At 67.1% G+C, this 57,671-nt stretch carries 48 protein-coding genes (1 of these 48 running past the window's edge); 25 read left to right on the top strand and 23 right to left on the bottom strand.

Going from position 1 to position 57,671, the window contains the following annotated elements:
- Nucleotides 1-383 precede the first annotated feature (383 nt).
- Nucleotides 384-782, bottom strand: coding sequence for a GNAT family N-acetyltransferase (locus tag AC1D2K_RS00735; RefSeq protein WP_478085593.1), 399 nt, complete (start codon nucleotides 780-782; stop codon nucleotides 384-386).
- 445 nt (nucleotides 783-1,227) lie between these two features.
- On the opposite strand from AC1D2K_RS00735, the gene AC1D2K_RS00740 reads away from it, so the two are divergent.
- From AC1D2K_RS00740 to AC1D2K_RS00755, 4 genes are all read left to right on the top strand, one after another.
- Nucleotides 1,228-1,689: a hypothetical protein gene (locus AC1D2K_RS00740; protein ID WP_478085511.1), complete on the top strand. Its 462-nt coding sequence runs from the start codon at nucleotides 1,228-1,230 to the stop codon at nucleotides 1,687-1,689.
- Nucleotides 1,690-2,191: 502 nt separating this feature from the next.
- Nucleotides 2,192-3,262, top strand: a complete 1,071-nt coding sequence (locus AC1D2K_RS00745; RefSeq protein WP_478085512.1) for a DMT family transporter — start codon at nucleotides 2,192-2,194, stop codon at nucleotides 3,260-3,262.
- A gap of 22 nt (nucleotides 3,263-3,284) precedes the next feature.
- The gene (locus AC1D2K_RS00750) at nucleotides 3,285-3,998 is read left to right on the top strand and encodes a TetR/AcrR family transcriptional regulator (RefSeq protein ID WP_478085514.1); all 714 of its coding nucleotides are present in this window, start codon (nucleotides 3,285-3,287) and stop codon (nucleotides 3,996-3,998) included.
- Complete coding sequence (locus AC1D2K_RS00755; RefSeq protein ID WP_478085515.1) at nucleotides 3,995-5,233, top strand: glycosyltransferase; 1,239 nt, start codon at nucleotides 3,995-3,997, stop codon at nucleotides 5,231-5,233. The genes AC1D2K_RS00750 and AC1D2K_RS00755 overlap by 4 nt, the downstream gene beginning before the upstream one ends.
- Before the next feature lie 48 nt (nucleotides 5,234-5,281).
- Here the strand turns inward: AC1D2K_RS00755 and AC1D2K_RS00760 are convergent, their stop codons facing one another.
- The 5 genes from AC1D2K_RS00760 to AC1D2K_RS00780 are packed head-to-tail and all read right to left on the bottom strand — an operon-like array spanning nucleotide 5,282 to nucleotide 11,877.
- Nucleotides 5,282-7,168 carry an acyl-CoA synthetase gene (locus tag AC1D2K_RS00760; protein ID WP_478085517.1) on the bottom strand — a complete coding sequence of 629 codons (1,887 nt, stop codon included), beginning with the start codon at nucleotides 7,166-7,168 and terminating at the stop codon, nucleotides 5,282-5,284.
- 25 nt (nucleotides 7,169-7,193) lie between these two features.
- Nucleotides 7,194-8,219, bottom strand: coding sequence for an alcohol dehydrogenase catalytic domain-containing protein (locus AC1D2K_RS00765; RefSeq protein ID WP_478085518.1), 1,026 nt, complete (start codon nucleotides 8,217-8,219; stop codon nucleotides 7,194-7,196).
- Nucleotides 8,209-9,873 (bottom strand): bifunctional 3-(3-hydroxy-phenyl)propionate/3-hydroxycinnamic acid hydroxylase, encoded by a 1,665-nt coding sequence (locus AC1D2K_RS00770; protein ID WP_478085594.1) that lies wholly within the window; start codon nucleotides 9,871-9,873, stop codon nucleotides 8,209-8,211. Before AC1D2K_RS00770 ends, AC1D2K_RS00765 begins: the two co-directional genes overlap by 11 nt.
- The gene (locus tag AC1D2K_RS00775; RefSeq protein ID WP_478085520.1) at nucleotides 9,870-10,826 is read right to left on the bottom strand and encodes a fumarylacetoacetate hydrolase family protein; all 957 of its coding nucleotides are present in this window, start codon (nucleotides 10,824-10,826) and stop codon (nucleotides 9,870-9,872) included. Before AC1D2K_RS00775 ends, AC1D2K_RS00770 begins: the two co-directional genes overlap by 4 nt.
- Before the next feature lie 19 nt (nucleotides 10,827-10,845).
- Nucleotides 10,846-11,877, bottom strand: coding sequence for a VOC family protein (locus AC1D2K_RS00780; RefSeq protein ID WP_478085521.1), 1,032 nt, complete (start codon nucleotides 11,875-11,877; stop codon nucleotides 10,846-10,848).
- 287 nt (nucleotides 11,878-12,164) lie between these two features.
- Here AC1D2K_RS00780 and AC1D2K_RS00785 point away from each other — a divergent pair, with 287 nt between their 5' ends.
- Nucleotides 12,165-12,890 (top strand): TetR/AcrR family transcriptional regulator, encoded by a 726-nt coding sequence (locus tag AC1D2K_RS00785; RefSeq protein WP_478085522.1) that lies wholly within the window; start codon nucleotides 12,165-12,167, stop codon nucleotides 12,888-12,890.
- Nucleotides 12,891-12,973: 83 nt separating this feature from the next.
- Nucleotides 12,974-15,856, top strand: coding sequence for an AAA family ATPase (locus AC1D2K_RS00790; protein ID WP_478085524.1), 2,883 nt, complete (start codon nucleotides 12,974-12,976; stop codon nucleotides 15,854-15,856).
- A gap of 33 nt (nucleotides 15,857-15,889) precedes the next feature.
- On the opposite strand, the gene AC1D2K_RS00795 is transcribed toward AC1D2K_RS00790, so the two are convergent.
- On the bottom strand, nucleotides 15,890-16,930 hold the full coding sequence (locus tag AC1D2K_RS00795; protein ID WP_478085525.1) for an AI-2E family transporter: 1,041 nt from the start codon (nucleotides 16,928-16,930) through the stop codon (nucleotides 15,890-15,892).
- A gap of 201 nt (nucleotides 16,931-17,131) precedes the next feature.
- Here AC1D2K_RS00795 and AC1D2K_RS00800 point away from each other — a divergent pair, with 201 nt between their 5' ends.
- From AC1D2K_RS00800 to AC1D2K_RS00845, 10 genes are all read left to right on the top strand, one after another.
- Entirely contained in the window at nucleotides 17,132-17,347 is a 216-nt protein-coding gene (locus AC1D2K_RS00800) for a hypothetical protein (RefSeq protein WP_478085526.1), read from the top strand.
- 120 nt (nucleotides 17,348-17,467) lie between these two features.
- Nucleotides 17,468-18,988, top strand: a complete 1,521-nt coding sequence (locus AC1D2K_RS00805; RefSeq protein WP_478085527.1) for an efflux transporter outer membrane subunit — start codon at nucleotides 17,468-17,470, stop codon at nucleotides 18,986-18,988.
- Nucleotides 18,989-19,016: 28 nt separating this feature from the next.
- Nucleotides 19,017-20,135: an efflux RND transporter periplasmic adaptor subunit gene (locus tag AC1D2K_RS00810; protein WP_478085529.1), complete on the top strand. Its 1,119-nt coding sequence runs from the start codon at nucleotides 19,017-19,019 to the stop codon at nucleotides 20,133-20,135.
- Nucleotides 20,132-23,224: an efflux RND transporter permease subunit gene (locus AC1D2K_RS00815; RefSeq protein WP_478085531.1), complete on the top strand. Its 3,093-nt coding sequence runs from the start codon at nucleotides 20,132-20,134 to the stop codon at nucleotides 23,222-23,224. The genes AC1D2K_RS00810 and AC1D2K_RS00815 overlap by 4 nt, the downstream gene beginning before the upstream one ends.
- 102 nt (nucleotides 23,225-23,326) lie before the next feature.
- The gene (locus AC1D2K_RS00820; protein WP_478085532.1) at nucleotides 23,327-25,693 is read left to right on the top strand and encodes a DUF3141 domain-containing protein; all 2,367 of its coding nucleotides are present in this window, start codon (nucleotides 23,327-23,329) and stop codon (nucleotides 25,691-25,693) included.
- A gap of 1 nt (nucleotide 25,694) precedes the next feature.
- A complete protein-coding gene (gene fabI / locus AC1D2K_RS00825) occupies nucleotides 25,695-26,474 on the top strand; it encodes an enoyl-ACP reductase FabI (RefSeq protein WP_478085533.1) in 780 nt (259 codons plus the stop codon).
- A gap of 25 nt (nucleotides 26,475-26,499) precedes the next feature.
- Nucleotides 26,500-27,999 carry a bifunctional enoyl-CoA hydratase/phosphate acetyltransferase gene (locus AC1D2K_RS00830; RefSeq protein WP_478085535.1) on the top strand — a complete coding sequence of 500 codons (1,500 nt, stop codon included), beginning with the start codon at nucleotides 26,500-26,502 and terminating at the stop codon, nucleotides 27,997-27,999.
- Nucleotides 27,996-29,321: an acetate/propionate family kinase gene (locus AC1D2K_RS00835; protein ID WP_478085537.1), complete on the top strand. Its 1,326-nt coding sequence runs from the start codon at nucleotides 27,996-27,998 to the stop codon at nucleotides 29,319-29,321. The genes AC1D2K_RS00830 and AC1D2K_RS00835 overlap by 4 nt, the downstream gene beginning before the upstream one ends.
- Nucleotides 29,318-29,644 (top strand): hypothetical protein, encoded by a 327-nt coding sequence (locus tag AC1D2K_RS00840; RefSeq protein WP_478085539.1) that lies wholly within the window; start codon nucleotides 29,318-29,320, stop codon nucleotides 29,642-29,644. Before AC1D2K_RS00835 ends, AC1D2K_RS00840 begins: the two co-directional genes overlap by 4 nt.
- A 21-nt stretch (nucleotides 29,645-29,665) precedes the next feature.
- Nucleotides 29,666-30,112 (top strand): hypothetical protein, encoded by a 447-nt coding sequence (locus AC1D2K_RS00845; RefSeq protein WP_478085541.1) that lies wholly within the window; start codon nucleotides 29,666-29,668, stop codon nucleotides 30,110-30,112.
- Between the two features lie 15 nt (nucleotides 30,113-30,127).
- On the opposite strand, the gene AC1D2K_RS00850 is transcribed toward AC1D2K_RS00845, so the two are convergent.
- Nucleotides 30,128-30,394 (bottom strand): hypothetical protein, encoded by a 267-nt coding sequence (locus AC1D2K_RS00850; protein WP_478085542.1) that lies wholly within the window; start codon nucleotides 30,392-30,394, stop codon nucleotides 30,128-30,130.
- Nucleotides 30,395-30,429: 35 nt separating this feature from the next.
- On the bottom strand, nucleotides 30,430-30,822 hold the full coding sequence (locus tag AC1D2K_RS00855; RefSeq protein ID WP_478085544.1) for a PRC-barrel domain-containing protein: 393 nt from the start codon (nucleotides 30,820-30,822) through the stop codon (nucleotides 30,430-30,432).
- Nucleotides 30,823-31,068: 246 nt separating this feature from the next.
- Here AC1D2K_RS00855 and AC1D2K_RS00860 point away from each other — a divergent pair, with 246 nt between their 5' ends.
- From AC1D2K_RS00860 to AC1D2K_RS00870, 3 genes are all read left to right on the top strand, one after another.
- On the top strand, nucleotides 31,069-32,511 hold the full coding sequence (locus tag AC1D2K_RS00860) for a patatin-like phospholipase family protein (protein ID WP_478085546.1): 1,443 nt from the start codon (nucleotides 31,069-31,071) through the stop codon (nucleotides 32,509-32,511).
- A gap of 13 nt (nucleotides 32,512-32,524) precedes the next feature.
- A complete protein-coding gene (locus AC1D2K_RS00865; RefSeq protein WP_478085548.1) occupies nucleotides 32,525-33,265 on the top strand; it encodes an MgtC/SapB family protein in 741 nt (246 codons plus the stop codon).
- Nucleotides 33,266-33,333: 68 nt separating this feature from the next.
- Entirely contained in the window at nucleotides 33,334-34,413 is a 1,080-nt protein-coding gene (locus AC1D2K_RS00870) for a lipid A deacylase LpxR family protein (RefSeq protein ID WP_478085550.1), read from the top strand.
- Nucleotides 34,414-34,680: 267 nt separating this feature from the next.
- Here the strand turns inward: AC1D2K_RS00870 and AC1D2K_RS00875 are convergent, their stop codons facing one another.
- From AC1D2K_RS00875 to AC1D2K_RS00885, 3 genes are all read right to left on the bottom strand, one after another.
- Entirely contained in the window at nucleotides 34,681-35,574 is an 894-nt protein-coding gene (locus AC1D2K_RS00875) for an SDR family NAD(P)-dependent oxidoreductase (protein WP_478085552.1), read from the bottom strand.
- Nucleotides 35,575-35,636: 62 nt separating this feature from the next.
- Complete coding sequence (locus AC1D2K_RS00880; protein ID WP_478085554.1) at nucleotides 35,637-36,137, bottom strand: DUF1097 domain-containing protein; 501 nt, start codon at nucleotides 36,135-36,137, stop codon at nucleotides 35,637-35,639.
- Between the two features lie 33 nt (nucleotides 36,138-36,170).
- Nucleotides 36,171-36,914 carry an SDR family oxidoreductase gene (locus AC1D2K_RS00885; protein WP_478085556.1) on the bottom strand — a complete coding sequence of 248 codons (744 nt, stop codon included), beginning with the start codon at nucleotides 36,912-36,914 and terminating at the stop codon, nucleotides 36,171-36,173.
- Nucleotides 36,915-37,039: 125 nt separating this feature from the next.
- Here AC1D2K_RS00885 and AC1D2K_RS00890 point away from each other — a divergent pair, with 125 nt between their 5' ends.
- Nucleotides 37,040-37,942, top strand: a complete 903-nt coding sequence (locus tag AC1D2K_RS00890) for a LysR family transcriptional regulator (RefSeq protein ID WP_478085557.1) — start codon at nucleotides 37,040-37,042, stop codon at nucleotides 37,940-37,942.
- 64 nt (nucleotides 37,943-38,006) lie between these two features.
- On the opposite strand, the gene AC1D2K_RS00895 is transcribed toward AC1D2K_RS00890, so the two are convergent.
- From AC1D2K_RS00895 to AC1D2K_RS00910, 4 genes are all read right to left on the bottom strand, one after another.
- The gene (locus AC1D2K_RS00895) at nucleotides 38,007-38,552 is read right to left on the bottom strand and encodes a DUF4256 domain-containing protein (RefSeq protein WP_478085558.1); all 546 of its coding nucleotides are present in this window, start codon (nucleotides 38,550-38,552) and stop codon (nucleotides 38,007-38,009) included.
- A gap of 119 nt (nucleotides 38,553-38,671) precedes the next feature.
- Nucleotides 38,672-39,673 carry a serine hydrolase domain-containing protein gene (locus AC1D2K_RS00900; RefSeq protein ID WP_478085560.1) on the bottom strand — a complete coding sequence of 334 codons (1,002 nt, stop codon included), beginning with the start codon at nucleotides 39,671-39,673 and terminating at the stop codon, nucleotides 38,672-38,674.
- A gap of 120 nt (nucleotides 39,674-39,793) precedes the next feature.
- Nucleotides 39,794-40,324, bottom strand: coding sequence for a hypothetical protein (locus AC1D2K_RS00905; protein WP_478085561.1), 531 nt, complete (start codon nucleotides 40,322-40,324; stop codon nucleotides 39,794-39,796).
- Nucleotides 40,325-40,462: 138 nt separating this feature from the next.
- A complete protein-coding gene (locus tag AC1D2K_RS00910; protein ID WP_478085563.1) occupies nucleotides 40,463-40,822 on the bottom strand; it encodes a YbaN family protein in 360 nt (119 codons plus the stop codon).
- A gap of 506 nt (nucleotides 40,823-41,328) precedes the next feature.
- On the opposite strand from AC1D2K_RS00910, the gene AC1D2K_RS00915 reads away from it, so the two are divergent.
- From AC1D2K_RS00915 to AC1D2K_RS00935, 5 genes are all read left to right on the top strand, one after another.
- Nucleotides 41,329-43,167, top strand: coding sequence for an adenylate/guanylate cyclase domain-containing protein (locus AC1D2K_RS00915; protein ID WP_478085564.1), 1,839 nt, complete (start codon nucleotides 41,329-41,331; stop codon nucleotides 43,165-43,167).
- Between the two features lie 12 nt (nucleotides 43,168-43,179).
- Nucleotides 43,180-44,379, top strand: coding sequence for a phosphatase PAP2 family protein (locus AC1D2K_RS00920; RefSeq protein WP_478085565.1), 1,200 nt, complete (start codon nucleotides 43,180-43,182; stop codon nucleotides 44,377-44,379).
- 18 nt (nucleotides 44,380-44,397) lie between these two features.
- Nucleotides 44,398-46,446 carry a S8/S53 family peptidase gene (locus AC1D2K_RS00925; RefSeq protein ID WP_478085566.1) on the top strand — a complete coding sequence of 683 codons (2,049 nt, stop codon included), beginning with the start codon at nucleotides 44,398-44,400 and terminating at the stop codon, nucleotides 46,444-46,446.
- Nucleotides 46,447-46,609: 163 nt separating this feature from the next.
- Nucleotides 46,610-48,145 carry an ABC transporter substrate-binding protein gene (locus AC1D2K_RS00930; RefSeq protein ID WP_478085595.1) on the top strand — a complete coding sequence of 512 codons (1,536 nt, stop codon included), beginning with the start codon at nucleotides 46,610-46,612 and terminating at the stop codon, nucleotides 48,143-48,145.
- Nucleotides 48,146-48,220: 75 nt separating this feature from the next.
- Nucleotides 48,221-48,622, top strand: a complete 402-nt coding sequence (locus AC1D2K_RS00935; protein ID WP_478085568.1) for a hypothetical protein — start codon at nucleotides 48,221-48,223, stop codon at nucleotides 48,620-48,622.
- Between the two features lie 60 nt (nucleotides 48,623-48,682).
- Here AC1D2K_RS00935 and AC1D2K_RS00940 read toward each other — a convergent pair whose 3' ends face one another.
- The 7 genes in view from AC1D2K_RS00940 to AC1D2K_RS00970 are tightly spaced (at most 33 nt apart) and all read right to left on the bottom strand, a layout consistent with a single transcriptional unit that may run on beyond the window.
- Entirely contained in the window at nucleotides 48,683-49,678 is a 996-nt protein-coding gene (locus AC1D2K_RS00940) for a Bug family tripartite tricarboxylate transporter substrate binding protein (protein ID WP_478085569.1), read from the bottom strand.
- Nucleotides 49,679-49,711: 33 nt separating this feature from the next.
- Nucleotides 49,712-51,508: an acyclic terpene utilization AtuA family protein gene (locus AC1D2K_RS00945; protein WP_478085570.1), complete on the bottom strand. Its 1,797-nt coding sequence runs from the start codon at nucleotides 51,506-51,508 to the stop codon at nucleotides 49,712-49,714.
- Nucleotides 51,505-53,502, bottom strand: a complete 1,998-nt coding sequence (locus AC1D2K_RS00950) for an acetyl/propionyl/methylcrotonyl-CoA carboxylase subunit alpha (protein ID WP_478085572.1) — start codon at nucleotides 53,500-53,502, stop codon at nucleotides 51,505-51,507. Before AC1D2K_RS00950 ends, AC1D2K_RS00945 begins: the two co-directional genes overlap by 4 nt.
- Nucleotides 53,499-54,398, bottom strand: a complete 900-nt coding sequence (locus AC1D2K_RS00955; protein WP_478085573.1) for an enoyl-CoA hydratase/isomerase family protein — start codon at nucleotides 54,396-54,398, stop codon at nucleotides 53,499-53,501. The genes AC1D2K_RS00950 and AC1D2K_RS00955 overlap by 4 nt, the downstream gene beginning before the upstream one ends.
- A gap of 20 nt (nucleotides 54,399-54,418) precedes the next feature.
- A complete protein-coding gene (locus AC1D2K_RS00960) occupies nucleotides 54,419-55,576 on the bottom strand; it encodes an acyl-CoA dehydrogenase family protein (protein ID WP_478085575.1) in 1,158 nt (385 codons plus the stop codon).
- A 25-nt stretch (nucleotides 55,577-55,601) separates the two neighbouring features.
- Nucleotides 55,602-57,215 (bottom strand): acyl-CoA carboxylase subunit beta, encoded by a 1,614-nt coding sequence (locus AC1D2K_RS00965; RefSeq protein ID WP_478085576.1) that lies wholly within the window; start codon nucleotides 57,213-57,215, stop codon nucleotides 55,602-55,604.
- Nucleotides 57,216-57,226: 11 nt separating this feature from the next.
- On the bottom strand, nucleotides 57,227-57,671 hold the 3' portion of the coding sequence (locus AC1D2K_RS00970; protein WP_478085577.1) for an acetate--CoA ligase family protein. The gene runs 1,706 nt beyond the window's last position; the window shows 445 of its 2,151 coding nt (coding positions 1,707-2,151); the start codon falls outside the window, past its right edge; it ends in the stop codon at nucleotides 57,227-57,229.

Here is a 57,671-nt window from a genome sequence, read left to right on the forward strand (position 1 = left end):
CTAGTGGTCGCGCCGTCTGCCGCTCGCGAGCGGCAGGTAGTGGCCGAACTCGGAAGTTTGTCTACCGTCCAAGATTGGAACCGCAGTGTGGACAGAACTTGATTTTGATGCCTCCGCCGCCAGCGCTCGGAGCAAGTGGAATGAACCAGGCCTTCTGCTTCGGCCACCATTCGTATCGCAGGTCAAAGTAGCACGTCTTCGTGTGCTGGTCGAAGCTGTCGCAGCAAGACACGAAAGGGCGCGGCACGTTCCTTGTGCCTTCCGGGCAGGTCGAGYCGTCTTCGTGCGTCGTTCTTTTAGTCATAGTGGGTTCAAAAGGTCAACGACCGCTTCTGGCCGTTCTCAGGCTTTGGCCGCATTCTGCCTTGAGCCGGGCGTGCTCGTCAGTCGTTTGAGGCGCCGTCCCTCGCCACAATGGCCGGCGCCCGAACRTAGTAGTTGTCCCACTCRGTCTCTTCGACCAGCTCAAAACCATGTCGCGCATAGAAGCGATTSGAGTCGCTCTCCCGCAACGCGCCGACCCGAACGGACATCCCTTGCGCATCTGCATCGGCGAACACGACTGCRAGGGCTGCGGCACCGATGCCCTGGCCTTGATGCGCGGGGGCCACGTAGAGATGGTCAAGAAGMAAATGCCCAGCTTCGGGGCGAACAACAACGAAGCCCACCCTCCGCGCTCCGACTACCAGGTGCCGGGTAYACGCTGGCGTGAAGCTGGCCAAAAATCGGTCCCTCGCGCGTYGCRGGTCAAAGCGGCCGAGCCGCTCAAGGCTTGGGCGCATGGCGACGATTCGGAGGGCGACAAGGTCCTCKGCGTCTTCCGACGAGGCAGGTTCAAAGTTGACGGATTTGCCGTTCACAGGGTCGATGGGTCGAATGTCGGGTTCTGGCCCGCATTCTGCCGCGTATGACGGTATTCGCCCGCGTTGGGACGTTCTGGACAACCGTCATCATCTTTGGTGGGGATGACCGGTGAAGCTATCGAACCTAGGCTGGCCAACGAACCTAGCGGGGTTGGAAATGGCCAATCAACCAAGGAAACCTCTTCGTGTGGCTATCGCTGTCATCTCTGGAGCTTTACTTGCTCATGCGGAAGACCTCGATCCCCTCGCGCCGCCCGTCCCTTGGGCGCCCAAGAGTACTAGCCTCTAGCCAGGACGGGTCGGTGCGTGCTCCCGGGATGGTCTGGGTGTCACGTCTAGTGCTGGCACGCACAAGGAGAAGAAGATGAAGAAGTCCTTAGCAATCATCCTCCCCGTGATCCTTTGCCTACCGCTTGCGGCGGCTGCAGACCCTCCAAAAAGATGCAGTGTTGCCACGCTGAAGGGCCTGTACGTCTTCAGTGCCACGGGCTTTCAGCGGCCGCAAGACAGTCCGCCTGGCACTCCCTGGGTTCCGAAGGCGATTGTGTCAACCAATCAGTTCAACGGAGATGGCTCGGTGTCCACGCCCATGATCGCCATTGCGAATCCTCCCTTCCCCCCCTTCGATTCCGGCGGCATATTTTCTCCGCCAGCAGGCTCCGACGGAACGTACACGGTCAACGATGACTGCAGCGGAACGCTCCAGACCGGCAATGGCGTGGCATTCAAATTCTTTGTCGATCCCGGCGGTGACACGACCTGGTCGATTCAAATCAGCCCGCCCGGCAACGTGTTCCAGGGTAAATCCGAGCGCGTGAGTCGATAAGGCCGGACACATGGGAGCCGTTGCACGCTGGTAGCCACGGTAAACGTCTCAACCGATGGCATCGTCGCGCCCTTTTGGGTGGAGCGCCCCGAAGCAGACGCTGACCAATGTCGGGTGATAGCCCGCATTGTGACTTGGCCAGGCCAGCACGCGCAGCACCCTGAGAGCTTCCTCGCACCCCAACGAGACAAAAGCGGGCAAGCCTCTGCGGGAGCTTCCGGCGGCGCCGCGGCTGCTCGGGGCTTCGCGCCGGTGCGCAGCCGAAGCCCTTGTATGGCGAAATGAGCCGCTGGTATCCGTCAATGGCAGCTAGCGCAAAGGTCTTCATGTGCCTCGTTGGACGTCCGTGCTGAATGCATGGTCCTGGCCCGCATGCTGCCCTAGCTCGCCCGRCAAGATGTGGGGCAGGACTGCGTATGCGATGCGCCACCGAAGGTCAGACGCGCCGCCTTGGGAAAACTTGGTCGCCAACAGGGGCGTTCGCCGGTCTATGCTTCCATCCATGTCCATCCGCTCTGCCACCCCCGCTCTCGCTGCCGCTCTACTCTTTGGCGCCAGCACGCCACTGGCCAAGCTTCTCGTGGGCGACATTCAGCCGCTCCTGCTCGCGGGGCTCCTGTACCTTGGTAGCGGGCTCGGACTCAGTGCCCTCTTGATGCTACGGCGGTTGAAGCAGCGGACGGGCGACCAGCCGGCCACTTCCTTGCGCATTCCGCGCAAGGAACTACCATGGCTTTTCGGCGCCATCTTCTTCGGCGGGATGCTTGGACCGGCGCTGCTCATGCTGGGGCTGACGCAGGCCAGCGGAGCGTCGGCTTCGCTCCTCCTGAACGTCGAGGGTGTCCTGACCGCCGTCATCGCCTGGCTGGTGTTCAAGGAGAATGCCGACCGTCAAATCGTTCTGGGAATGGTCGCCATCGTCGCCGGCCGCGTGCTGCTGTCGTGGGAGCCGGGCGGTGCGGCGTTTTCGCCAGGCGCATTGCTCATCGTCGGCGCCTGCCTGTGTTGGTCCATCGACAACAACCTTACCCGGAAGGTCTCGACCAATGACGCCATGCTCGTCGCGTGCCTCAAGGGATTGCTGGCGGGTGCCGGCAACACCGCTTTGGCGTGGGTCAACGGCAATGCGCTGCCGACTCTGCCGGCGATGGGCTACAGCTTGCTGGTGGGATTCTTTGGCTACGGTCTCAGCCTGACGCTCTTCGTGGTTGGGCTTCGGACGCTTGGCACTGCAAGAACCGGCGCCTACTTCTCGGTCGCACCGCTCTTTGGCGTCGTCATTTCGCTGGCGCTATGGCCCGGGTTGCCGGGCCCCTTCTTCTGGGCCGCCGCTGCACTGATGGCCATTGGGGTATGGCTACACGTGCGGGAACGACACGAGCACGAACACACCCACCTTCCGCAGGTACACGCTCATAGTCACAGGCATGACGAGCACCACCAGCACGAGCACGCTTTCGGATGGGACGGGACAGAACCTCACACGCATCCGCACCAGCATGAGGTGCAGACCCATCGACATCCCCACTATCCCGACATCCATCACCGCCACGTGCATTCGCACCCGCACTGAAGGCCGAATCCTGCCTGTTGCGATGGGGCGTCGTCCCGAAGAACCTTGTACGTTGTATAAACTTGGACGACGTTCATATTCGGATTCCACCTTGCCAGCCTCCAATCCTCCTGGCCGCCGCGAGCGGCGGCGCGCGCAGATTCTCGACCAGATCGCGACGACCGCAATGCAGCTCTTCGAGGCGCACGGCTACGACGCGACCACCATGGAGCAGATCGCGCTGCAGGCCGATGTGGCGAAGGGYACCCTCTACAACCACTTCGAAGCCAAGGAGGCGGTCCTTGCGCACTGGGTGCAAATGGAACTGGCGGCCGACACGGAGCGCCTGCGCGGCGTGATCGAGAGGCCTGGAGATTTCGAGTCGCGGCTTGGCCGTTTGCTCGAAGCGTCGGTCGAATGGTCGGAGCGCTACCGAGCCTACCTGCTCGCCTATTTCCGATTTCGATTTCTCAACATCGAGAGCGAACTCGAGGGCTGCAATGCCGAAGGGCGGCCGCGCGATCTGGCCGGGCTCTTCGCTCTGCTGATTGAACGCGCACAGCGCGACGGCACGCTGCGCACCGACGTGCCAGCCGAGCACCTGGCATCGCTTCTGCACCACTTGTACTTTGGTGCGCTGATGCGCTGGCTGACCCTGCCCGGATTGGTGCTGGCCGACGAGATCAGGGTGATCGTCCAGATCTTTGTCGACGGTGCCCGCGCCGCCGGCAAACCGCAGGGGAGCAAGCGCGCATGAGGATCGCAGTGGTGACCTACGGCACCGAGGGCGACGCACGTCCGCTCGCCGCGCTTTGCCGTGCACTCGATGATGCAGGCCATTCTTCGGTGTTTCTGGCGGACGCGTCGACGCTCGGCACCGCTCGGAAGCTCGGCGTGCGCTCGCAGGCGCTCGACGGCGACATCCGCGGCGCAGTGGGAACGGGTGGGGCGATCGCCAACGTGGTGGCGAGCAACCGGCCAGGCGCGGCCGCCCAGGCCCTCGCCGACATCGCCAACGCCAGCGCCACGGCATGGCTGCGCCAGATCGTCGAGACGGCGCGCGGTTGCGATGCCATCGTGTGTTCCGGATTGGCCGCCTTCGTGGGGCTTTCGGCCGCCGAAGCGCTCCGGGTGCCGGTCATCGGCGCGGGGATGTTTCCGCTCACGCCAACCCGCTGCTTTGCGTCGCCGTTCCTGCCGCCTGCGCAGGTACCGCGCTTGCTGCGCCGCGTGAGCCATCACCTCGTCAATGCGATGCTGTGGCGCGCGTTCCGGGCGGCGGTGAACGCGGCGCGCGCCGAGGTGTGCGGCCTGCCGCCGCGTCGGCGGATGTGGACCACGCACCCGATGGTCTATGGTTTCTCGCCGAGCCTGGTGCCGAGGCCGCTCGACTGGCCCGCGAATGCCATGGTCTGCGGTCAATGGATTCCGCCTGCGCCCGACTGGCAGCCACCGCCCGCATTGAGCGCATTTCTGGCAGCAGGCGAGCCACCGCTCTACATCGGCTTCGGCAGCATGACCGGCTTCGACGCCGGTCGCCTGCGCCAGACGGTGATCGATGGCGTGGCGGGCCGGCGCGCGGTGCTCCAACCTGGCTGGAGCGAGATCGACGTGCAGGGGTTGCCGGCCAACTTCCATGTGCTGGGTGATGCGCCGCACGACTGGCTGTTTCCCCGCATGGCGCTGGTGGTGCATCACGGCGGATCGGGAACCACGCATTCGGCGGCGCGTTCGGGGGTGCCCTCGGTGGTGGTGCCGTTCGCGGGCGACCAGTTCTTCTGGGCGCACCGATTGGCGCAGGCTGGCGTGGCGCCAGATGCGGTGGCGGGCAATCGCCTCCGCGCGGACGATCTGGCGCGCGGGATCGCGTTTGCCGGGCGTTCGGCGGTTCGGACGACAGCGCAGGCGCTGGGCGAGCAGATGCGCGCGGAAGACGGCTTGGCGCAGGGCGTGAAAGCGATCGACCGGATTCTGAGGGCGGGCGCAGCTTGACTGCGGCGTCAACCATCCGTTCAAACACCATCATTGATCGCAGCTTGTTCACGACACTTCGAAGCGGAACGGAAACTGGCCCAGGATCTTGCGAGCAATGCCCACAGTGGCGCTACGCGTCACCGTGGCCTCGACCTGAACGCCGAGGCGCGGGTCATTGATGACCTCGAGCCGAGAAGTCGGTGCGCCCGCCTCGTCCAGCGCCGTTCGCAGCGCGCCCATGATCTCGCGCTGCCTGAGCTCAGGCTTGAAGATCTTGCCGACGCCGGTCAGCGGCATGGACGTCACCAACCTGATCGCCTTCGGCATTGCTGCGCGTTCGGTGATCTGGTCCCTGGCGAAGGACAGCAGCTCTTCCTCGGTCGTTCGAAAGCCGGGCCTGAGTTGCACGTAGGCGACCGGCAGCTCGCCCGCGTGCACGTCGGGGCGGCCGATCGCAGCGACGAGTTGCACGGACGGATGTCGGTGCAGCGGCTCCTCGATGCTCGCGGGGTCTATGTTGTGGCCGCCGCGGATGATGAGCTCCTTCTTTCGTCCGGTCAGGTAGAAGTAGCCTTCAGCGTCCTGTCGGCCCAGGTCGCCGGTGTTCATCCATCGCCGGCCGTCGCCCAGATCCAGCCAGAGCCCTTTGGCCTGATCGGGGTCGCGATAGCCGGCAAATGCATTGGGACCGCTGATCGCGAGCACGCCTGCCTCGCCGACCGCGCAGTCGCGCACGTAAACCCCCGCGTCGTCCAGCATGACGGCTTTCATGGCCTGCAAGGGCACGCGCAGGCCGATCGACCCGGCGCGCCGCTCGCCCAGCGGAGGATTGCAGGTGCTGACGCAGGTTCCCTCGGTCAGGCCGTAACCCTCGAGGATCTTCAGCCCCGTGAATTCCTGGAAGGCGCGCATCAGTTCCACCGGCATCGGTGCGGCCCCGCAGAGCCCGTATTCCAGCGAACTGAGGTCGCGATCCTGCGTCGGCTGCTGCATCAGTGCCGCATAGACCGTCGGAACACCACTGAAGAAGTTGATCTGGTGGTGCTCGACCAGCTCCCAGAAGTGCTTGATGACGCCGTCGCCGCGATAGCCCGAGGGTGTGCCGATGATCACGTGTGCGCCGCGTGAGAAGGGCAGCAAGCCAGTGACCAGGACACCATTGACATGGAAGAGGGGCAGGCCACAGAAAAGGGTTTTCCCCGCCGAGATGCCATCGCCGAGGAACTGGCCGGTGCTCCACGCGTTGGCGACCTCGTTCCCGTGGGTGCGCATCGCGATCTTGGGCGCGCCGGTGGTGCCGCCGGTGCAGAAATAGGACGACCGGTCGCCGGGGCGGATCACACGCCCGCTGACGAGGCGGTCCACCGGCTGTGAGCGCAGCCCTTGCGCGAAGTCGCGCACGCTGAAGCGACCCCTTGTCTCGCTCGGAGCCACGCCCGCGACCTCGGGGACCTGACCGGCCAGGTCGACCAGCACGACGTGTTCGAGGCTGCTGACACGGCCGAGCAGCGGCTGCAGCCTCGACCACAGGTCCATGCCGGCAACGGGTGCCAGCGTGATCAGCACCTTCGCTTGGCCAGCGGCGAGCAGCTCGACGATGGCCGCGGGCTCCAGCATGGGATTGATGGCGAACGCAATGCCGGCCGCCTGGCCGCCCCAGATCGCAAGATGGGTCTGCGGCAGATTGGGCAACGCGAAGGCGACCACATCGTCGGCACCGACGCCCAGTTCGTGGAGGAAGTTGGCCGTGGCCGTGATGCGAGAGAACAGCGTCTCGTAGTTCCAGACTTCTGGCCGCGCATGATCTTCGACGCGCGGGAAGAACGACAGCGCCGGCGCGTCGGGGTGGGCGCGCGCTGCGGCGCCGATCATCTCGTAGGTGCTGTTCGGCAGCAGGCCGTCGTGCTCGCTTTCGAGAGCGAGCAGGTCTGCGATGGAGGCGATTCCGTTCATGCTTTTCACCAAATTGACATTGGCGTCACGGCAGGAGAACCGCTCGGCCGGGAAGGCCTGCCGACACGTGGTCGAACGCGGCGCTGGCGTTGTCGAAGGGCACGGCGATGCCGATCGGCAGCGCGATCCTTCGGGCTCGAACGCCCTTGGCGAGCGCCTCGAGGGCATCGCGGTCGGGCTTGAAGATGGTCCAGGCGTAGCTGGCTTTTGGCGCGCGTGAAGCGACGATAGCGCGGACCTGGTTCCTGTCGCGGCGACTCGCCCACGCCCCGCCCAGCCATCCCAGCCGGTCGAAGTTCGCAAGCAAGGGGTGCACCGTGGTCGCCTGGCCCATGGCCCCCGCGCCGAGCCGGGACGCGAGGCGAGCATCGTCGTCCCAGTTCGCGAAGTTCAGCACCACGTCGAAATCCGAGGGCAGCGACTCGATGCAAGCCGGGCCATGCTCGACGGCCACCTGGGCACCGAGGTCCAGGCCGGCCTGGCTTTGGCCTCTCCCGCAGATCGCTGTGATCTCGCTACCCCAGTGGCGAAGTACCTGAATGGCCAGCCGTCCGAGGCCACCGCTGGCGCCGTTGATCAGCACGCGGGCTCCGCGCGCGTTGCCAGCGCTGATCCCGCTCGAGCGCAGCGCGAGCCACATTGTCGTGAACGAATAGGGCAGCACCGCGAGCGCGGTCGGATCCGCGTCGTGCGGCGCGGGCAGCAAGAGGTCCTGCGGCACCGCGACGTGTGATGCATGCGCGCCGCCCGCCCGGCCGGTGGCGAGCAGACCGAACACGCGTTGCCCGCGGGCGAAGCGCGTCACACCGGTGCCCACGGCTTCGATGATGCCGGCGACGTCGTTGCCCAGCACGAGCGGAAAGCGCGAAGCGCCCTTGAGCCCCAGCAGGCGGCTGCCATAGCCGGCCGCGCGCTTGACATCGATCGGGTTTACCGAGGTGGCGTGAACTCGCACCAGAACGTCACCAGCGCCGGGATGGGGCGGTTCGACACTGCGCACGGCCAGGTGCGGTGGCGAAGCCGCCACTGTGCATACCAGTTCACGCCGCATGGTGGGCGCCCTCCATGTCATGGGCCGGAGTTGGCGATGTCGCCCCAGGCGGCGCGACGAGCTCAAGCGCTCGCCGCAGCATTGCCTCGCAGTCGGCTACCGGGCCTTCCGCCAGCACGCAGCGGTCAGGCCTGACGATCGCGACCCAGCCAAGTGGTACCCGGCGTGGTAGAAGGGCCTCATCGAGCGCCTCCAGCCGCTGCGCAGGCGGTGCGAGATGCTGCGCCTGCGATCGCTGGCACCACTGCCACACCCGTCCGCCTGAAGCTTGCCAGCGCTGCAGCAACTCGGCCGGAATCTTGGCTGAGGCATCTACGCCAAAGCCGATCAGCGCCCATTGCAGTCCCAGAGCGTCGTCGCTGAGGATCGGCACGCCATTGACGGCTGGCCGAACCCAGCCTTGCGGCAGCATGGCCCCGGCACGCAGCCGCTCGCTGCCGCGCACGCGCCAGAACAAGCCTCGGGCGAAGGTGTTTTGCGGCTTGATCTTCATGTCCTCGAATATCGCGCGGCCGGCCGGCAGCAGGCGCAGCAGGCTCATCAGACCGTGCACAGCGAACGCGGCAGCGCGGTGTTGCGGCATCACGATCGCGCCGAGCATGCGCGCCAGGCGGATGATCTTCATGGCATGGGGCCTTCGCTCGGTGTCGTAGCTGTCGAGCACCCGCTCGTTCGCCCGTCCCTGCACGACCCAGGCGAGCTTCCAGGCCAGATTGGCCGCGTCGCGCAATCCGGCGACCAGGCCCTGGCCGGCGAAAGGCGGTGTGATGTGCGCAGCATCGCCCACGAGGAAGGCCCGGCCCTTGGAGAAGCGCTTCGCCGCGCGCGCATGGAAGCGATAGACCGCCGTGCGCTCGATACGGATGCGCTCGCTGTCGCACCATGGCGCGAGCAATCGCCGCACCGACTCCGGTCTCTCCATCTCTTCTGGCCGCTCGCCGCGACGAAGCATGAACTCCCACCGCTGCCGACCGCCGGGAGCCGCCATGCGCGGGGTGGGGCGCCGCGGGTCGCAGATGAACTCGACGTGGTCGATCGGGGCCGGCACATCGAGCGCATCGACGATCAGCCAGTCCTGGTAGAAACTGCGGCCTTCGAAGTCCAGATCCAGCGTGCGCCGTACCAGCGAGCCTGCGCCGTCGGCCCCGATGAGGTACCGCGCGCGCACATAGGTCTCATGGCCGACGGCGTCCTCCAGCCGCGCACGGATGAACCGGCCATCGTCCACGAAGGCGGCGAGCTCGCTGCCGAGCCGCACCTCGATGCCCGGATACTGCGCAAGCTTCTCGCGCAGCAGCCGTTCGAGCTCCGGCTGGTAGAAGGTGACGAGCGCAGGGTGCCCGTCGATGATGCCGGCGCTGTTGATGCAGGCGAAGCGGCCGAACAGCGGGGAGTGGTACTGCACTTGCGGGATGGCGACGGTCTCGAACTCGCCATCGCGCACGCCGGCCATTTGAAGTATGCGCAGCGCCTCGTTGTCCAGCGCGATCGCGCGCGGCTTTTCGAAGATGGCGGTCGCCTTGTCGATGGCGATCACGCGCACGCCGTAGCGGCCGAGCAGATTGGCCAGCGCGGCGCCGACTGGACCGAGTCCGACCAGCAGGATGTCAGTGTCGAGCCGCGGCACAGTGAGCTTGGGGAGTGGCGCGTTCATGGTGGGGTGATCGAAGTCGTCTGTTCTCCGAGGTCGATAGCACCGTCGTCGGTGCGAATCGACGCGCTGATGCAGTCGCCCGGCCGCAGGTAGGCCGGACTGGTGCGCCCCTTGCTCACGAACATACGCCACTTGCCGGCGTCGCTGAGCAGGTGTTTGGCGATGAACATCGCGGCCTTTCCCGGCGCGCGCGCGGCGCAGCCCGCGGGCGTTCCGGTGGCAATCAGGTCGCCGGGATGAAGATCGTGCAGCGCCGAGAGTTCGGTGAGCGTGGCCGCGGGGCCATGGATCATCTCAGCGCAGTAGGCGTCCTGCCGCGTCTGGCCATTGACGCCCAGGCGCAGATGCAACTCGGGCCAGCGTGCCCACTCCGGCGGCGTGAGCAGAACCAGGACGGGACCGACCGGGCCGAAGCCCCTGTAGCTCTTGCCCTTGTAGAACTGGCCTTGCGGCAACTGGACGTCGCGTGCGGACAGGTCATTGACGATCGTCACCCCGGCCAGCCACTGCGGCAGCCCGTCGCTGGTCACCTGCGTGCCGGCGGGCAACTGCCTACGCAACACGATGCCGAGCTCGATCTCATAGTCGAGCAGGTGAACATGAGCGGGGCGGGTCACCGGCGCATCCGCCGCCGTGATGCACGAAGGCGCCTTGGTGAAGATCGTGTTGAAGGGGAAGTCCTCGGCGCGCAGGCCCGATTCGGCGATGTGGCTGCGGTAATTCACGCCTTGGCAGATGAACTGCTGATGATGTGTCACCGGCGGCAGAAGCTGGACGTTTTCGATCGGCACCACGGCCTGCGCCGCCTGGGTGGCCCAGAGCAGACTCCAGTGGCCGGAAAGAAGCTCGCCGGTGCTGGACGCATTGACTTGCAAGGGGGCAATAAGGCGCCCGAATTTGACGCCCCATCGAGGCATGCCGTCTTCGGCGTATCGAATGATCGTGCAGGACATGGTGTGTGTTGAGGGAGAGTTAGAGCCAAGGGCGAGCGGGCGCACCGAGTGCCGCGCTCATGAGCTTGAGACGCTGCGGCGTGATGTCCCCGCGGAGAACGAGCTTCAGCACCTGCAGGAGGGTGCGCAGGTTCTTTTTGGGCTTCATCGATGCGGGCGCGTCGGCGCCCCAGGACCAGATGCCGCCGAATTCGAGTGGTGAGTAGACAGTCTCCACATCTGCGGTGAAGACGTCGCCGTCCGTGTAGTGCTCGTACTCGAAGCCGTCGGGATCGAACCAGTAGTCGAAGAGCTGACTGCCGAGCAAGTGTCGGCCAATGCCCCACATGTGCCGGTGACCCTGGGCGCGAAGCACCTGCTGTCCCTGTCCAAGCGCATCCAGATCGATGACCTCGTAGGCGCTGTGCTCGATCTTTTCCTCGATGCCGCCGACGATCACCAGTGTGTGGTGATCAGCGGGTTGAGCACCGAGATCGAGCCGGCAGAACGCGAGACTAGGGCTGCCGTCGGAAAGGTACTGCACATCCGTGGGAATCAGCCCGAGTGCATGCATGTACCACTCAGCCATGCGCGCGAAGTCCACCGTCTGCAGGACCAAATGCCCGAGTCGGACGACGCGCGCCGGTTCGATGGGCGTGCGCACGGCGCGATTGACGCGGGGGGTGTGCTGAGCTGTGTTGGTGGCCGGCGGGACGGCCTCGCGCATCGGCAGTGACGCGACCCGCCGTTGATCCTGCAGCAGCCATACGCTACGACCGCCTGGGTCAAGCAGCTCAACGCCGCGCCCGCCCGCCGGCAGGATTTCGAGGGGCAGCCAATGCGCCCCCATCTGCTCCACGTAGCGGTGCAGATCGGTTTCGTCCGACATGACAAACGCGGGGCCGACGAAGCGATCCTGAAGTGCGGCTTCGGCGATTGCAATACACGGCGCAGTCCCGGTTCCTCGCGCCACAAGACGCTGAGGCGTGGAGCTGACGATACGAAAGCCGAAGTCGCGCCAGAAGCGCTCAGTGGGCGCCAGCCGGCGTTTTTGCCAGCGCAGGAAGGCCAACTCGACCGCGCGACCAAGGGCTGGTGGTCGTGGCAGTCGCTGGACATCAGTGGGGAGCCGGCCTTCGGGGTACGACTCGGGCTGCCGAAGTACTGCGGTGGAGCCTCTCACAGGTGGGCCTCGCTTCAAAAAATGTAATGAAAGCCGAGCCGGAACCATTGAACCTTTGCTCGACGAAGAAGTGCCGCCGCTGCCCGCAGGTGGCGTCGACACATTCATAATAACAACATTGTCATCATGACAAACTTGTCGTTTATACTTAGTCGTCCACTAGGCACAATTCACCCATGCAAACGCAAGACCACCGCCAGCGCGTCGCGGCCGAGCGACGAGAACGCATGAGGGCCCGACTGCTCGCAAGTGCGATGAGGCTCGTCGCGGAGAAGGGGCCGACGGCGACATCGATCGACGATGTGATTTCCGCCGCCGAGGTGTCGCGCGGCACGTTCTACAAGTACTTTCCGTCGCCAGACGCATTGGTCCGGGAACTGGCCATCGAGATCGCCAACGAGCTGATCGGGATGGCCGAGCCCGTGGTACGCAGCTACGACGATCCGGCTGAACGGGTGTCGAGTGGTATTCGACTCGTGGCCAGGTTGGCTATCGACCACCCGCTGGCCGCCGCATTCCTGGTCCGCCTCGGATGGCCGGACGCGCGAGGCCCCAACATGCTGCTCGACTTCGTGCGGAGGGATCTGACCGAAGGCATTCGGCAGGGTCGCTTCTTGCGCATGCCGATCGCGCTGGCCCTCAACATCGTGGCGGGTGCAGTCCTCGGCGCGACGCATCGCATGCTCGAGCCAGGTTGCGAGAGCGACTTTGCGGAACTGAGTGCCGCGGCCGCGTTGCGCGGGCTGGGTCTGGACCCGGAGAGCGCACAGGAAATTGCGAACAGCCCGTTGAAGCCGGTGGAAATCCTTGCAGCGGGTTTGCTCACCGAGACCTCGGACATCCCGGCGCCAGCGGTTGCCAAGCCGATTCGGCAAGTCGTCGAGCGTCGTGAAGTCGTTTGAGGCTGGCTGCCGCTGCCGCACCGACATGACTTGATTCCCAGGTGCGCCGATAATTCGTGGCTGTCCTCTCACAAGTCGCGCGCGTGACGCACTCGCAGTCCAACTCGCCTCCCGTTCGGATCAGCTTTGAGGAGTTCGATCTCGACGAGGCGAACGCCTGCCTGCTGCGCAACGGAAAGGCCGTCGCGCTCGCGCCCACACCCTTCAATTTGTTGTGTGCGCTCGCACGCCAGCCCGGCTCGCTGCTGACCAAGGATGCGCTGCTCGATTCGGTATGGGRCCACCAGTTCGTCAGCGAATCGGTGCTCAAGACGGCGATCAGCGATCTGCGCACGGTGCTCGGCGACAACCCGCGCGAGCCGCGCGTGATAGAGACGGTGTCGCGCCGCGGCTATCGCTTCATCGCGGTGCCGGCCGCCGCGCACCTGGCACCGCCTCTCGCTGCGACGGTGGCGGCGGACCTGTGGCCTTCGCAGCCGTTCGTCGGCCGCGCGGACGCTATCGCCCGGCTGCAGCAGGGGTGGGAGCAGGCCTGCGGCGGGAAGCGTGCGGTGGTCTGGGTCGCCGGCGAACCGGGTATCGGCAAGACCACGCTGATCGAACACTTCGTCGCCGGCCTCGGCGACATCGCCTGCGCGCGAGGGCAGTGCGTGGAGCACTACGGCACGGCCGAGCCATACTTGCCGGTGCTGGAAGCGCTGGCCGAGCTGTGTCGCGGCGACCGCTCGCTGCCGGCCCTGCTGCGCACCGTGGCGCCGACCTGGCTGCTGCAGCTCCCGTGGCTGAGCACGACGGAGGAACGCGACGCGCTGCGCCGAGAACTCGCCGGTGTCGGCCCGGACCGCATGTTGCGCGAGATGGCCGAGCTTTTGGATCGCTACACCGAGCAGCGTCCGCTGCTGCTGGTCACGGAGGACCTGCACTGGAGCGACCGGGCGACCATCCAGCTGATCGACTACGTCGCGCGGCGGCGCGGGCGCGCGCGTCTGATGTGGCTGTCCAGCTTTCGCCTTGCCGAAGTGATCGCGCTGGACCACCCGCTCAACCCGCTGCGGCGCGAGCTGCGTCCACACCGCCTATGCGACGAAGTCGTGCTGGACCCGTTCTCGGAAACCGAGGTCGCAGACTACATCGCGCAACGCTCGGCCTCGCTGGCGCGCGACGAGGCATTCGTGCGCGCGCTGCACGAGCGCACGGACGGTGTGCCTCTTTTTGTCTCTTCGGTCATTACCGAGGTGATGGATCGCACGACGGACGACGCGGCGGTGGAGGCGCGGCTCGCGGCTGCAGTGGTACCGGAGAATCTGGCAGCCATCATCGACCACTACATCGCCAAGTTGAGTAGCGAGCCGCGGGCCCTGCTTGCGGCGGCGGGCGTGTGTGGGGTGGAGTTTCGCGTCCATACGGTGGCACTCGCCCTGGAGCGCGACGTCGCATCGGTGGCCCATGCCTGCGAGGAGTTGGTTCGCGAGCACGTGTGGCTCACGGCGCCGCGCTCAGGCGAGGGCGACGAGACGGCCGAACCGCCCTACGCGTTCCGGCATGCGCTATTCCGCCAAGTGCTGTACGACCGCACGGCGCTGTCCGCCCGCACGCAACTGCACCTGAAGGTCGGGGCGGCCCTGGAACGCGAGCGCGCGGCCGGTGTGCCGGTCGCCGCCGCGGAATTGGCCATGCACTTCGACCGCGGGCGCCGGTCGATGATCGCACTGCAGTACTACGCCGAGGCGGCGGAAGCAGCGCTTCTGCACTTCAGCCCAGCGTCCTGCATCAGCCTCACCGAGCGGGCCTCGGCCCTGCTTCAAAAGGCGCCGGAAACAGAAGAGCGCGATGCACTCGAGATCGTGATCGCTACCCTGCACGGCGTGGCGGCCTTCCAATCGCTCGGCGTTGGCAGCGAGACGAGAAACGCTTTCGAACGCGCGTACGCGCTGCTGCGGGGCCAGTCAGAGCACGCGATGCGCGGGCTGTTGCTGCACGGCTTTGGCTACGTGCTGAGCCTGCGCGGCGAGTATGCGCAAGCGCTGGCGGTGGCGCAGCGCGCCGAGGCGCTCGCATCCGGATCCAACGATCCGGCGCTGATGCTGGCCGCGTGCATCGTGAACGGCGAGGTGCACCAGCTCCAGGGCCGGCCGCAGGCGGCGCTCGCATGGATCGAGCGCGGGCTCGCAGCCGCCGAGTCGCTCGACTTCGTGGCCAGGGAGATATTCGTCGCCGATCCGCAGGTGACGCTGCTTGGCATGCTGGCCATCGAGTTCGTGCACCGGGGCCTCGTCGAGCAGGCCCGGGCGCATGTGCAACGCTCGCACGACCGCGCGCGCGAGTTGCGACAGCCGATGACGCAGCTCGTCGCCACTTGGCACGAGGCGCTGCTCGAGGTGCGCCTGGGCAACGCCGAGCGGGTTGCGGCCCTTKCCGAGGAAATGCAGGCGCTGGTCGACGAGTTCTCCCTGGCGCAGGGCCGGACGGCATGTCGCTGGTACCGCGGTTGGGCAGAGGCCTGGAACGGTGCGCCGCTCGAGGGCCACCGCCTGATTCGAGAGGCCTGCGAAGAGAACGCCCGGCTCGGCATGCGCTCCGGCGCTAGCGAAGTATTGGGCTATGCGGCACAGGCGCTTCTGCTGGCTGGCGACCTTGACGCTGCGCAAGTCCAACTCCAGGAAGCCCTGCAGGTTGCGGACGAGTTGGCCGAGCGGGTGTACTTGCCGCAGCTGTGGCTGCTGGAAGCATCGATCGCCCGCGCGCAAGGCCGGGCCGACGCCGGTGCCGCCTCGGTCCGACGCGCGATCGAGGAGGCGCAGGCCCAGCAGGCGCCCTGGCTCGAACTGCTCGCGCTCGTCGACCTGTGCGAGCATCACGAAGCGTCGACCCCGGAGCGCCGTGCTCTCGCCGCGCTCGTCAGCCAGCTGCCCGAAGCCCGCGACACCGTGCCGGTGCGTCGCGCGCAGTCAATCCCGTGTGCGTGAAGCCCGCCTGACAACGCGCCCGCCGTCAGCGCGTCAACGCCGGGGCTCGCGCACCCGCTGCTCCCACAGTTCCCAAGCCAGGGTCAGCACCACCGGGCCGATCACCACCCCAGTCAGGCCCAGCACGCCCAAGCCGCCGATGCAGCCCATCAACACCCAGACGAACGGCAACCGCATCCCGCCGCTGGCCACCATCGGCCGCACCAGCTTGTCGCCTGTGATCAACACCGCGCATCCCAGTAGAAGCGACATCAGTGCCGTCGTTGGACCGCCCTTCAGCGCGAGTTGCACCGTCATTGCGGCCACTGCCCCATAGCCAAGGAAAGGCACGGCGGCCAGCGAACCTGTGATCGCGGCCCAGAGCAGCGCGCGCGGTGCGCCGGCGAGTGTGTACGCCAGCGCTGTCGCGAGGCCGTCGAACAACGCCACGACCAGCATGCTGTTCACGGAGGCCCGCACGGCGCGCGTGGCGATGTCGATATAGCGTTCGGCTCGGTCACCGACGGCCTCACGCAGCCCGCGGCTCAGTTCGAACTTCAGCGACGCGCCTTCTCGGTAGAGGAAAGCCAGGAGCAGGATCGCGAACCCGACGATCAGCACATGCCGGGCGGTGAACTGTCCGAGCGCCTGCGCCCAGCCGAGAAGTGAGGAGGGGGCGGTGTGTTGCGTCAGCAGCTGCAGCGCCCCTGGGTTGACGAGTTGGCTTTGCCAGCGCGCAGCCAGCCAGGGCCCCATGACGGGGGCGTTCGCCAGCCATTCGGGCACGCCGAGCCCGCGGCTGTCGGCGGCCGCGAGGTCCAACAGCAACGCGTGCGCCTCGCTCAGTAGCGCCCCGCAGGCGAAGAACATGGGAGCCAGCACGAACGTCGTGATCGCGCCAGTGAACAACGCGGCGCCTGCGCTCTTGCCGATGCGGCTCGGCAAGCGGTCCCTGAATGCGGCATAGAGCGGCCAGCTCGCGATCGCGGTCACGCAGGCCGCCAGCAGGGCCTCGATGAAGTCGTGAACGATCCAGATGGACAGGACGACGATGGCGGCGGCAAGCAGCCGTCCGGGTGTGAGCTTGAGGTTCATGTGCCGGGGCCCGGCGGGGGCGGGCGGTAGTGATGGGCCGTGATGCTAGAGACGCCAGCCGCCCGCGTCGTCAGCAACAGGTCGGGATTCCGTCGCGCTTGCATGCGAGCCCGATTTCGACCGTTCGTCGACCTTTCGCTGACGACCCGACTCGGGGACGGGCCTACGCTGACGCCGAACTTCTCTCATCCACAAGCTGCCATGGTGCTGAACCCTGAATCCAAATACCCGAACCGTCGGGCCTACGTGCTGAAACTGCGCAGCGACGCCACTCCCGAGGCTTTCGCGGGCCGACTTGAAAACCTGGTCACCGGGCGCCAGCGCGAATTTGCGACTGCCCACGAGTTGCTGCAATCCATTGCCAGCGACCTGGAGGCAGGGGCGGCGGACCGCCCGCAGGACGACCCGGCCGCATGAGCGCGCCGGGCCGTCCGGAGGCCCGCCTCGCATACCGACCGAACGCCGACGCAACGCTGACGACTCCGAGCGCATCGCGCCCTACGCTCAAACCCCTCGAATCCACACGAGTCCACTCCGATGCCACTTCCATCCGCCCTTTCGCCGTCCCACAAGGCCAGGCAGAAGCCCCCCCCACCGGCCCATCAGCCAGCCGGTCTCTTCGTCGTGGCAGCACTGGCCGCAGCGATCGCCCTGGTGTCCACCGGCTGTTCCACGCCGGCCGCCCATCCGGCGATCGACGTGCCGGCGCAGTTCGCCGCGAGCACGCCCTCCGACGTCGAGCCCGAGGCCGCCTGGTGGGAAACTTTCCACGACCCGGTGTTGACCGACCTGGTGCGCCGTGCCGAGCGCGAGAACCGCGACGTCAAGATTGCCGCCGAGCGCTTGCGGGCAGCGCGTTCCGGCGTGACGGTCAGCCGGTCCTTCCTGATGCCCAGCGTCAGCGCCGTCGGCTCGGGCAGCGATCGCAGCAGCGGCTACGGTGACGCCGTGAAGAAGTTGCAGCCGGACACCAAGACCGGCAGCGCTGGCCTCGATGTCGCGTGGGAGATCGACCTGAGCGGTCGCCTGCGTGCAGGCGCGGCCGCAGCTGCAGCGGACGCGCTGGCGGTGGAAGACGGCTTGCGCGGCGTGCGCCTGCTGGTGATGACCGACGTCGCCACCAACTACTTCACGCTGGTGGGCGCGATCCGCCAGCTCGACACCCTGCGCGCGATCTCGGCCGCCCGTGACGAGACCCTGCGCCTGGTGCAGGCGCGCCAGCGCGCCGGCCTCGCGACGGCGTTCGACGTCGAGCGCGCGCAGACCGAGGCCGAATCGGCGCACGCACAGATCCCGCCGCTGGAGACGGTTGCGGCGGTCTCTCGGCATCGCATCGCGGTGCTGATCGGCGATCAGGCCTTCAATGCCGCGCAAGTCGCGCCCTGGCGCGGCAACCTGGTCGTGCCCCAGGCCCAGCCGGGACAACCTGCCGCGCTGCTGCAACGCCGGCCCGATGTGCTCGCCCTGATGGCGCAGCTCGATGCGGCCAACGCGCGCCGCCAGCAGGCTGCAGCCGAGTGGTTCCCTCGGCTATTTCTCGACGCGTCGTTCGGCCGCCAGAATGTGGAGCTGAACGGCATCGGCCTGGGTTCCGCCCGCTACACCAACGTGGCGGCCCTGCTCGCGATGCCGATCTTCAACGCCGGTCGCACGCGGGCGATCAATGACATCGCCGAGAGCGGCCAGCGCGAAGCGCTGCTGCGCGCCGAGGATGGCATGGTGCGCGCGCTGGAGGACGTGGAGAACGCTCTGGTCGCGCTCTCCTCGGAACGGCAGCGCTCGAAGTCGCTGCAGAGCGCCGCCGCGTCCGCGGAGGCGGCCCTCGGCCGCGCCCAATCGCTCTACGACCGCGGCCAGATCGACCTGCTGCCGCTGCTGGATGCGCAGCGCTCGCGTTTGGCAGTGGGACTGAGCGCCAACGAAAGCAACACCCAGCTGCTGCTCGACAGCGTGCAGCTCTACAAGGCGCTGGGCGGGGGCTGGCAGGTGTTCGAGCCTGCCGCCCAACCCACCGCGCAATCCACTTCCGTCGGCGCTACCCCCGCGTCGCATTCCTGAAACCCGTCGCTTTCCACGAGGTACTGTCTTGAAGAACTCTCTTTCCGTGGCCGGCGCTTTGGCCGTCGCCGCTCTACTCTCCGCGTGCAGCCCTGACAAGCCGCACACCGAAGCGCCCCGGCCGGTGCGCATTGCCGATGTCCGATATGACGCCGCCCGCGAAGCCAACCGCTATGCGGGTACCGTGCAGTCCCGCTACGAAGTCGACCAGGCCTTCCGCGTGGGCGGCAAGGTCGCTCAGCGCAAGGTCGATGTCGGCCAGATCGTGCATGAAGGCGACATCCTCGCGGTGCTGGACGACAGCGACTACCGATTGGCCGAGGAGGCCGCGGGCCAGCAATGGTCGGCTGCCGTCACACAGTCCCGCCAGGCCGCATCGGACCGCAAGCGCCTGGGTTCGCTGAAAGCCGACGGCTCGGTCAGCGTGGCCGACGACGAGCATTCCCACAGCGGAGCGGAAACGGCGCAGGCGGCCGAAGGGGCGCAGGCGCGTCAGCTCGAACTCGCCCGCAATCGCCTGAAGTACACGGTGCTGCGCGCCTCGCGCAGCGGCGTGGTCACCGCGGTGCGCATCGAGGTGGGCCAGGTGGTCGCCGAAGGGCTGCCGGTGGTCGCGATCGCCGACCCTGGCACGCCGGAAGTCGTCGTCGATGTGCCTGAGGACCAGGTCGCGGATTTCAAGTCGGCGCACTTCAAGGCGTCGCTGGCGAGCGCGCCCGCCGACTTCTTCGAGGTTTCGCTGCGCGAGATTTCGCCGCAGGCCGCCGCGCAGACACGCACCTACCGCGCCCGGTTGAAGCCGGTGGGTGCCCGGCCGTTGCCGCTGGGCGCGACGGCCACGCTGGTGACCGACCGGGTGGTCTCGGACGTGCAGGCTGCCGCGATTCCCGCCACCGCGCTCACCCAGGCGAATGGCCGTCCGGCGGTCTGGGTGGTCAGGCGCGCCGGCAAGGAGCCGGTGGGCAGCGTCAACCTGATGCCTGTGGCAGTGATCGGCTACCGCAACGACCTCGCGCTGGTCTCCGGCCTGCCGGCCGGCGGGCAGGTCGTCACCGCGGGAGTGCAGAAGATGGCGCCCGGATTGAAGGTCGCGCTGCCCGATGCGACGCTCGCTGAAGCAGACAGCACGAAGCAGGCCGCCCAATGAACAACTTCAACCTCACCGAATGGGCGCTCGGGCATCGCGCCGTGGTGCTCTTCCTGATCATCGTGGTTGCCATCGCGGGCGTCTTCAGCTTCTCGAAGCTCGGCCAGCTCGAGGACCCCAAGTTCTCCGTGCCGTCGATGACGGCGACAGTGATCTGGCCCGGCGCCAGCGCGCAGCAGATCCAGGACGAACTCCTGAACCGCATCGAGAAGAAGTTCGAGCAGCTCGACCACTTCGAGAAGGTCGTCACCTTTGCGCGCCAGGGCTACGGCGGCATGACGATCACCGTGAAGGGCGGCACCTCGCACAAGGACCAGCAGGAAGCCTGGTACCAGGCGCGCAAGAAGTTCTCCGACCTCAAGCTCGAACTGCCCGACGGCGTCGTCGGCCCGATCTTCAACGACGAGTTCGGCGACGTCTACTCCCTGCTCTACGCCGTCAAGGGTGACGGCATCGGGCACGCGGAGCTGTCGGACATCTCCGAGGACATCAAGCGCCGCCTGCTCAAGGCGCCCTACGTGAAGAAGGTCGACCTCCTGGGCAAGCAGGACCCGAAGGTGTACGTGGAGTTCTCCAACCAGCGCCTGGCCACGCTCGGCATCACGCCGCTCGCGATCGCCGAGAGCCTGAAGAGCCAGAACGCCATGATGCCCGGCGGCTCCATCGACACGAAGGACGACCGCGTGTTCATGCGCGTGAGCGGCCAGTTCACGAATCTGGACGACATCCGCAACGTGCCGGTCTCCGCGGGGGGCCGGACGATCAAGCTCGGCGACATCGCGACAGTGACGCGCGGCTTCCAGGACCCGCCGACCTACACCATCCGCCACAACGGCCAGGACGTGCTGATGGTCGGCATCGTGATGACCGACGACGGCAACGTCGTCGAGCTCGGCAAGGCCGTGGAAGACGCGGTCGCCAAGGTGCAATCCGAACTGCCGCACGGCGTGGAGCTGGAGCGCGTCGCCGACCAGCCCACCACCGTGAAGGATTCCGTGTGGGAATTCGAGCGCTCGCTGATGGAAGCCCTCGTGATCGTGATGGCGGTGAGCCTGCTGAGCCTGGGCTTCCGCACCGGCCTCATCGTCGCCATCTCGGTGCCGCTGGTGCTCGGCGTGGTCGCCATGGTGATGCTCGCGATGGGCTGGAACCTGGAGCGCATATCGCTCGGCTCGCTCATCATCGCGCTCGGTCTGCTGGTGGACGACGCGATCATCGCGATCGAGATGATGGTGGTGAAGATGGAAGGAGGGTGGGACCGCGCGAAGGCGGCCGCCTTCTCCTATTCCGCCACCGCCATGCCCCGCCTTTCGGGCGCCCTCATCACGGTCGCGGGCTTCATGCCGATCGGCTTCGCGCACTCCACCACCGCCGAATACGCGGGCGGCATCTTCTGGATCGTGGGCGTTGCCGTGGTGTTCTCGTGGCTCTGCTCGGGCATGATCGTGCCCTACCTCGCGGTGAAGATGCTGCCGAAGGACTTCGGCAAAAACCACCACGGCGACCCCTACGACACCCCCTTCTACCGCAAGCTGCGCGGCTGGATCGACTTCGCGCTGGACAAGCGCTGGCTGATCATCGCCGTGACGGGGGGCGCCCTGGTGCTCGCGCTGGCCGGCATGAAGTTCGTCCCGCAGCAGTTCTTCCCGAACAGCGAGCGCCCCGAACTGATCCTCGACCTGCGCTTGAAGGAAGGCTCGTCGTTCCAGGCAGCGACCGAACAGGTCAAGCGCATGGAAGCGGTGCTGAAGAAGGACGAGGAAGTGCGCTTCTTCACCGCCTACACAGGCGCAGGCGCGCCGCGCTTCTACCTCGCGCTGTCGCCCGAGCTGCCCAACCCCGGCTACGCCCAGTTCATCGTGATGACGAAGGACATGGAAGCGCGCGAACGTGTGCGCTTGCGGGTGATGGCCACGGTCGACAAGGAATTCCCTCAAGCCTGGGTTCGTGTCACGCGTCTGGAGATGGGCCCCGCGGTGGGCTACCCGGTGCAGTTCCGCGTGGTCGGCCCCGACACGCAGAAGGTGCGCGAGATCGCCCGCCAGGTCGAACAGGTCATGTCCTCGAGCCCGAAGGTGCGTGACGTGCAGTTCGACTGGAACGACCCGGTCCGCACGCTCAAGGTCGACCTCGACCAGGACAAGGCCCGTGCGCTGGGTCTTACGCCCGCCGACGTGAATCTCGTCACCCAGAGCGTGATGAACGGCGCGACCCTGTCGCAGCTGCGCGAGCACGAGAACCTGGTGGACATCGTTGCGCGTGCCGTGCCGAAGGAGCGCCTGGACCTGGACACGCTGAAGGACGTGAACATCTACACGCGCAACGGCACCGTCGTGCCGCTGTCCGCAGTGGCGAAGGTGAAGTACGAGCTCGAAGAGCCCGTGCTGTGGCGGCGCAATCGCGACATGGCCATTACCGTGCGTGCCGACGTCAAGGACGGCGAGCAGCCCGTGTCCGTGACGAAGGAAATCGAGCCGCTGCTCAAGGACATCGAGGCGAAGCTGCCAGCCGGCTACCGCGTCGACACCGGCGGCGCCGTGGAAGAAAGCGAAAAGGCAAACCAGGCCCTCGCCGCCGTGGCGCCGGTGATGGTGCTCACCATCCTGCTGATCCTCATGCTCCAGCTGCAGGACTTCTCGAAGATGGCGATGGTGTTCCTCACCGCCCCGCTCGGCCTGATCGGCGTGGTCGCAGCCCTGCTGGCGTTCCGCGCCCCGCTCGGCTTCGTGGCGATCCTGGGCATCATCGCGCTCGGCGGCATGATCATGCGCAACTCGGTGATCCTGATCGACCAGGTGCGCATCGAGATGGAGGAAGGCCGCGACGCCTGGAATGCCATCGTCGATGCCGCCCTGCACCGGACGCGCCCCGTGGTGCTGACCGCCGCCGCCACCGTGCTTGCGATGCTCCCGCTCACGCGCAGCGTGTTCTGGGGCCCGATGGCTCTCGCGATCATGGGCGGCCTGACCATCGCCACGGTGCTGACCATCTTCTTCGTGCCCGCCCTGTACGCGGCGTGGTTCAAGGTCCGCCGCGCGCCGGCCGGCAGCGCCGACGCGGCTCCCGGTCACGTGGTGCTGGCTTCCTGAGATCACGGCCATGGCGCGGCGCCCCATCCTCACCGACGAAGACCGGCCGGGTCTTCCACATCGACTCCCAAACGAACTGACCTCCAACGAAGGAACGACCCTATGAAAAATCCAGCGAAACAGCTTGTCGAGAGCCAGGAGATCTCCAAAGAGGTGGCCAAGGCGTTCGAACACCGGACCACGGTGGCCGCGAAGCACTTGGCCGAACGCGTGCGGCAGGCAGGCGATCGGCAGCTGGCGGCCTTGGTGAAGAAACCGCTGCTGCCCTGGCAGGCCGGGGTGGACGCCGCGCAATACGGCGTCGACTTCGCCCAGCGCGCGGTGCTGCTCTGGGACGGGCTGCGCCAGCGCGGCAACAACTTCATCGAGCACGAGCGGCAAGGCCTGCCGCCGATGCTGCACTTCGCGCACGAGATGGTCATGGACGGGCGCACGATGGAGCGTCCGGTCAATTACGCGCTGCTGCGCATCGTGCCGCCGGATGGCATGAAGGTGGATGCGCGCCGCCGTCCCTACCTGATCATCGATCCGCGGGGCGGCCACGGTCCTGGCATCGGCGGCTTCAAGGAGGACTCGGAAGTGGGCGTCGCCCTGGCCGCCGGCCACCCGGTGTACTTCGTCATCTTCTTCCGCGATCCCGAGCCCGGCCAGACGCTGCTGGACGTGTGCAACGCCGAGCGCGAGTTCGTGCGGTGCGTTCGCGCGCTCCATTCCGATGCGCCGAAGCCCGCGATCGTCGGCAACTGCCAGGGCGGCTGGGCCGCGATGATGCTGGCCGCGGCCAATCCCGACGACACCGGCCCGCTCGTCGTCGTGGGCGCACCGATGTCCTACTGGGGCGGCGCCTGGAGCGAAGGCGCGGGCGACAACCCGATGCGCTATGCGGGCGGGCTGCTCGGCGGCAGCTGGCTTGCCTCGCTCACCTCCGATCTCGGCGCGGGCAAGTTCGACGGCGCCTGGCTGGTGCAGAACTTCGAGAACCTGAACCCGGCCAACACCTTCTGGGACAAGTACTACCACGTCTTCGCCAACGCGGACACGGAGCCCGCGCGCTTTCTCGAGTTCGAACGCTGGTGGGGCGGCTACTTCCTGCTGAACCGCGAGGAGATCGAATGGATCACGCAAAACCTGTTCGTCGGCAACAGGCTCTGGGCGGGCGAGCACTCCGGCGCCGGCATGGGATTCGACTTGCGCGACGTCAAGRTGCCGGTCGTGCTGTTCGCCTCGCTGGGCGACAACATCACGCCGCCGCAGCAGGCCTTCAACTGGGTTGCCGACGTGTACGGCAGCACCGAGGAGATCAAGGCGCGCGGCCAGGTGATCGTCGGCCTGATGCACCAGGACATCGGCCACCTGGGCATCTTCGTGTCCGGGCGGGTGGCGAAGAAGGAGCACGCCCAGATCGTGTCGGCCCTGCAGTCCATCGAGGCGCTGCCGCCTGGCCTGTACGGAATGGAGATCGCGGAGCAGACGGATGACGCCGGCAAGACCCTCTATGACGTGAGCTTCGTTGAAATCCGGCTCGAAGACGTCGTTGCGCGACTGAACCACTACCGCCGCGAGGACGAGAAGCCGTTCCAGGCCATGAAGGCTGTCTCGGAATTCAACCAGCGCGCCTACGAGCTGTTCGGCCGCCCCGTGGCGCAGGCGCTGTCCAGCGAGGCCGGTGCGGCCCTGGGGCGCGCGTTCCACCCGCTGCGCTTCCAGCGCTGGGCGCTGTCCGACCTGAACCCGTTCACCTGGTGGCTGGCGCCGGCGGCGCAGCAGGTGAAGGCCGCGCGCCAGGCGGTCGCGCCGGACCATCCCCTGCGGCAGCTTGAGTCGACCGGTTCGGAACTCATCAGTGCCTCGCTCGACGGCTGGCGCGCCCTGCGCGACGCGATGGGGGAAGCTGCCTTCTTCCAGGTCTACGGCAACATGTTTGCCCTTTATGGCGGCGATCAGGGCATCGGCGACGAGCCGCAGGCGCAGCCGTTGAACCCCCGCGATCTGCCCTTCGTGAAGCGGGCGCTCGCCGCCATCGACCAGGGCGGGTATGCCGAGGCGCTGGCGCGTGTCGCTTTCCTGATGGCGCATGAGGACACGCCGCTGCCGCTGTCGCGGCTGCACCTCGCCCACGAACTGATCGAGGACTACGGCGACCTGCTGCCCCAGCTGCCGCTCGACGAAATACGCCGCATCGGCGGCGAGCAGGACATCATCGCCCGCTACGAACCACAGCAGGCGCTGGCCACGCTGCCCGTCTTGCTGGCGCGCCCGCAGGACCGCAAGCGGCTGCTGACGCTGCTGGAGCGCGTGCTGGCGGACCGGCGGGTACAGCGTATCGTGCCTTCGGCCGAGCAGACGTCGATGCTCGCGCACATCCGCAGCCTCCTGGTCCCGGTCGTGCCGGCGATCGCCGCGCCCGCGACGCCTTCTGCACCGTCGACGCGTGTGCGGCGCCGGACCGCGGCAGCCAGGAGAGCCTGACATGGACGTCCAATCCCAATCGCTGCTCGCCGGCCGCAAGGGCCTCGTGGTTGGCATCGCCAACGAGCACAGCATTGCCTACGGCTGCGCGCGCGTGTTCCGCGCGTGCGGCGCCGATCTCGCCGTGACCTGGCTGAACGATAAGGCCCGCCCGCACGTCGAGCCGCTGGCGCAGGAACTCTCCGCCGCCATTTCCATGCCGCTGGACGTGGAGCAACCGGGTGCGATGGAAGCCGTCTTCGATGCCGTCCGGCAGCGCTGGGGGCGCCTCGACTTCGTGCTGCACTCGATCGCCTTCGCCCCCTCCGCCGACTTGCACGGGCGGGTGGCCGACAGCTCCCCCGAGGGCTTCGCCCGCGCGATGGACATCTCGTGCCACTCGTTCGTGCGGATGGCGCGTCTGGCCGAACCGCTGATGCACGAGGGAGGTGCGCTGCTGACCATGAGCTACCTGGGCGCGGCCGAAGTCGTGCCGCACTATGGCGTGATGGGGCCGGTGAAGGCCGCGCTCGAAGCTTCGGTCCGCTACCTCGCCACCGAGATGGGCCCGCGCGGCATCCGCATCAACGCGGTGTCGCCGGGGCCGATCCGCACGCGTGCGGCCTCCGGCATCCCCGGCTTCGACGACCTGATCGAAGACGCACGCTGCCGGGCGCCCCTGCCGCGCGAGGTCGAGATCGACGACGTGGGCTCGCTGTGCGCGTTCCTCGTGAGCGGTGCGGCTCAGGCGATCACCGGCGACGTCCATTACGTGGACGGCGGCTTCCACATCCTTGCATGACCAACGACCCCAAGGCGAAAGAATCGTGTCCTCTACTTCCCATTCCCATGAACTGGCGGTGCTGCGCAACCGCACCTTTGACGAAATCGCCGTGGGCGATCGCGCCACCATCGAGCACACGTTGAGTGCTGCCGACATCCAGCTGTATGCGGCGATCACGGGCGACATCAACCCGCAGCACACCGACGCCGAGTTCGCCGCCTCCACGCCTTACCAGGGCGTCATCGCCCACGGTATGTGGGGTGCATCCCTGATCTCGACGCTGATAGGCACCTGTCTGCCCGGGCCGGGAACGGTCTACCGCGCCCAGACGCTCGAATTTCGGGCCCCGGTGCGGGTGGGCGACACCCTGTCCGTCACGGTGACGATCACCGCGCGAGACGAGACGAACCACAGCGTGGTCCTCGACTGCGCTTGCGTCAACCAGCACGGCCAGCAGGTGATCACCGGCGTCGCGACGGTGAGCGCGCCGACGGAACGCTTCGAGCGCCCGCGCGGCAGCCTGCCGCAGGTGGGCATTGCGTCATCGCACGAAGATGAACTGACGCGGCTGATCGAGCGCGTGCGGCCGTTGGGGCGGCTGCGCATGGCGGTGGTGTACCCCTGCGATGCCGTGAGCCTTTCCGCCTCGCTCGATGCCCACGCGGCCGGCCTCATCGACCCGGTGCTGGTCGCGCCGCGCGAGCGCCTGCAGGCCATCGCCCGAGAGGCCAGCCTGGATATCCGTGGCCTGCCCATCGAGGACGTCGCGGACAGCCACGTCGCGGCCGCGCGCGCCGTGGAGATGGCGCTCCAGGGCCAGGTGGACGCCCTCATGAAGGGCAGCCTGCACACCGACGATCTGATGTCCGCCGTGGTGGCCAGCAAGCTGCGCACCGGTCGCCGCATGAGCCATTGCTTTGTCATGCAGACGCCCGCCTACCCGCGGCCGTTCATCATCACGGACGCCGCGATCAACATCGCGCCGACGCTTCTGGACAAGCTCGACATCGTGCGCAACGCGGTGGACCTCGCGCATGCCTTCGGGGTCGCACGGCCGCGCGTCGCCGTCCTCGCCGCAGTCGAGACGGTCAATCCCAACATGGCCGCCACACTGGACGCCGCGGCGCTGTGCAAGATGGCCGACCGGGGCCAGATCGAGGGCGCTTTGGTGGACGGGCCTTTGGCCTTCGACAACGCCGTGTCGGCTGCCGCCGCGCGCGTCAAGGGCATCGTGTCCGAGGTCGCGGGCGCCGCCGACATCCTGGTCGTCCCGGATCTGGAAAGCGGCAACATGCTCGCCAAGCAGCTGGAGCAATTCGGCGGCGCGGCCAGCGCCGGCATCGTGCTCGGCGCGCGCGTCCCGATTGTGCTCACCAGTCGGGCCGACCCGCGCGAGTCCCGCATCGCATCCTGCGCCGTGGCCCTCGTCGCCGCGCGCGGTGCTGCGCAAGGTGCGGGCGCCGCGCGGCAGCCTCCCCAGTCGGCGGCCGCCCGGGCGGTGGCGCCCGCCGCTGCCGCAGCCAACCTGGAGCCGCAGCCGTGAGCGCCGCCATGCTGCAGCCCGCTGCGCGGGAAGGCGCCGTCGGCCTTCTCGTCCGGGAAGCTCCCGAACCGTTCCCCGGCTCCGCGTTGACGGGCGATCCCATCCTGGTCCTGAACTGCGGCTCTTCGAGCATCAAGTTCGCCCTTTTCGACACCGGCGCCACGCCGCTGCCGCGACGCCCGCTCTGGGCCGGCCGAGTCGAAGGCATCGGCGGCACGCAGGCGCACCTGATCGACGCAGACGGCGCGTCCGTGGCTCTGGAGCTCGATCCCGAGCGGCCCTACCACGCCGCCCTGCAGCACGTCCGTGCCTGCATCGAACGGCGCACGGGTGGCCGGCCGCCGGCCGCCGTGGTTCACCGGGTCGTGCACGGCGGCAGCAAGTACACGGCCCCGGTGCGCCTGGACCGCGTGGTGCTGGAAGAACTGCGCAGCTTCATCCCCCTCGCGCCACTGCATCAGCCCTATGCCCTGGAGGCGATCGAGGTGCTGCTGGGCGAGGCGCCACATCTGCCGCAGGTGGCCTGCTTCGACACGGCCTTCCACCGGACGCTGCCGCAAGTGGAGCAGATGCTGCCGCTGCCCCATGCCTTGTGGGAACGCGGGGTGCGCCGCTACGGCTTCCACGGCCTGTCCTACGAGTACCTGGCCATCGCCCTGRCCGAACGCCATGGACCCGCGGCGCGCAGGCGCACGATCGTGGCGCATCTCGGCAGCGGCGCCAGCCTCTGCGCGATGGAGGGGCTGAGCAGCGTCGCCACCACCATGGGCTTTTCCGCGCTGGATGGATTGATGATGGGCACGCGCTGCGGGGCGATGGACCCCGGCGTGCTGCTGCACCTGCTTCAAGTCGACAAGATGGGTGTGCAGGAGCTCGAACAACTGCTGTACCGCGAGTCCGGACTGCTCGGTGTCTCGGGGCTTTCGCCGAGCCCGCAGGTCCTGCTGGCGGCCGAGGACACGAATCCCCGGGCGCGCATGGCGCTGGACCTCTACGTTCGGCGCATCGTGCGCGAGATCGGCGCCCTGACAGCGGTGCTCGGCGGCTTGGACCTGCTCGCGTTCACCGCCGGCGTCGGCGAGCACAGCGCGGTGCTGCGCGAGCGCATCTGCCTCGGTCTGCAATGGCTGGGAGTGGAGTTGGATCAAGACGCCAACCGCGCCCACGCACCCACGATCTCCAGCGGGCGCGGCCGGGTGCGCGTGGCGGTGGAGCCCACCAACGAGGAATGGGTCGCGGCTTTCCACGCCCTCGACGTGCTGCGCGAAGGCGTTTCTCCCATCGGCGGACGCAACCCCCATTTGACGGAGGCAAGACCATGAACATGAGGCTGGATGACTATCGCGTCGCTGCGAATCTCGAGGACATCGATCGCGAAATCGCGCGGATGGCGCTGCTGTGCCGGGCCAAGCTGCTCCAGTCGGGCGTGATCGAGCGCGTCCTGAAGCGCGATGCGTCGGTATGCGGGACCGACAATCCGATCGCGTTCGGCAAGCTGCACGACATGCTGGTCCTGCACTTCGCGGTGCGCGAGAAATCGGCCGAGGTCCGGGGCCAGATCCCGACCGCCGCGATCGAATCGTACGTGGTCGAGCGCCTGCGCAAGCGTTTCCCAGACCTCGCGGCGGACTGGCGGCGTGCTTGAACTGCGGTCACGGGCGGCCCCATGACGGACATCAGCGTCGGTGCCCTCGCAGGCGTGCTGGGGTCGGTGGCCGGCAGCTCGGCCACGATCGCGATCGCGTGGATCACCCAGAAGACGCACGGCCGGCGCGAATTGATCGGGATGGAGATTCGCAAGCACGAAGCCCTCTACGGTGAATTCATCGCCGAGTGCGGCAAGCTCCTTGTGGATGCGCTGACGCATACGCTCGAGCAGCCGGAGACGCTCCTCCCGGCGTACGCGCTGCTCAATCGCATCCGGCTCACCGCCTCGGCCGAGGTGCTCGCCGAGGCCGAGCGCCTGTTGCGGCGGATCGCGGACCAGTACTTCGCCACCAACCTGACGACGAAAGACGTGGGCCGCATTGCGCATTCGGAGGACCCCGACCCGCTGAAGGTTTTCGGCGAGGCCTGCCGCAGGGAGCTCGAGGCAATCCGCGCCGGACTCTAGGTGGGGCCGGGGCCGCTACACGTGATCCCGATCCCGCTCGACGTGCCTGTGCACGCTCGGCAAGGCCAGTTCGCGACCGATCATCGCCCGCGCGTACAGGTAGTTGTTGCGCGTTCGCTCGCTCATGCCATCCATGTCGACGCTACCTCGCGGGTCGCAGGCGAACGCGAACGCCTGGCCATTGCGCAGTAGGGACCGAAACAGCAGGATGAAGGAGTCGGGCTCCGCTTGCGACGCGGCTGCGGCCGCCCCGCTGAAGGACGAAGAGAGCGCCTGGCGCATGGTGAAACCTCCGGTCGTGAGCGGCGGCGCCGTGATCAGCGCGTGTACTCGAAGGCCGGCATGGCCTTGATCGCCTCGCGCGTGGCGCCACGCAGCACCGGGCGGTCCCCCGAAACGTTGAACAGCCCCACCGGGATCGCTACGTCGTGCCTGCGCACGCCCAGGAAACCGCCAGCGCCCACGATGGCGTAGGAGACGGACGCGTTCGGCGCGACGATGACGTCGGTGATGCGGCCCACGGTTTCGCCGTTCTCGTTGACGACCTCTTGCCCGAGGATCTGCTTCTTGGCGCTCAATCCGTTGGCGATCTCGCGCACCTCCGTGACGCCGATGCTGAGCAGCGTGGAGCCTGCAACCTGCGCCTGGGCGCTTGCTGCCCCTGTCACGAGGACGAGTGCCGCCAGCGCGCCTGTGAATGTGTTTCTCATATCTTTTCTCCTGAATGACGTGGGAGGTGGAAGGGTTACGGCGCCGGATTCGCCCGGGTGGAGCCGATGCCAGAAGCGTAGGCCGTGCCTCTTGCGAAGTCGTGGATGAATCGTCTGACTTCGGTCCGGATTCGGTGTGCGCATGTCTGACCAAACACGCACCGAAATGCGACCGCAAGGAGACGACTTCGCGCGGCCGAGGTTCTATCTTCTGGCCTGCGGATTCAAGCCGCACAAGGAAGCTCGATGAATCTGTTTGTCCCAAATGTGGCGCGCCGGCTCGCGCGCAACGCATCGGTCTGCGCCCTGGGCCTGCTGCTCGGCGCATGCTCCACGGTGCGTCCCTGGACCAACGAGCCGATCACGCCGGAGGCGACGATCCAGCCGATGGTGCGTCCGGTGGTCGCCGTCGACGGGCAGGTCACAGCACACCCGGTGATCGCGGCGGTCACTCTTTCCGGTGGCGGTGCGCGCGCGGCGGCATTCGGACTGGGCGTGCTGCAGGAGCTCAAGGCCACGCGCTTCGAGACGCAACGCGGCGAGACCACGCTGCTGGACGAAGTAGGGCTGGTCAGTGYGGTCTCCGGCGGCAGCATTCTCGCGGCCTACTACGCGGCTTTCGGCGATGAGGTTTTCACCCGCTTCGAACACGACTTCCTGCTGGTGAATTTCCAGTCGGGGCTGATCCGGCAGGCCCTGTCTCCGGTCTCGACGTACCAGCTCACTTCGCCTTGGTGGGGCCGCACCCAGGTCCTCGCCAGTCGGCTCGAGACCGTGTTCCGTGGCACGACCTTCGGCGACCTGCGCCAGCGCCGTCCCTGGCCGCGCCTGCTGGTCACGGCCACCGATCTCACCACCGGAGTGCCCTTCGAGTTCACGCCGGAGCAGTTCGGGCTGATTTGCTCCGACCTGGAGTCCGTGCCCCTGTCCTTCGCCGTGGCGGCGTCTTCCGCTGTGCCCCTCCTGCTGAGCCCGGTGACGGTGCGCAACTATGCCGATACCTGCACGCAGGCCCAGGGGCTGGAGACGGCCATGGCACCCGAACGGAACCTCTCGGCCCGCGTCCTGCACCGGATCGCGGAGAGCTACCGGAACGCGAAGGAGCGTCCGTACATCCATCTTGTCGACGGGGGAGTGGCGGACAACCTCGGCGTGCGCGGCCTCATGGATCACACCATCGCCAGCGGCTCACTCCTGGACACGTTCCGCACCATGCCGCCGGGTTCGGTGCACAAGATCGTGCTCGTGACCGTGAACTCCGAGCGCGGCCTCGCCACGGCCATCGACGATTCCGACCGGGTGCCCGGCGCGAGCCAGGTGGTGCAGACGCTGGTTTTCGGGGCTGGCTCCCGCTTCAGCGGGGAGACCACGGAGATGGTGAAAGACGCAATGCAGCGCCTCGAAGGGGAACTGCGCGAAGCAAGAGGCCGCGCAGGCAGCCCGTTCGCTGCGGACGCGGAAGTCTATCTGATCAACGCGAGCCTGAGCGACCTCAAGAACTCGGGCAAGCGGAGACTGCTGATGGGCGTCCCCACGGCCTTCGAAATTCTCCCTGCGCACGCTCACGACCTGCAGGCGGCGGGCCGGCAGGTGTTGCGCGAGAACCCGGAATTCCAGCGCCTGCGGCGCAGCTTGGGCGCRCAGTCGATGGCCACGGGCCCCGCGCCGTCGGGCGCGGAAAAGCCATGAGGACGGTTGCGCCATGTCCTCGCTGAATAACCTGCAGGTTTACTGGTCCGGCAGCTTCATCGAAGCCAACGCGCTGATCGGCGTGAACCTGCTGGGCGCGCTCCTGCTGGGAATGCTGATGGGCTACGAGCGCTCGTACAGCGGCCGTGCCTCCGGGATGCGCACCTATGGGCTCGTGTGCATGGCGTCGACGGCGCTGACCGTCTTCGTGGGTTATGCGCCGCTCTGGTACGGCGGCGCGGCCGCACAGGTGGCGCCGGATGCGACGCGCATCGTGCAGGGTGTCGTCACGGGCGTGGGTTTTGTTTGCGCCGGGGTCATCGTCAAGGACGGACTCAACGTCAGAGGGCTGACCACGGCCGCATCCATCTGGGCGGCGTCCGCCGTCGGTGTGCTGTTAGGGGTCGGCTTGTACGCGGCGGCCCTGGTGATGGCCGTGCTCTGTTTGCTTTCGATGTCGCTCGTCCACGAGGTGGAGCGCAAGCTGCCCGGACGCGCCGTCTTCGACGTGTCCCTCAGCTTCTGCCGCGACACGGCACCGGAGCTCGAGCAACTGGCCCAGGTGGCGCTGACGCATGGCTATCGCCTGGTGCACCACAGCCTCAGCATCAGCTACGCGGACACCGTGCCGGTCTGGCGCTTCTGCGTGATTGCCCCGGACAGATCGCGCTCCACTTCTCCTGCGCGCCTGGCGCACGAGCTCTCTCGATCGGATGAAGTGGTCCGGTTCAGCATCGTCCCGTTGAAGAACTGATTCCGACATCGACCACGTGTCTATTCGCAGTCTGCAAAAACGCCACCCACCTCACACCCCCACGATCCATGAGCCGACATTCCGCGACCCTCGAGCGCTCCGACACGACTGCCACTACAGCGCCGATGCTTGTCTTTCGCGTCGTGCAGGTGCCGGCGATGCTGCGAAGTCGCCGGTTCTTGGTTGCGATCGCTGTTCTGGGCTGCGCCGCCGCAGCCCCGGCTTTCGCCGAAGAGCGCTTCGCTTCCATGCTGTTCCAGAACGACGTCTTCTTCGGGCGCGATGGTGGCGGCTACACCAATGGCGTCTTTGCTTCAGTCGTGCGGGTGACCTCGCCAGGCGAAAGCAGCGTGGAGCCTTCTCTGTTGATGAAGCCGATCGCCGGCTGGCTTGGCCTGCCGCAGGCGACGCTCGCTTCCTCGGCACTGGGCCAAATCATGGTGACCCCGCGCGACCTCACGATGCGCAGACCGGACCCCAAGGACGCGCCTTATGTCGGGGCTCTGATGTTTCGCTCTACGCAGGTGTTCGTCCACGATGACATCGCTGACATGGCGGCGGTCAACATGGGCGTAATTGGCCCGGCCGCCGGCGCCGAGCAGACGCAACGCCTCATTCATCGCATCGTGGGCGCGGACCGCCCGGAGGGCTGGGACAGCCAGGTTTCCAACAAGGCACTGGTGGGCATTGAGCGCTATCGGGCCTGGCGCTTTCCGCTGGGTGCCGCGGAAGCCGGCAAGGCCAACGGCGACTTCGTCGCGCTCGCCGGTGGCGCCCTTGGCAACCTCGAAACCTCCCTCGGCGGCACCGTGATGCTGCGCTACGGCGTGGGATTGGAGCGCAGCTTTCCGACCGTCCCGCGGGTCATGACGCACAGCGCCGATCCCTTCGTGATCGGCCGCGGCTGGTTTACCTATGCCGGACTCTCCGCCGATCACCTCTTCAACCATGTGGGCATCAGCGACGACGTTCCCTCCGGCGCAACGGCGCAGCTGCGCAAGTCGCGTTTCGTCGCGGTGGCGGGCATCGCATACGGCTGGCAGCATTCGTCGCTGAGCTTCTCGCTGCAGAGCGCGAATCCACTGGTCCAGTCCAACCATCAACAGCAATCCTACGGGTCAGTGACCTATAGCTGGAATATGCGTTGAAGCGCGCGCTGCAGACCATTTTCCGCGCCACCTCTGAAGTTCTGCATCGACGGTCGGTCTCAAGGTATTGCGAAAACAGCTCGCCGCCTGGGCCGCCGCGACGAAATTGCTTGATCAGCAACTGAGGTGCCATCCGGGCCGAAGGCCATCGAATGTCAGCTTCTCACGGACCGACATGGCGATTTGGGCCCGGATGTCCGCGCGCCCGCTCTGCGCACAACCTGTCAGATCCAGGACCGACATTGCAGGCCCACTGGCTTGCGCATCTCAGCGGCGGACTCTGGCTTCGAGCAGGTCACCCATGCCGATGCGCTTCGCGAAGGCGATGCGCACGCGCTCGGACACCTCGAACACCTCGGTGGCGCCGTCGTCCACGAAGTCGATCAGCGAGCGCATCGGCCGCGTGCCGGCCGGCAGGCCCACGATCCGGACGATCTCGTCGGCCACGGCCTGCGGGTCGGCATCGTCGGGTGTCAGGGCCGAGAGGCGCTCGCTGATCTGGTCCATCACGCCGTCATAGCGGCTGTAGGCGGCGGCGGTCGCCGCATCGGCGGGCTTGCCCGCGCTCTGGAAGTGGTCGGTGCCCCGGGTGAACGCCCCCGGCACGACGATCGAGGTCTCGATACCGAAGCGCGCGATCTCGTAGGCCAGCGTCACGGCCAGCGAATCCATCGCAGCCTTGGCCGCGCCGTAGGGGCCCATGAACGGCGGGAAGCCGCCCCTGGTGGTCGTGCTGCTGATCCACACCATCAGCCCCGACTCCTGCCGGCGCAGGTAGGGCAGCACGGCGCGGTTCACGCGCTGGGCGCCGAGCACGTTGGTGTCGAACACTGTCGTGATCTCCTCGGGGGTGAAGGCCTCGCTCGGCCCGACCACGAGATGGCCCGCGTTCTGCATCACCACGTCGAGATGTCCCTGCTCGCGAACGATGGTCGCGGCGGCGGCATCGGCGGATGCCTGCGAGAGCACGTCGAGTTCGAGTGGGTGCAGCTCAAGCCCCCTGGCTGTGGCCAAGGTGCGCAGCTCGGTGGCGCGGCCGTTGTTGCGCCCCGCGATGTCGCRCATCGATGCATAGACGATGTGGCCCGCTTCGGCGAGGGATTGGGCGGTGAGCTTGCCGATACCGGTGCCGGCGCCAGTGACGAGGATGACGGATTGCATGATGGAGCTCCTGGAATGGATGTGAGTGGACGGGAAGGAAACTGGAAGGAAATCGCCTGGCCTCAACGCACGCGGCGCTGCAGCGCATGGGCCGCCCATGCCGCTGCAGATCCGAGCGCGGCCGCGCCGGCCAGCGTGGCGAACAGCGACAGCGAAGGCGGCTGGTGGACCGCAAAGAACGCGATCAGCCCGAGGAAGTAGCACAGCAGGTTGTTGATGCGCGGCACGCTGCGCATCGACACCACGATGAGCGCGACGACCAGCACCACCGCCGGCAGCGCCGCGGCGCCCACGACCGGTGCCAGTGCACCGATGGCCACGGCTGCGCCCTTGCCGATCAGCACGCCCAGGCTCACGCAGACGAGGTTGAACACGCCGTCGCGCGCTGTGACGCCACGGGTATAGAAGGCCACCCAGCCGACGAACATCGCCCAGACGGGCAGTTCGAGGACCATGGCCATCGCCGACGCGGCGGCGGCGACCACGGCAGCGGCCGCCGTGAAAGACGAATAGGAGAGACTGAAGAAGCGCGGGGCGGCCGCGTCGGACGAAGGCTGTCGCATGGTGGTTGCTCCTTGGGAATCGCGTGGGAGCACTCAGGCCACGCCGCCGTTGGCGCGCAGGATCTGGCCGTTGACCCAGCCTGCATCCGGGCCGGCGAGGAACGAGACCACCGAGGCGATGTCCTCGGGCTGGCCCAGGCGCTGCAGCGGCGGCATCTTCGCGAACGCTTGGACCTGCTCTTCGGTCTTGCCGTCGAGGAACAGCGAGGTGGCGATCGGGCCGGGTGCCACGGCATTCACCGTGATGTTGCGGCCGCGCAGCTCCTTGGCCATCACGTGCGTGAAGGCCTCGACCGCCGCCTTGGTGGCGTTGTAGATCGCGTAGCCGGGCATGTTCAGCGCGAGCGTGGTGCTCGAGAAGTTGACGATGCGCCCGCCTTCATTGAGCCGGGTGGCGGCTTCGCGCAGCGTGTTGAAGGTGCCGCGCACGTTGACATCGAAGGTCTGGTCGTAGAGCGCATCGGTGTGCTCGGCCAGCGGCACGGTCTTGAGCACGCCGGCGTTGTTGACCAGCACGTCGATCCGGCCGAGTTGCGCTTCTACGGCGTCGAACATGCGGCGCACCTCCTCGGCATGGGCCACGTCGGCCTGGACCGCGATCGCCCTCGCGCCGGCGGCCTGCAATTCGGCGATCAGCGCCTCGGCCGGCCCGGCCCCCGAAGCGTAGTTGACGGCGACGGCAAAGCCGTCCCGGGCGAGGCGTTGCGCGACGGCAGCGCCGATGCCGCGCGATGCGCCGGTGACGAGAGCGACGCGGGTGTTGCGGGGGGTGTTCATGGTGCGGTTCCTTTCAGGGGTTGGTTGGTGAAACGAATGTTCTTTCATTCCAACGCAAAGATAATCAGCCTAATATCGTCAATACAATTCCATATGCGTAAACAATAAAGCCGAGGACCGACCCCATGGATCGCTTCCAGGAAATGCAGGCCTTCGTGCGCATCGCCGAACGCCAGAGCTTCACCCAGGCCTCGGACGACCTGCGGATTCCACGTGCCACCGTCACCACCCTGATCAAGCGCATGGAAGCACGCATCGGCACGCGACTGCTGGAGCGGACCACCCGCACCGTGCGTCTCACGCAGGACGGCGAGGCTTACTACCGGCGCTGCGTGCGGCTGCTGGCGGACGTGGAAGAGGCCGAAGGTGCGTTCAGGAATGCGGCGCCCAAGGGCCAGCTGCGAGTGAACCTGCAGGGCACGCTGGCCCGGCACTTCGTGGTACCGGCGCTGCCCGGCTTTCTGGCGCGCTATCCGGAGCTACAACTGCACATCGGCGAGGACGACCGGCTGGTCGATCTCGTACGCGAAGGTGTCGACTGCGTGCTGCGCGCAGGCCAACTGCAGGACTCGTCGATGGTCGGGCGGCGCGTGGCGCTGCTGCCGCAAGTCACGGTCGCGAGTCCCGACTATCTGGCGCGGCATGGCGAGCCTGGCAGCCTGGAGGCATTGGTCTCGCACCGTGCCGTCAACTACATCTCCGGCGGCACAGGCAAGGTGGTGCCGCTCGAGTTCACCGTCGATGGCCGGGTGACGGTCGTGGACCTGCCCGCCACCGTCTCGGTGACCGGCGCCGACATCTACACGGGGTCGTCCATTGCCGGTCTCGGCCTGGTGCAGGTGCCGCGCTACCGCGTGGCGGGCGAGCTGGCGGACGGCCGCCTGAAGGTGGTGCTGCCGGGCTTCGCGCCGCCGCCGATGCCGGTCTCGGTGCTCTACCCGCAGAACCGTCAGCTGTCGTCGCGCGTACGCGTTTTCGCGCAGTGGCTGCGGGACATCTTCGAGGCTGTGGACCCACCTGCGTCTTGACGCGCGATGCTCAGGGGAATCCGGCACCGATGGTCGGCACGATGCGGGCGCCCCATCATGAACGTCAGACCTTGAGCGCCCCTCTGAATCCACGGGCGGCGTAGTACGACTGCGCCCCGTTGTGATAGACGAAGACACTGTCGTAACGCCGGTCGCAAAAGAGCGCTCCGCCGAGCTTTCTGACCTCAGGGGGCGTCGCCACCCAGCTGGAGGTCTTGATGTCGAACTCGCCGACCTCCTGAAGCTGGCGATAATGCGCCTGCGTCAACAGCGAGATGCCCATCGCCTTGGCCATGTCGATGACGTTGCCCTCGGGCTTGTTCTCCTTACGCGAACGCAAGGCCTCCGCGTCGTAGCAGAGGCTTCTGCGTCCCTGCGGACTTTCAGCGGCGCAATCGCAGAAAAGGAAGGCGCCGCCGTCATCCACCGCGCCGATGACATCGGGCTCCCCGCCGGTCCGCTCCATCTCGTGGAGCGACCTGAGCTTGTCGGGGCGGCCTTGCAGGCGACCCTGCACCGCAGCCCAGTCGACCGCTGGATGTCGATGCATGTTCTGGGCGAATCGCAGCTTCAGTACATCGACGAAGCCTTCGAGTTGTTCCACCTTCATGTCACGTTCCCCTGCTGTTTGGCTGTCATGAACCCGTGCTCCCGGCAAGCCACTCGACGTGTGTCGGCTTCTGACTGCGGGTTCGAGCTGGAGCGTCTCACTCGCGCCTGCTGAAGGCACTACTTCCGGTCCAAGGCCAGCCGCCTCTGCGCGGCCTGGAAGACGGGCCCTCGCGCGAGCTGCAGCGCCTGGCCGCGCTGCGCGCTATCCGGCGATACCGCGGAGGTCATGGCGACGACCAGGCCAAGCGGCGAATGAACCCAGATGAGCTGGCCAGCGTAGCCGCTGGCGAAGTAAGTCGAGCCGGAAGCCGCCCACCAGAAAAGCCCATAGGGCAAGCCAACCGGCGGCCCGCCGGAACTTTGAGGTTTGACCATTTGCGCCACGAACCCGACTGGAAGCACCGGCTGGCCCGCCCATCGGCCATCCTGCAGCAGCAGATAACCCAACTTCGCCATGTCCATGGTCCTCATCCACGCAATGCCGCGAGGGTATGCAGGTTCCCGCATGGCAAGAGGCGTCACGAGTTGGTCGCGCACCAGGTCGGCGATGGGGCGCCCAGTGACCCGTTCAAGGATGGCCTGAACCATCGTGGGCCCGCTGTTGTCATAGGCGAACCGTTGGCCTGGTTCTGCTCGAATTGGCCTCGCCCAAGCTGCAGCTGGAGCGAGGGACGCGGCAGTTCCGGTGCTGTCGTTCACCTCGAACCCGGTTGTCATGGCGAGCAGGTGCCTGAGCGTGATGGCCTGCGCACGGGGGTCCGGATTGAGCGGTCGCCACTCGGGCATGAGGTCGACGACCGGCAGTTCCAGAGAGGCGAGTTGCTTTCGCTGCAAGGCAGTACCCACCAGGAGGGCCAAGCCGCTCTTGGTGACCGACTGGGTGTTTCGCAAGGCGTCCGGGTTGCCATCGCGGTAGTACTCGTACACCGTGCGGCCTTGGAGGACAACAACCACGCTCTGAACATCGCCCAGCTCCTTGGCGATACCTTTGTCGACGCTCTCGAACGCGGCGACGTCGAGGCGCTGCTCTTCGTGTGTCGACGTTCGCCAAGGAGGCATCCCCTCGGCAAATGCGGTGGTCGCAACGATCAAGCAAAGCCAGACGATGACTTTCCGCAACTTAGCCCCCGTGTTGTTTGTGAGCAGCAGCCTATCGCCGGGCTCGTGGCTGCATTGTGCCCGCGCAGCGCAAGGCGAAAAATGGCGACAGGGCGCGCACCGGAAACGCCAGTGCCAAACTCACAGATCCCCGCAGAAAACCTCTCGGTTCAGATCCGCGGGGCTCGTTCGGACGACCAGCGCATGAGGCGAACCGGTCAGCTGAGACAGCGTTGCTGGCGCCGTATTGGTCAAGCGAAAGGGCCCGCTGGCAGGGGACAGCGACGTAGGGTTGTTGATCTCGGTCACCAGAACGACCTTGTTCAATGCGTACTTCGGGTTTGGCGCAAGGTTTCCACATCGACCTTCAAACACAGCCATATACAACTGCACAGGCGCCGTCGTCGCAACGCTGAGGCCTGAGACTTCGATCGTCACCACGGTGGCATCCGCCTGTGGGCGCAGGAATGCCTTGCCAACTTGCCCCGCGTTCATCCTCGTTGCCGAAAGCTGTACTGTCTTCGTGCTCGCCTCGGCCGCACGGTTGCTTGTCGTGCATCCCCACATCAAATGAAGCCCTGCGATCGTCGTGACCATCAGAATGGATCTCAGCGCTTGACCTTGCACGCGGGCGTGCTTGTGCATCTGACGCCCTTCGATGTATCGCTCCATGGGCCACCTTGCTCAAAAACGGGTTTGAATCAATATAGGCGAGGGGCCCATGTTTTCATAGCACACGTCGGCATCACGGTCGTAGAAGAACCCAACCTGTCGGCGCAGAACCTCGTCGTAGACGCCTGTCGCCGGGCCTCAGGGCGGCGGCAGCGGGCGCGACCACAGCCAGGCCAGCACCGTGGCCATGCAGCCGATGGCCAGCGCGGCGAGCCATGGCTTGTGGGCCGTCAGCGACACGATCACGGCGCAGATCGCCATGGTGGCGGTGGCGCTCCATTTGGCGCTGCGGCTCACGCAGCGGCCGTTCTGCCAGTTGCGCAGCAGGGAACCGAACAGGCGGTGATCGAGCAGCCAGCCGTGCAGCCGCGGCGAGCTGCGCGCAGCCGCCCAGGCGGCCAGGAGGATGAACACCGTCGTCGGCATTCCGGGCAGGACCACGCCGATCAGCCCGAGGATCAGGCACAGCACGGCGAAGGCGTACAGCAGGCCGCGCACGAGTGGCGAAGTCCGTCCGGGGCCGGGGTTCAACGCCGCCACCTCGGCGCGATCGCGCCATCGGCGGCCCGCTTCAGGCTGTCTTGCAATGCGCGCCACTGGAGAGTCATAGGGGGCTATTCTGGCCGCTTGGCGGCCGGGCGGCGGCAGCAGCACAAAGCGCATCTGAAAACTCAGGCTACGTGCCGAGGCGAGTCATCCGCCGGCTTCGGGCCGTCGCGGCCTCGGGCCAGGTGAGGCCGGGCGTGTTCGCGCACTCATGGTGAGCGGAAGAAGTCCTCGCCTCATTCATTCAGGGGATGTGCGAGGGCCGCGAAAGATCTAAGGTGCTGTCGTGAAACCGTCATCGGCACGGCAGTGAAAGCTACCCCATGAGCGATCCGGTGGATTCCGTCATTCGTCCGACGGGCGCGGGTTGCGTACGTTTCTGGTGCGCTCGGGCGGTTGTTCGGGGGAGATGCCCATCGAGGCCACCGGCTCGGCGGCGCCAAGGTCGCGCCGTCCCCATGCGCGCCGAGGACGGGCTTGCTCCCGTCGAACGCGACATCCACAATCCCATAGTGGAAAAACTGTGGACTCTGGACCGGTTCCAAGTCGACCTCGAGCGTGTCGTGCGCGCCATCTTGGTCGTCGATGTCGTCGAATCGGTCCGGTTGATCCAGGAAGACGAGGGGGGCGCGATCCAGCGCTGGCGAACGTATGCGGCGGAAGCCGCCGATCGGATCGCGCCGGCTTTCGGCGGTCGTCTGGTCAAGAGTCTGGGCGACGGCCTGATGATCGAGTTTCCCTCCGCGCCCAGCGCCGTCCAGGCGGCGTTGGCGCTTCAACAGCTCAGCCTGGCTTCGAATGCCGGCCTTGCGGACAATCGCAAGATGAGAGTGCGCATCGGCGTGCACGTCAGCCCGCTGATCGCCGATGCACGCGACATCTACGGGCACGGCGTCAACCTGACCGCCCGCCTTGCGACACTGGCCGGTCCGGACGAGATCGTGGTGTCGGCCGAGGTGCGCGACCAGCTGGTTCCAGGGGTCGATGCGGACGTCGAAGACCTTGGGGAGTGCTATCTCAAACATGTGACACATCCCGTTCGCGCCTTTCGGGTCGGTGCCCCGGGCGAGCATCTGATCGAGCTCGATGTGCCGGAGGGTGATCTGAAGGCCACGGTGGCCGTGATTCCGTTTGTCGTGCGCGGCGCGACGGCGGGACAGTCGGTTCTCGGGCAGGCGTTGGCGGACGACGTGATCACGGCGTTGTCCCGCTCGCAGGAGATCAATGTGGTGTCGCGGCTGTCGACGATCTCGCTGGGGGGGCGCAAGATGAAGCTGGAGACCCTGGCGCACCACCTGAATGCCGACTACCTGGTCTCGGGCACGGTGTCGATCAGCGGCGATCTGCTGAGACTCAGAACGGAACTGGCCGAGGTGAAATCGCGGAAAGTCGTCTGGTCGAAGACGTTGAGAGGCGCGGTCAAGGGCGTCATCGCCGGCAAGGACGAGCTCGCCGACCGGTTGGTGAGCGAGATCTGCGGCGCATTGATGACGCATGAACTGCGGCGTGCTGCCGGCAACGCCTTGGCGACGCTTGAGAGCCGCACGCTGCTTCTGGCCAGTATCACCCTCATGCATCGGATCTCGCCCTGGGCGGCTCTGCGGGCGAATCTGATGCTCGAGGCGCTGATCGAGCGGTCGCCGCGCCTGGCGCCTCCGTACGCCTGGCTGGCCAAGTCGTACGTGCTGCGGGTGACCCAGGGGTGGTCCGACGATGTGCATGCGGACGGAAGGCGTGCCTTGGAGAACACACGTCGCGCGCTGGATCGGGATCCGACGCTCTCGCTGGCGATGACGGTGGAGGGTCAGGTCAACACCTACATCCTGAAGAACCTCGATGTGGCGCACGATCGCTACGAGGCGGCGTTGCGCGAGAACCCCAACGACTCCCTCGCCTGGCTGCTCAAGGGCACGCTGCATGCGTTCCGCGACGAGGGCAAGGAAGCGGTGCGCCACACCCGACAGGCGCTGAGGCTGTCGCCTCTCGATCCGCTGAAGTACTACTTCGACTCGCTGGCTGCAACAGCCGCCTTGGCGGCCGGCCAGTATCCGAGGGCCGTGAGCCTTGCGGAAGCATCGCTGCGTCTGAACCGGGCACATACGTCGACCCTGCGCGCGCTGATCACCGCGCTGTGGGAGTTGGGTCGCGAAGAAGAAGCTCGGGCGAGGGCTCGCGAGCTGCTGAACATCGATCCGGATTTCAAGGTTTCCCATTTCTTGGAGCGGTCTCCGGCAGCGCCGTTTCAACTGGGTCGGGTCGTCGCCCGCGCCTTGCACAGCGCCGGAATTCCACAATAAGGAGAATTCGAAATGAGCTATCTCGAAGGCGTGGAAGGGGTCGAGGGTGTCGAAGGGGTGGAAGGTGTAGAGGGTGTGGAGGGTGTGGAGGGTGTCGAAGGCGTGCGCGGAGCTGCAAGGCGAATGCCGGTCTCCGGCCTGATCGCGCAACGGGACGGGATCGCGGGCAGTTGGGACTACAAGAATCCCCCGGCTTGGAAAAGTGCCGACATCGCGCAGACGGTCCCGGGGCCGCTGGAACGCTGGGATCGCCGGATACGACGATTCGTCTTCGAATCCGAATTGCTGTCGTCGCTGTACTTCGCCTTCGAAGGCCCGGCCGGCGGTCCGTTCCCGGCGACGCTTTACAGCTTGGAGGAGGCAGGCAGCGCATCGGGCACGGCGGCGCCGACCGGCAACTGGCGCGCGCTGATCTCCATGGTTCGCCCCTCGTCCGCCATTCTGGGCGACCAGCTCGAACTGATGAACGGATACGCCGATCTTCGCGCCGACCGTGCGCGGGAAATCGTCGACCAGATGACACCCCAGTACGCGTTCTGGAGCGCCGTCGTGCCGTTGTACCCCGTGCGGCACAGATACACCTTCGAACTGCTGGATCTCGTGCTGCGCCTCGCCAAGTACGCCGAGATGAACTTCAAGAATGCGATGTGCGTGCGGCGGCCCAACGAATACTCGCCGCAGATCGAGCCCATCCTTCAGACGCCGATTCATGGCTCGCTGCCCAGCGGCCATTCGACCGAGGCCCATGCGGTGGCACGCGTACTCTACGAACTCGTTCTTCGTCCAGGCACCACGGCTTTGACAGCGCAACAGTTGCGGGAACAACTGATGCGGCAGGCGGACCGCATCGCGATCAACCGGACGGTGGCAGGCCTGCACTATCCGGTCGACAGCATGGCCGGACAGCTGCTCGGCTTGATCATCGGCAACTACTTCGTGGCGCGGGCGACGACTCCTACGAGTGCGGGCATCCAGGTGGGGGCCTGGAAGTTCGATGGGACAAACTATCCGTCCACGGATGACTTCAGCGGCACGGAGATCTACGACGTGGTCAACGACGAGATTCATGCTCCGACCTCCGGCGCTTACGTGGCGCGGATGGATCCCAAGGCGGTAACCAACCCCTCTCCCGGTCCGGGCGGCAACCTGTTCAATGTCAACCCGGCACACGGTCTGCATTGGTTGTGGGGCAAGGCACAGGGCGAGTGGTAGCACGACGCGAGGCCGATCATGGAAACACATGAGACAGACGAAAAGGGCGGCTTGCGCTCCGCGCAGCCGTACTTGAACTGGGCCATCGGTACCGAAGGCGTATTTCTGCGCTCCGGCAACTGGTTCCCCTTGCTTGTGGAGTTCACGAAGGACATGGCGCTCGGGGAATTTCGGAGAGTGTTGGCGAGCGAATCGGGCAGTAGTTCCCTTTTTCGCATACCCGAGGTCTTTGGCACTGACGGGCCGCTGCCGGATGAATTCAGTTTCTGCGTGGTCCTGGTCGAGGAGAAGGCCTTCAAAAAGGGCATCACGACGTCCAAGCGCTGGAGCAAGTTCATTCTCCATTCCGACATGGGCCCCCCTGTGACTCTGCCTGAAGTGGACGCCGCCTCGGACTACGCGCCGTCTGCAAGCAGCGGGTCCGCTGCGGAGCATCGTGTCGTGGTGGCGGTCATCGATCAGGGCATTGCCTTTGCCCATCMCAGATTCCGGTACAGGCATCATGCCCCGTCCGGCGATGAGGATCGCACGCGCGTCGAGTTCGTGTGGGTGCAAGATGCAAGCGGAGCCATAGCGCCGGGAACGCCAGGCAAGGAGATCACTGCGAATCAGATCGACAACGCGGTCCACCATGCCGACACGCACGGGAAGAATGACGAGAGCATCTATCGCGCGCTTGGCGTGCTGGAGATCGGCACCGATGGCTACAAGCCGCTGGCGCGCAGACAGGCTCATGGAACGCACGTGCTCGACATGGCGAGCGGCTATGAGATCAAGAACGCGCCGTCGACCCGACCGATCATTGCAGTCGAGATGCCGGAAGCGGCCGTGGGCGACCCTGCGGGATCCACGCTGAAGCCCCACGCGGCGTGGGGGTTGGTCTACATCCTGTGGCGCACCCTGAGTCTCCAGCGGCTCGGAGAGACCTTGCCGGTCGTGGTGAACATCAGCTATGGACCTCAAGAAGGCCCGCATGACGGAAGTTCTGCCTTCGAGCGATTCGTCGATGCACTGACCCAGTTTTCGCGATGGCTCGACACGCCCATGCGAGTCGTCCTGGCGGCCGGCAACTACCGGCAGTCACGCGCCCATGCGAGTTTTCGGCTGGATAAAAAAAAGAGTTCTCAAGTCCTCGATTGGCGGCTGCAGCCATGCGGAATGACTTCGAGCTTCATGGAGATCTATTTTCCGTCCGGCCATGCKGTCACCGTGAAGCTGAAACCACCTCATGCCCCGGCGCTCGTCATTGCGACTTCGATGCCGCCGAATGTGGCCGTGGAACCGCCCGGCGCAACCACGCCGGCACCGTACACGCTTGAGTATGTGGAAACCGGCGCTGCGCTCAGCAGCATCGTGCTGTGTGTGGCGCCAACGGCGCAAGACTACTGGGCGCCGGGCCCCCATCCCATCGTGCCATCCGGAGTCTGGCGCGTCATCGTCTCGATCGCCACGACTGGGACGGAGATCGTCCCCTTCGATGCCTGGATCAAGCGCACCGACACGCCCGGCGGTCGGCGCGCCAAGGGCCGGCAGTCGTATTTCGACGATGGCGAGTACCAGCGCTACGACACCAGGGGCAGACCCGTCGAGTTCGACGCCCCCGGCACCGCCAGCTACGTGAGACGGCGAAACACGCTCAGCGGTATCGCGACCGGTTGCGAGACCTACGTGATCGGCGCTTATCAGCGCGGCCCCGATTCGACAGACCAGGTGCCGACCTTCTATAGCTCGGAGGCCTCTGGCAATCCGACTCCGGGTCGGATGAGTCTGGCGGTCAACTGGCTGGCGCCGGCTGAAGACGCGGCGAGCTGCCCGGGCGCGCTTGGCGCCGGCACGCGCAACGGGACGCGCGTGGCAATGAACGGGACCAGCGTGGCTTCTCCGCAGGCCGTGCGATATTGCGCGGATGTCTGGTCGACGGGCGTCGAGCCATCGCCGATCCCGCCGAGCTCGGAGCTTGACCCGCCGTCCAGTCGCGTGCCCGGTAGCGACCAGCTTCTGGTTGCGGGTGTCGGATTGATGCGATTGAAGCCGCCGATCGGGCACGTCTGGCTTGATCGCCCGTAGCGCGAGCTGATCGAGGCCCTACCGGACGCCCGCGGTGCTGCCTGCCCGGGTTCCGCGCGAGGTTGTGCAAATCAGGCGCTGCATCTTCGTCGAACCTGGAGGAGGGACTGTCGTGAACCCACTCAACTCGGCGCCGGCCCGGGCCTGCATCCTGGGCATCGCAATGGCCACGGTCGGCCCGGTCTCGGCGCAGACCCTGCGCTGGGCCAGCCAGGGCGATCTGCAGACCCTCGATCCGCACTCCCAGAACGAACTGTTTACCAACTCGATCAATGGGCAGGTCTACGAGACGCTCGTCGGCCGCGACAAGAACCTGAAGCTCGTCCCCGCATTGGCGACCGGTTGGCAGCAAATCAGTCCGACACTATGGCGTATGGCCTTGCGCCCCGACGTGAGATTTCATGGCGGCCAGACCTTCTCGGCCGACGACGTCGTGTTCTCTGTCGAGCGCGCGAGGGACAAGGCATCGGGCATCCGCGTGTATGCCGCGGCGCTGGGCGAGGTGCGCAAGATCGACCCCCTGACCGTGGAGTTTTCGCTGCCTCAGTTCAATCCGATCTTCCTCGAGCATGCCGCCCTGGTACAGATCATGAGCAAGGCGTGGTGCGAGGAACACGATGCCACCAGGACCCAGGACTTCAAGAGAGGTGAGACGAAATACACCACGCTGAACGCCAACGGGACCGGCCCCTACATCGTCGTTTCGCGGCAACCGGACGTGAAGACCACCTTCAAGCGAAACCCGAGCTGGTGGGGAAAGTTCGAAGGCAATGTGCAGGAGGTGATCTATACGCCGGTCAAGAGCGATCCGACGCGAACGGCCGCGCTGCTCTCGGGCGAGATGGACCTGCTGCTCGATCCGCCGCCGCAGGACACCGAACGGCTTCGCACCGCCAGCGGCGTGAAGGTCGTGGACGGGGTCGAGAACCGCGTCATCTTCATCGGCATGGACCAGGGGCGAGACGAGCTTCGCTACAGCTCCGTCAAGGGCCGCAACCCCTTCAAGGACGTGCGCGTACGCAGGGCGCTCTATCACGCGGTGGACATCGAGACCTTGCGCACCGCCATCATGCGTGGCCAGGCACGGCCCACGGGCGCGATGTCGCCGTCGCCGCTGGGTATCTACAACGACCCGGAGCTGGAACGGCGTCTGCCCTTCGACTTGACTCGAGCGCGTGCCTTGATGGAGGCGGCTGGCTACCCGAAGGGCTTCGAGGTCACGCTGGATTGCCCGAACAATCGCTACATCAACGACGAACGGATCTGCATCGCGTTGTCAGGCATGTGGGCACAGATCGGAGTCAAGGTCAAGGTCGTCGCGCAGCCGAGGGTGCAGTACTTTGCCAAGACCGAGAAACTGGACGTGTCGATGTACATGCTGGGCTGGGGTGGCGCCATCTCCGATGCCGAGGTCACGTTGACGCCCGTGCTGCGCTCACGCGGCGAGAACGGCATCGGTTACTACAACTGGGGAGACTACAAGAATCCGAGACTCGATGAACTGGCGGCCGCATCGTCGGCCGAGCCGGATCCCCTCAAGCGCGAGCAGTTGATCAAGGAAGCCTTTCGCGAGCACAACGAACAGGTGCACCACATCCCTCTGCATCGTCAGGTGATTCCCTGGGCCATGCGCAGCAACGTCGAGGCCGTCCACCGGGCGGACAACTGGCTCGAATGGCGGTGGATCAGCATCCGTTGAGAAGACGCAACTTGGCCGGCCCACTTGGCGCCAGGATGTGCGGTAATCTGCGGGGGCATCGATGGGGAATCAATGATGTCAAGCGATTGGAAGCGCCGCGCCAGGCTGTTCGTCCAGCGCCTCTGGCAGCCGACCAGCGCGTGCATGACCTGCATGCCGGGGAGCTGGGGCAATCTCCTGAGCCTTGCCCACTGGACGGTGGCACTGCAGACAGGCCTGGCCACCGGCATCCTGGCCGTGCTCCTGACCTTCACTCCGGCGGCCAGGCTCTTCTCGAACCGTTTCGGCAATGCCCTGGTCGTCGGCGTCCTGACGATGCTGGGCGACGCCTACTCGCACGCGAATCACTACGACATCCCCTTTGCCGAGGCCATCGCGACGGGGGTGGTGTCGGGCCTGCTGACGCTGGCCGGCTCCTACCTCTTCGAAGACCGCGCCCGACGCATCCGGGCGGCATGGGCGAGGGTGTTCGGATAGCCCACGCCGGCGGTCGGCCCGCAGGCAGCCGCCATCCGGCCGCCTCGCGGAACTGCTCTGTCAGTCGGCCTTGATGTGCTTCTCGCGTATCACCTTGGTCCAACGTGCCGAGTCGCTCTTCACGATCTCCGCAAAGGCGTCGGGCGTCGTCCCGGTGAGGTTGATGCCGTACTCCGCCATCCGTTTCTTCAGATCAGGATCGGCCAGCACCTTGTTCAGGTCGGCCGAGAACTTGTCGGTGACCTCGCGGGGCGTCTTGGCGGGCAGCAGCATGCCGTACCAGCCGATGCTCTCCAGTCCCAGGTTGCGGAAACCGCTCTCGACGAACGTCGGCGTATCGGGCAGTTGCTGCGTGCGCACCGGGCCGGTGACCGCCACCGGGAGCAGCTTTCCACTGTTGGCGAACGGCCTGGCGCCCGGGACCGACACGATGACCGCCGACACCTGGCCGCTCAACAGGTCGTTGATGGCGGGCATTTCCCCCTTGTAGGGGACGTGCAGGAGGTCCACATTGGCCGCATCCTTGAGGATTTCCATGTAGAGATGGCCGGCCGACCCCGTGCCGAAGGAGCCGTACGAATAGTGTCCCGGCTTGGCGCGCGCCAGGGCGAGGAATTCGTTCAGGGTCTTGGCGGGTACCGACGGACTCACGGCGAGGGTCACGGGCATCGTGGCCACCTGTGACACCGGGCTCAGGTCCTTGATGGGGTCGTAGGAGGCCTTGCCGTACAAGGCCGGCGCCTGCACCAGCGCAGTGACGGTCAGCAGCGCCGTGTAGCCATCCGGTTCGGCCCGGGTCACCGCCTCGGCCGCCACGATGCCCGACGCGCCCGTCTTGTTCTCGACGATCACCGGTTGTTGCCAGAGCTTGCCGAGCCGCTCGGCGATCAGCCGGGCCATCACGTCCGAGGCGCCGCCGGCCGCGAAGGGAAGCACGATCTTGACCGGCTTCTGGGGAAAGCTGCCTGGCTGCGCCGGCGCCGTGCAGGCCCACAGGCCGAGGGCACCGGCGGCCAGAACCCGGGCGAACCGGTGGCATGCGTTGCGAAGTTTCATGGGAGTCTCCTTACTTGTAGTTGGCTGAGAAAGTCACGGCCGGGGAGGCAGCCAGGCCGAGGGAACGGACACGGGAAAATCCAGCAGCATCTGGGCGAAGCTCTTGCCCAGCGGGTCGGAGCGCAGGCTGGCCGAGCCGCCGCCGCCCAAGGCCTGGTGCAGCACGAAGTTCAGCGCGTGCAGGCCCGGCGCTTCGAAGCGCTCCACGGCACCCAGGACCAGGTGCGCGAACCACTCGCGCACGGTGTGCGGATTCAGCTGCTCGCGCAGCAGCGGCAGGAACCGCGGGTCGCGAGCGATCACGCCGATGTTCTCGTCGTCGCCCTTGTCGCCGCTGCGGGCCCAGGCAATGGCCACCAGCGGCACCTCGGTGCGGGGGCCGGCCGGCAGTTCCGCCGGAGAGACAGGGGGAAGCGCCGGGGCGGCATGCTGGGGCCCCTCCAGCGCCGCGCAGCCCAGGCTTTCCTCGCGCTCGCCCATCCGCACCGTCAACGCCACCTCGCGCTTGGGCGCCAGGAAGGAAAACACCTTGACCACCTGGTGGATGTCGGCCACGCCGAACAGCGTGGCGCGCGTCCCGGCGGCCATGGAGGTGCCGGTGGAGGCGCATTCGCGCTGCAGGAAACGCAGGGCCCGCGCTTCGGGGTGGCGCGCGGCCACGCGCAGCATCACCTCGCGGGTCGGCGCCGGCCGGGCGTTGGGCCCGTACAGCGACTCGCAGCCGATCAGCTCGACGCTGGTCTCGGTGTAGTCGCCGAAACCCTTGTCGGCCATCATGCGGCGCGTGCGCGCCAGCAAGGCGTCGGCCGTCCGGCGCGCCTTGGCCGGCGCGTCGATGCCCCGAATGACCAGCGCCAGTGCGATCTGGTGTCCGCCGAGCCAGGTCCCGTTGCATTTGTAGTCGGGGCCCGGCGCACGGCCGCGCGCGCCGCTGACGCGCACATGGTCCGCATCCAGGGCTTCGGTGCGTACCTGGCGGAAGTCGCAGGTCACATCCGGCATCAGGTAGGCCCCGGGGTCGCCCACTTCGTAGAGGACTTGCTCGGCCACGGCGGCCGGGTGAATCAAGCCGCCGCTGCCCTCGGGCTTGGACAGCACGAAGCTGCCGTCGTCCGCGCAGTCGATCACCGGATAGCCGATGCGGTCCCAGTCCGGGACCTGCTCCCAGTCCGTGAACAGGCCGCCGGTGGCCTGGGCGCCGCATTCGACCACATGGCCGGCGAGGGTGGCGCTGGCCAGGCGGTCCCAGTCGGACCAGCTCCAGCCGAACTCATGCACCAGCGGCCCCACGACCACCGCGCTGTCCACGCAACGGCCGGTGATCACGATGTCGGCCCCCCAGGCCAGTGCGCGCGCAATGCCCTGGGCGCCGACGTAGGCGTTGGCGGACATCAGCTCGGCCGGCGGCGGCTCGCCGGTGTGCATGTCGGTCAGGCCGCCTTCGCGCCAGCCCGGCATGGCGTGCAGGACGTCGTCGCCGACCACCACCGCCACCTTGGGCGCGAGGCCCTGCTTTTGCGCCACGGCCAGCAGCGCGTCGCAGCAGGCCTGCGGATTCAGGCCGCCCGCGTTGGCGACCACCCGCACGCCCAGGCGGAGTATCTCGGCGAGGTGCGGCGCCATGGCCTCGTGCACGAAGTCGGTGGCGTAGCCTCGCGTGGCGTCTTTCGTCCGCGCCCGCGACATGATGGACATGGTGGTCTCGGCCAGGTAGTCGTAGACCAGGTACTGCAGGCCCGGCACCTTGAGCAATTGGGGCGTGGCGGTCGCCGAATCGCCCCAGAAGCCCGAGGCACCTCCGATCCGCACGTGGTGGCGCTTGTCGTTCATTTCGCTTCCTCCAGCGTCAGTGCGACCACCTGCGAGAGCTTGGCGCCGGCGCGGGCCTGGCTGCCGACCTGGACCGTCAGCTCGGTGATGCGACCGGCGAAAGGCGCGGTCAGCGTGTGTTCCATCTTCATGGCCTCCAGCACCACCAGCGTCTGGCCGGCCTCCACCACGTCGCCCACGGCGACACTGACGGCGGCCACGCGCGCGGTCAGCGGGGCGACCACCGCGCCGCTGCCCCCGGCCTGGCTGCGTGCCCGGCGCGGGTCCGGTCGCTTGAAGCACCAGGCCCGTCCCTGGCTGAACAGATGGACGCTGTCGCCGTCGAGGGCATACACCAGCGCATGCACCTGGCCCTGGCATTCGAGCCACCAACGGCCGTCCGCCTCCGCGCGCAGCAGCGACACTTCCAGCAGCGCCGGATCGGCGGGCGACTCGGATCCGATCCGCCTCACGCTGGCCTGCACGCTGCCGCCGAGGGCCAGGAGTTCCACCTGCCAGCGATGTTCGCCCAGGCTCAGCGCGACGTTGTTGAGCGCGCGGCTCAGCTGGCTGCTCCCGCTCGCCGGCCAGCCTGCCGTGGCGAGTGCGGCCGCTGCGATGGTGAACGCCTCGGGTTCGCGCTGGCGCAGCGCCTCGCCCATGTGCTGCGCGACGAAGCCGGTGTGAACCTCGCCCTGCACGAAGGACGGATGGGCCAGGCAGTCGGCCAGGAAACCCTGGTTGCTGGCCGTGCCCAGCAGCACGCAGTCCTGCGTCGCCGACAGCAGCTTGCGACGCGCTTCTTCACGCGTGCGGYCGTGCGCCACGAGCTTGGCGACCATGGAGTCGTAGTGCGGCGACACCGCGCCGCCTTCGACCAGGCCGTGGTCCACCCGGACCTCGCGGCTGGGCGCGGGCGGCCGCCATCGCAGCACCGGGCCCCCTTGGGGCAGGAAGCCGGCGGCCACGTCTTCGGCGGTGAGCCGCACTTCGATGGCGTGGCCCTGGAAGACGACCTCCTCCTGCTTCAGCGGCAGCGGCTCGCCCGCAGCCACCCGCAGTTGCCACTCCACCAGGTCCAGGCCCGTGATGGCTTCGGTGACCGCGTGCTCCACCTGCAGGCGGGTGTTCATCTCCATGAAATAGAACTCGCCCGAACGGTCGAGCAGGAATTCCATGGTGCCCGCCCCCACGTAGCCGATCGCCTGCGCCGCCTTGACGGCCGCCTGTCCCATGCGCGCACGCAGGGCCGGGGTGACCGCCGGGGAGGGCGCTTCCTCGATCAGTTTCTGGTGCCTGCGCTGCACCGAGCAATCGCGTTCGCCGAGATGGATGACCTGGCCGTGCGCATCGGCGAAGACCTGGATCTCGATATGCCGCGGCTCCATCACCGCGCGCTCCAGGATCAGCTCGCTGGAGCCGAAGGCGCTCTGGGCTTCGGAGCGCGCGCTGGCCAGCGCCGCGGGCAGTGCGGCGGCGTCGTGCACCAGCCGCATGCCGCGTCCGCCGCCGCCCGCCGTGGCCTTGGCCATCACCGGGAAGCCGATCTTCCCGGCGGCCGCGAGCAAGGTGGCGTCGTCCTGGTCGCGGCCCTGGTAGCCGGGCACGCACGGCATGCCGGCGTCCAGCATGAGTCGCTTGGCCTCGGCCTTGTTGCCCATCGCCCGGATGGCATGCGCCGACGGGCCGACGAAGACCATGCCGGCGCGGTTCACGGCTTCGGCGAAGTCCTCGTTTTCGGCCRGGAAGCCGTAGCCCGGATGGATCGCGTCCGCGCCGCCGCGCCGCGCGGCCTCGATGATCGCCTCGATGTTCAGGTAGGACGTGCGCGGCGCCGCGGCACCGACGCAGAAGGCGCTGTCGGCCTCGGTGACATGCGGGCTCCCGCGGTCGGCCTCGGAATAGATGGCGATCGTGCGCAAGCCCATGCGGCGCGCGGTACGCATGATGCGAATCGCAATCTCGCCACGGTTGGCGATCAGCAAGGTGTGAAAGGGTCGGACCTGGGCGCTCATGCAGCAGTTCTTTCGAGTGGGAAGGCGGCGGCCGACGGGCCGTCGCCACAATGGTGGGCGGCGCGCACGGCGTCCGCATCGAAGCGCACGGTCCAGCTGGCGTCGCGTTTCTCGCGGAAGGCCTGCGTGCCTTCGGCGCCCTCGCTGCGCAGGCATTGCGCGAACACGCGGGCCGCGTCGTCCAGCAAGGCCGTCACCGGTTCGTGCGAGGCGGCGCGCGCGACCAGGGGCTTGAACGCACGGTTGGCGCCCGGCGCGCAGCGACCGATGCGGGTCAGCCATTGGGCTTCCAGGGCGTCCAGCGCGGCGCCGTCTTCCGCCAGCGCATCGACCAGGCCCAGCGCCAGTGCCTGCGCGCCGCTCACGCGCTCGCCGCTCAGTCCCAGTCGGCGCGTGCGCGCCGCACCCAGTCGTGCGACGACGAAGGGCGCGATCTGCGCGGCGATCACGCCCAAGGTGGTCTCCGACAGTGCGAAGCGGGCGTCGCCGGTGGCCAGCACCAGGTCGGCCGCGCAGGCCAGGCCGAAGCCGCCGCCCATGGCCGCGCCTTCGACGACCGCCAGCACCGGCACCGGCAGCTCGGTCAGCTGCTGCATGAAATGGCCGAACTGGCGATTGCGCTCGGCGATCGGGTCGCTGCCGTCGTCGTCGCCCTTGGCGTTCAGCACTTCGCGAAAGCCGCCGATGTTGCCGCCGGCACAGAACATGCCGCCGGCGCCGCGCAGCACCAGGGCGCGCACACCGGTGTCCTGCGCCGCCAGCGTGAGGGTCGCCGCCAGTTCGGCCACCAGCGCCGGGCCCAGCGCATTGCGGCTGGCCGGCTGGTTCAGGGTGACGAACAGCACGCCGTGCAATCGGCGCACGACCAGGGTGTGGAAGCCACTGAGTTGTTCCATGATGGGGACGTCTTTCCGGCTCAGCGCTTGCCCATCAGACCCATCTGCTTGGCGATGACTTGCATCATCACTTCGTCGGCGCCCCCGCCGATGGAGCCCAGGCGGAAGTCCCGGTAGGCACGCGACACCGGGTTGTCCCAGGTGTAGCCCATGYCGCCCTGGAACTGCATGCACCACTCGGCGATTTCGCGCGACAGCCGGCCGGCCTTGAGCTTGGCCATGGATGCCAGCTCGACCACGTCGCCGCCGTTKATGTAGGTTTGCGTGGCCATGTAGACCAGGCCTCGCAGGGCTTCCAGCTCGGTCTTGAGTTCAGCCAGCTTGAACTGGATGAACTGGTTGTCCAGCAGCGGGCGGCCGAACGCGACGCGCTGTCGCAGGTAGTCGGCCGTCTCTTCGATCAGCTGCACGGCGGCCAGGCGGCGGGCCGCGGCGCCCAGGCGCTCTTCCTGGAACTGCTTCATCTGGTAGATGAAGCCCATGCCTTCCTCGCCGATGCGGTTGCGCACCGGAACGCGCACTTCGTCGAAGAAGATCTGCGCCGTGTCGGAGCACCACATGCCGAACTTCTTGATCTTCTGCACTTCCACGCCGCGAACGCGCTTGCCGCCCTCCTTGAGCGGCACGATGATCAGCGACTTGTTCTTGTGCGACGGGCCGTCCGAGGTGTTGCACAGCAGGCAGATCCAGTCGGACTGGGTGCCGTTGGTGATCCACATCTTCGCGCCGCTGATCACGTAGTCGTCGCCGTCGCGGCGCGCGCGGGTCTGGAGCGAAGCCACGTCCGAGCCCGCGCCCTGCTCGGACACGCCGATGCTGACCACCACGTCGCCGGCGATCGCCGGCGCCAGGAACTCGCGCTTGAGCGCGTCCGAGCCGAAGCTGGCCAGCGCCGGCGTGGCCATGTCGGTCTGCACGCCGACGCCCATGCTCACGCCCTGTGCGCGCACATAGCCCATGGCCTCGCCGGCCGCGACGGCGTAGCTGAAGTCCAGGCCCAGGCCGCCGTACTCGACCTCCTTCGTGATGCCCAGGAAGCCGAGCTGGCCCATCTTCTTGAACAGCTCGTGCGCCGGAAAGATCTCGGCGGCTTCCCATTCGTCGACGAAGGGATCCACTTCACTGGCCAGGAAGCGGCGGATGCTCTGCATGATGCTGCGGTGTTCTTCGGTGTACATATCTCGGTCCTTGCTGGGGATGGGGTCAGAAGCGGGCGACGCCGAACTGCATGGCGTGCGTGCGGCGCTGTTCGGCTTCGCGTGCGGTGGCCAGCACGAAGGCCAGCACCGCCCGGGTGTTGCGGGGGTCGATCATTCCGTCGTCGAGCATCAGGCCGCTGGTCACGAAGGCGCTCGACTGGGCGTCGAAGTTGGCGATGATCTCGGCCTTCTGGCGTGCCAGTGCCTCCTCGTCCACCGGCTTGCCCTTGCGTTCGGCTTGCTGGCGCGCCACGATCTCCATGGTCATCGCGGCCTGCTCGCCGCCCATGACGGCCGTCTTCGCGTTGGGCCAGCAGAAGCTGAAGCGCGGGCGGAAGGACTGACCGCACATGCCGTAGTTGCCGGCGCCGAAGGACGCACCGCAGTACAGGGTGATGTGCGGCACCTTCGAGTTGGACAGCGCCTGGATCATCTTGGAGCCGTGCTTGATCATGCCGGCCTCTTCGGAGGCCTTGCCGACGATGAAGCCGGTGGTGTTCTGCATGAAGACGAGCGGCGTGCCCGACTGGTTGCACAGCTGGATGAACTGGGCCGCCTTGGTCGCGCCGGCCGGGTCGATCGGGCCGTTGTTGGTGATGAAGCCGACCGCATGGCCCTCGATGCGCGCATGGGCGCACAGGGTGGTCAGGCCGTAGTCGGGCTTGAAGGGAAGCCAGGCGGAGTCGTCGACGATGCGTCCGATCACCTCCCGCATGTCGATCGGCTTCTTGACGTCGAGCGGCATCACGCCGGCGAGCTCGTCGGGGTCGAGTTGCGGCGGGAGCCCGATGAGGGGCGACGCGTCGGCCGGCCAGTCGAGCGCCGCCAGGATGTCGCGCGCGATGGCGATGGCGTGCGCGTCGTCCTCGCCCACGTACTCGGCCAGGCCGCTGACGCTGGCGTGCATGTCGGCGCCGCCCAGCTCCTCGTCGTTGGCGATCTCCCCTGTGGCGGCCTTGAGCAGCGGCGGGCCCGCCAGGAAGGCACGGGCGCGATTGCGCACCATGACGACATAGTCTGAAAGGCCCGGCATGTAGGCGCCGCCGGCGGTGGACGAGCCGTGCACCACGGTCACGACCGGCAGGCCTGCGGCAGACAACCGGGCCAGGTTGAAGAACAGGCTGCCGCCGCGGATGAAGCGCTCGACCCGGTAGGTGCGCAGGTTGGCGCCGGCCGATTCCACCAGGTGGATGAAGGGCAGGCGGTTGTCCAGCGCGATGTCCTGGGCCCGAAGCAGCTTCTTGCTGCCGGCGTCCACATAGGCCCCGGCGTTGATGCTGGAATCGGAGGCCGCCACCACGCAGCGCACGCCCGACACGAACCCGATGCCCACGATCTGTCCGCCGCCCGGCACCGAGGTCTCGGGGTCTTCGCCCTCGGCGCAGTAGCCGGCCATGTTGCCGAGCTCCAGGAAGGGGGCGCCGGGGTCCAGCAGCCGGCCGATGCGTTCGCGCGGCAGCAGGGCGCCGCGCTTGTCGAACAGCGCCTTGCCCTTGGCCGAGGCGTCGCGGGTGCGTTGTTCCAATTGCTGCATGCGCTCGATCAGGGCCAGCATGCCGCTGCGCTGGCCGGCGAAGGCGGGCTGCACGGGGTCGATGCGCGATTCGATGGGTGTCATGTCGTGTCGTTTCAATGGGAGGTGAGCAGCAGGGCGTCCAGGGCGACCGCGCCCTGGCCCTCGGCCTTGACCAGCAGGGGATTGAMCTCCAGTTCCGCCAGCGTGTCGCCGCAGGCCATGGCGGCGCGCGAGACGGCTGCGATGGCAACGGCTGCGGCCTGCACGTCGGCGGCCGGCTTGCCGCGAAAGCCCTGCAGCAGGCGCACGGAGCGCAGCTCGCCGAGCATCTCGTGGGCCATGGCGGTGTCCACCGGCAGCAGTCGATGCGTCACGTCCTGGAACAGCTCGGTCATCACACCGCCCAGCCCCACGGTCATGCACAGGCCGAACACCGGGTCCCGGGTCACGCCGATGATCAGTTCGCACACGCCTTGCTCCATCGGCTGCAGCAGCATGCCGCGCAGTTCGGCGTCGGGTGCGGCCCGCGCCACGTCGGCCAGCATCTGCTGCGCCGCC

The sequence above is a fragment of the Variovorax sp. P1_H12_2 genome, from assembly GCF_056405335.1.

Bases quoted from the DNA above. Each gene is read 5' to 3' on its own strand.
- AC1D2K_RS00920 (WP_478085565.1), top strand. From the start codon at position 43,180: ATGAGCTATCTCGAAGGCGTGGAAGGGGTCGAGGGTGTCGAAGGGGTG.
- AC1D2K_RS00740 (WP_478085511.1), top strand. From the start codon at position 1,228: ATGAAGAAGTCCTTAGCAATCATCCTCCCCGTGATCCTTTGCCTACCG.
- AC1D2K_RS00965 (WP_478085576.1), bottom strand. From the start codon at position 57,215: ATGACACCCATCGAATCGCGCATCGACCCCGTGCAGCCCGCCTTCGCC.
- AC1D2K_RS00755 (WP_478085515.1), top strand. From the start codon at position 3,995: ATGAGGATCGCAGTGGTGACCTACGGCACCGAGGGCGACGCACGTCCG.
- AC1D2K_RS00770 (WP_478085594.1), bottom strand. From the start codon at position 9,873: ATGAACGCGCCACTCCCCAAGCTCACTGTGCCGCGGCTCGACACTGAC.
- AC1D2K_RS00905 (WP_478085561.1), bottom strand. From the start codon at position 40,324: ATGGAGCGATACATCGAAGGGCGTCAGATGCACAAGCACGCCCGCGTG.
- AC1D2K_RS00895 (WP_478085558.1), bottom strand. From the start codon at position 38,552: ATGAAGGTGGAACAACTCGAAGGCTTCGTCGATGTACTGAAGCTGCGA.
- AC1D2K_RS00940 (WP_478085569.1), bottom strand. From the start codon at position 49,678: ATGAAACTTCGCAACGCATGCCACCGGTTCGCCCGGGTTCTGGCCGCC.
- fabI (WP_478085533.1), top strand. From the start codon at position 25,695: ATGGACGTCCAATCCCAATCGCTGCTCGCCGGCCGCAAGGGCCTCGTG.
- AC1D2K_RS00745 (WP_478085512.1), top strand. From the start codon at position 2,192: ATGTCCATCCGCTCTGCCACCCCCGCTCTCGCTGCCGCTCTACTCTTT.
- AC1D2K_RS00815 (WP_478085531.1), top strand. From the start codon at position 20,132: ATGAACAACTTCAACCTCACCGAATGGGCGCTCGGGCATCGCGCCGTG.
- AC1D2K_RS00855 (WP_478085544.1), bottom strand. From the start codon at position 30,822: ATGAGAAACACATTCACAGGCGCGCTGGCGGCACTCGTCCTCGTGACA.
- AC1D2K_RS00760 (WP_478085517.1), bottom strand. From the start codon at position 7,168: ATGAACGGAATCGCCTCCATCGCAGACCTGCTCGCTCTCGAAAGCGAG.
- AC1D2K_RS00945 (WP_478085570.1), bottom strand. From the start codon at position 51,508: ATGAACGACAAGCGCCACCACGTGCGGATCGGAGGTGCCTCGGGCTTC.
- AC1D2K_RS00800 (WP_478085526.1), top strand. From the start codon at position 17,132: ATGGTGCTGAACCCTGAATCCAAATACCCGAACCGTCGGGCCTACGTG.
- AC1D2K_RS00955 (WP_478085573.1), bottom strand. From the start codon at position 54,398: ATGGAACAACTCAGTGGCTTCCACACCCTGGTCGTGCGCCGATTGCAC.
- AC1D2K_RS00765 (WP_478085518.1), bottom strand. From the start codon at position 8,219: ATGCGGCGTGAACTGGTATGCACAGTGGCGGCTTCGCCACCGCACCTG.
- AC1D2K_RS00845 (WP_478085541.1), top strand. From the start codon at position 29,666: ATGACGGACATCAGCGTCGGTGCCCTCGCAGGCGTGCTGGGGTCGGTG.
- AC1D2K_RS00870 (WP_478085550.1), top strand. From the start codon at position 33,334: ATGAGCCGACATTCCGCGACCCTCGAGCGCTCCGACACGACTGCCACT.
- AC1D2K_RS00915 (WP_478085564.1), top strand. From the start codon at position 41,329: ATGCGCGCCGAGGACGGGCTTGCTCCCGTCGAACGCGACATCCACAAT.
- AC1D2K_RS00840 (WP_478085539.1), top strand. From the start codon at position 29,318: ATGAACATGAGGCTGGATGACTATCGCGTCGCTGCGAATCTCGAGGAC.
- AC1D2K_RS00880 (WP_478085554.1), bottom strand. From the start codon at position 36,137: ATGCGACAGCCTTCGTCCGACGCGGCCGCCCCGCGCTTCTTCAGTCTC.
- AC1D2K_RS00775 (WP_478085520.1), bottom strand. From the start codon at position 10,826: ATGTCCTGCACGATCATTCGATACGCCGAAGACGGCATGCCTCGATGG.
- AC1D2K_RS00850 (WP_478085542.1), bottom strand. From the start codon at position 30,394: ATGCGCCAGGCGCTCTCTTCGTCCTTCAGCGGGGCGGCCGCAGCCGCG.
- AC1D2K_RS00885 (WP_478085556.1), bottom strand. From the start codon at position 36,914: ATGAACACCCCCCGCAACACCCGCGTCGCTCTCGTCACCGGCGCATCG.
- AC1D2K_RS00795 (WP_478085525.1), bottom strand. From the start codon at position 16,930: ATGAACCTCAAGCTCACACCCGGACGGCTGCTTGCCGCCGCCATCGTC.
- AC1D2K_RS00935 (WP_478085568.1), top strand. From the start codon at position 48,221: ATGTCAAGCGATTGGAAGCGCCGCGCCAGGCTGTTCGTCCAGCGCCTC.
- AC1D2K_RS00785 (WP_478085522.1), top strand. From the start codon at position 12,165: ATGCAAACGCAAGACCACCGCCAGCGCGTCGCGGCCGAGCGACGAGAA.
- AC1D2K_RS00805 (WP_478085527.1), top strand. From the start codon at position 17,468: ATGCCACTTCCATCCGCCCTTTCGCCGTCCCACAAGGCCAGGCAGAAG.
- AC1D2K_RS00865 (WP_478085548.1), top strand. From the start codon at position 32,525: ATGTCCTCGCTGAATAACCTGCAGGTTTACTGGTCCGGCAGCTTCATC.
- AC1D2K_RS00930 (WP_478085595.1), top strand. From the start codon at position 46,610: ATGGCCACGGTCGGCCCGGTCTCGGCGCAGACCCTGCGCTGGGCCAGC.
- AC1D2K_RS00890 (WP_478085557.1), top strand. From the start codon at position 37,040: ATGGATCGCTTCCAGGAAATGCAGGCCTTCGTGCGCATCGCCGAACGC.